The sequence below is a fragment of the Mesorhizobium sp. L103C119B0 genome, assembly GCF_000502235.1.
In the GTDB taxonomy this organism is placed as follows: Bacteria; Pseudomonadota; Alphaproteobacteria; order Rhizobiales; family Rhizobiaceae; genus Mesorhizobium.
In genome coordinates this window covers 1-54,064 of sequence record NZ_AYXE01000024.1, presented here as the reverse complement: position 1 = coordinate 54,064, position 54,064 = coordinate 1, and the positions used below count along the sequence as shown (strand labels likewise).

General features: G+C 63.8%; 60 protein-coding genes, 1 tRNA gene and 4 pseudogenes (1 of these 65 cut by a window edge). 28 read left to right on the top strand and 37 right to left on the bottom strand.

Annotation, left to right across the window (positions count from 1 at the left end; all coding sequences use genetic code 11):
- From X728_RS139015 to dnaQ, 4 genes and pseudogenes are all read left to right on the top strand, one after another.
- Positions 1-744 carry the 3' portion of a shikimate dehydrogenase gene (locus X728_RS139015; protein ID WP_023685038.1) on the top strand. 84 nt of this gene lie to the left of the window's left edge, so the window shows 744 of its 828 coding nt (coding positions 85-828); its start codon lies off the left edge, out of view; its stop codon occupies positions 742-744.
- Between the two features lie 27 nt (positions 745-771).
- Positions 772-1,079 (top strand): annotated as a pseudogene (locus X728_RS1000000170630) (dephospho-CoA kinase); the annotation flags it as partial.
- 2 nt (positions 1,080-1,081) lie between these two features.
- Positions 1,082-1,432, top strand: a pseudogene (locus X728_RS1000000170625) (dephospho-CoA kinase); the annotation flags it as partial.
- A 125-nt stretch (positions 1,433-1,557) separates the two neighbouring features.
- The gene (dnaQ, locus tag X728_RS139020) at positions 1,558-2,262 is read left to right on the top strand and encodes a DNA polymerase III subunit epsilon (protein ID WP_023672106.1); all 705 of its coding nucleotides are present in this window, start codon (positions 1,558-1,560) and stop codon (positions 2,260-2,262) included.
- Positions 2,263-2,504: 242 nt separating this feature from the next.
- On the opposite strand, the gene secB is transcribed toward dnaQ, so the two are convergent.
- Both secB and X728_RS139030 read right to left on the bottom strand, forming a co-directional pair.
- On the bottom strand, positions 2,505-3,005 hold the full coding sequence (gene secB / locus X728_RS139025) for a protein-export chaperone SecB (RefSeq protein WP_023672105.1): 501 nt from the start codon (positions 3,003-3,005) through the stop codon (positions 2,505-2,507).
- A gap of 139 nt (positions 3,006-3,144) precedes the next feature.
- The gene (locus X728_RS139030) at positions 3,145-3,645 is read right to left on the bottom strand and encodes an FxsA family protein (protein ID WP_023687591.1); all 501 of its coding nucleotides are present in this window, start codon (positions 3,643-3,645) and stop codon (positions 3,145-3,147) included.
- A gap of 196 nt (positions 3,646-3,841) precedes the next feature.
- On the opposite strand from X728_RS139030, the gene X728_RS139035 reads away from it, so the two are divergent.
- The 4 genes from X728_RS139035 (at position 3,842) to X728_RS139050 (ending at position 6,609) form a co-directional block, all read left to right on the top strand.
- Positions 3,842-4,546, top strand: coding sequence for a Tim44/TimA family putative adaptor protein (locus X728_RS139035; protein WP_023672103.1), 705 nt, complete (start codon positions 3,842-3,844; stop codon positions 4,544-4,546).
- A 79-nt stretch (positions 4,547-4,625) separates the two neighbouring features.
- Entirely contained in the window at positions 4,626-5,726 is a 1,101-nt protein-coding gene (locus X728_RS139040) for a murein transglycosylase A (RefSeq protein ID WP_023832972.1), read from the top strand.
- Positions 5,723-6,241, top strand: coding sequence for a Smr/MutS family protein (locus X728_RS139045; protein WP_023672101.1), 519 nt, complete (start codon positions 5,723-5,725; stop codon positions 6,239-6,241). The genes X728_RS139040 and X728_RS139045 overlap by 4 nt, the downstream gene beginning before the upstream one ends.
- Positions 6,241-6,609, top strand: a complete 369-nt coding sequence (locus X728_RS139050; protein ID WP_023687588.1) for a helix-turn-helix transcriptional regulator — start codon at positions 6,241-6,243, stop codon at positions 6,607-6,609. The genes X728_RS139045 and X728_RS139050 overlap by 1 nt, the downstream gene beginning before the upstream one ends.
- A 90-nt stretch (positions 6,610-6,699) precedes the next feature.
- Here the strand turns inward: X728_RS139050 and X728_RS139055 are convergent, their stop codons facing one another.
- The 4 genes from X728_RS139055 to X728_RS139070 form a co-directional block, all read right to left on the bottom strand.
- The gene (locus X728_RS139055; RefSeq protein WP_023710325.1) at positions 6,700-6,906 is read right to left on the bottom strand and encodes a hypothetical protein; all 207 of its coding nucleotides are present in this window, start codon (positions 6,904-6,906) and stop codon (positions 6,700-6,702) included.
- 343 nt (positions 6,907-7,249) lie between these two features.
- A complete protein-coding gene (locus tag X728_RS139060; RefSeq protein WP_023752821.1) occupies positions 7,250-7,867 on the bottom strand; it encodes a transglutaminase-like cysteine peptidase in 618 nt (205 codons plus the stop codon).
- Between the two features lie 193 nt (positions 7,868-8,060).
- Entirely contained in the window at positions 8,061-9,338 is a 1,278-nt protein-coding gene (locus tag X728_RS139065; protein WP_023832971.1) for a polyhydroxyalkanoate depolymerase, read from the bottom strand.
- A gap of 252 nt (positions 9,339-9,590) precedes the next feature.
- Entirely contained in the window at positions 9,591-9,950 is a 360-nt protein-coding gene (locus X728_RS139070; protein WP_023672096.1) for a septal ring lytic transglycosylase RlpA family protein, read from the bottom strand.
- Positions 9,951-10,260: 310 nt separating this feature from the next.
- Here X728_RS139070 and X728_RS1000000171150 point away from each other — a divergent pair, with 310 nt between their 5' ends.
- Entirely contained in the window at positions 10,261-10,446 is a 186-nt protein-coding gene (locus X728_RS1000000171150; RefSeq protein ID WP_023832970.1) for a hypothetical protein, read from the top strand.
- A 321-nt stretch (positions 10,447-10,767) separates the two neighbouring features.
- Here the strand turns inward: X728_RS1000000171150 and X728_RS139080 are convergent, their stop codons facing one another.
- The 4 genes from X728_RS139080 to X728_RS139095 form a co-directional block, all read right to left on the bottom strand.
- On the bottom strand, positions 10,768-11,571 hold the full coding sequence (locus X728_RS139080) for an ATP-binding cassette domain-containing protein (RefSeq protein WP_023672094.1): 804 nt from the start codon (positions 11,569-11,571) through the stop codon (positions 10,768-10,770).
- 7 nt (positions 11,572-11,578) lie between these two features.
- A complete protein-coding gene (locus X728_RS139085) occupies positions 11,579-12,355 on the bottom strand; it encodes an ABC transporter permease subunit (RefSeq protein ID WP_023672093.1) in 777 nt (258 codons plus the stop codon).
- Positions 12,352-13,521 carry an FMNH2-dependent alkanesulfonate monooxygenase gene (gene ssuD / locus X728_RS139090; protein WP_023672092.1) on the bottom strand — a complete coding sequence of 390 codons (1,170 nt, stop codon included), beginning with the start codon at positions 13,519-13,521 and terminating at the stop codon, positions 12,352-12,354. The genes X728_RS139085 and ssuD overlap by 4 nt, the downstream gene beginning before the upstream one ends.
- A gap of 69 nt (positions 13,522-13,590) precedes the next feature.
- Positions 13,591-14,544 carry a sulfonate ABC transporter substrate-binding protein gene (locus tag X728_RS139095; protein WP_023672091.1) on the bottom strand — a complete coding sequence of 318 codons (954 nt, stop codon included), beginning with the start codon at positions 14,542-14,544 and terminating at the stop codon, positions 13,591-13,593.
- 283 nt (positions 14,545-14,827) lie between these two features.
- Between X728_RS139095 and X728_RS139100 the strand changes: the two genes are divergently transcribed.
- Entirely contained in the window at positions 14,828-15,115 is a 288-nt protein-coding gene (locus X728_RS139100; protein ID WP_023832969.1) for a GIY-YIG nuclease family protein, read from the top strand.
- Positions 15,116-15,251: 136 nt separating this feature from the next.
- Here X728_RS139100 and X728_RS139105 read toward each other — a convergent pair whose 3' ends face one another.
- The 4 genes from X728_RS139105 to tauA all read right to left on the bottom strand — a co-directional run bounded on the left by X728_RS139105 (position 15,252) and on the right by tauA (position 18,338).
- Complete coding sequence (locus X728_RS139105) at positions 15,252-15,434, bottom strand: hypothetical protein (RefSeq protein ID WP_023672089.1); 183 nt, start codon at positions 15,432-15,434, stop codon at positions 15,252-15,254.
- 80 nt (positions 15,435-15,514) lie between these two features.
- Entirely contained in the window at positions 15,515-16,375 is an 861-nt protein-coding gene (locus X728_RS139110; protein ID WP_023832968.1) for an ABC transporter permease subunit, read from the bottom strand.
- Positions 16,372-17,163, bottom strand: coding sequence for a taurine ABC transporter ATP-binding protein (locus tag X728_RS139115; RefSeq protein WP_023832967.1), 792 nt, complete (start codon positions 17,161-17,163; stop codon positions 16,372-16,374). Before X728_RS139115 ends, X728_RS139110 begins: the two co-directional genes overlap by 4 nt.
- Positions 17,164-17,324: 161 nt before the next feature.
- Entirely contained in the window at positions 17,325-18,338 is a 1,014-nt protein-coding gene (tauA, locus tag X728_RS139120) for a taurine ABC transporter substrate-binding protein (RefSeq protein WP_023710332.1), read from the bottom strand.
- A gap of 231 nt (positions 18,339-18,569) precedes the next feature.
- Here tauA and X728_RS1000000170615 point away from each other — a divergent pair, with 231 nt between their 5' ends.
- The 6 genes from X728_RS1000000170615 (at position 18,570) to X728_RS1000000169620 (ending at position 24,170) form a co-directional block, all read left to right on the top strand.
- Positions 18,570-18,731 carry a hypothetical protein gene (locus X728_RS1000000170615; protein WP_023681206.1) on the top strand — a complete coding sequence of 54 codons (162 nt, stop codon included), beginning with the start codon at positions 18,570-18,572 and terminating at the stop codon, positions 18,729-18,731.
- A gap of 415 nt (positions 18,732-19,146) precedes the next feature.
- The gene (locus tag X728_RS139125) at positions 19,147-19,623 is read left to right on the top strand and encodes an Rrf2 family transcriptional regulator (protein WP_023687576.1); all 477 of its coding nucleotides are present in this window, start codon (positions 19,147-19,149) and stop codon (positions 19,621-19,623) included.
- Positions 19,624-19,639: 16 nt separating this feature from the next.
- Positions 19,640-21,007, top strand: a complete 1,368-nt coding sequence (locus X728_RS139130) for an FAD/NAD(P)-binding protein (RefSeq protein WP_023698086.1) — start codon at positions 19,640-19,642, stop codon at positions 21,005-21,007.
- Between the two features lie 227 nt (positions 21,008-21,234).
- Positions 21,235-22,668 carry a pyridoxal-phosphate dependent enzyme gene (locus tag X728_RS139135; protein ID WP_023832966.1) on the top strand — a complete coding sequence of 478 codons (1,434 nt, stop codon included), beginning with the start codon at positions 21,235-21,237 and terminating at the stop codon, positions 22,666-22,668.
- Complete coding sequence (locus X728_RS139140) at positions 22,665-23,846, top strand: PLP-dependent aspartate aminotransferase family protein (protein WP_023698084.1); 1,182 nt, start codon at positions 22,665-22,667, stop codon at positions 23,844-23,846. The genes X728_RS139135 and X728_RS139140 overlap by 4 nt, the downstream gene beginning before the upstream one ends.
- A gap of 132 nt (positions 23,847-23,978) precedes the next feature.
- Positions 23,979-24,170: a hypothetical protein gene (locus X728_RS1000000169620; protein WP_196813750.1), complete on the top strand. Its 192-nt coding sequence runs from the start codon at positions 23,979-23,981 to the stop codon at positions 24,168-24,170.
- A gap of 39 nt (positions 24,171-24,209) precedes the next feature.
- Here the strand turns inward: X728_RS1000000169620 and X728_RS139145 are convergent, their stop codons facing one another.
- From X728_RS139145 to X728_RS139170, 5 genes are all read right to left on the bottom strand, one after another.
- Positions 24,210-24,515: a UBP-type zinc finger domain-containing protein gene (locus tag X728_RS139145; RefSeq protein ID WP_023672079.1), complete on the bottom strand. Its 306-nt coding sequence runs from the start codon at positions 24,513-24,515 to the stop codon at positions 24,210-24,212.
- Positions 24,515-26,182 carry an FAD-dependent oxidoreductase gene (locus tag X728_RS139150; RefSeq protein ID WP_023681212.1) on the bottom strand — a complete coding sequence of 556 codons (1,668 nt, stop codon included), beginning with the start codon at positions 26,180-26,182 and terminating at the stop codon, positions 24,515-24,517. Before X728_RS139150 ends, X728_RS139145 begins: the two co-directional genes overlap by 1 nt.
- Before the next feature lie 235 nt (positions 26,183-26,417).
- Positions 26,418-29,609, bottom strand: a complete 3,192-nt coding sequence (locus X728_RS1000000171145; RefSeq protein WP_081732503.1) for an amino acid permease — start codon at positions 29,607-29,609, stop codon at positions 26,418-26,420.
- Between the two features lie 892 nt (positions 29,610-30,501).
- The gene (locus X728_RS139165; protein WP_023681214.1) at positions 30,502-30,708 is read right to left on the bottom strand and encodes a hypothetical protein; all 207 of its coding nucleotides are present in this window, start codon (positions 30,706-30,708) and stop codon (positions 30,502-30,504) included.
- 74 nt (positions 30,709-30,782) lie between these two features.
- Positions 30,783-31,082, bottom strand: a complete 300-nt coding sequence (locus X728_RS139170; protein ID WP_023672073.1) for a DUF1236 domain-containing protein — start codon at positions 31,080-31,082, stop codon at positions 30,783-30,785.
- 176 nt (positions 31,083-31,258) lie between these two features.
- Between X728_RS139170 and X728_RS1000000169610 the strand changes: the two genes are divergently transcribed.
- The 3 genes from X728_RS1000000169610 (at position 31,259) to X728_RS139180 (ending at position 32,418) form a co-directional block, all read left to right on the top strand.
- Positions 31,259-31,519, top strand: a complete 261-nt coding sequence (locus tag X728_RS1000000169610; RefSeq protein ID WP_245262541.1) for a hypothetical protein — start codon at positions 31,259-31,261, stop codon at positions 31,517-31,519.
- A 47-nt stretch (positions 31,520-31,566) separates the two neighbouring features.
- Positions 31,567-31,875, top strand: coding sequence for a DUF1236 domain-containing protein (locus X728_RS139175; RefSeq protein ID WP_023832964.1), 309 nt, complete (start codon positions 31,567-31,569; stop codon positions 31,873-31,875).
- A gap of 198 nt (positions 31,876-32,073) precedes the next feature.
- Positions 32,074-32,418 carry a low affinity iron permease family protein gene (locus tag X728_RS139180; RefSeq protein ID WP_023672069.1) on the top strand — a complete coding sequence of 115 codons (345 nt, stop codon included), beginning with the start codon at positions 32,074-32,076 and terminating at the stop codon, positions 32,416-32,418.
- A 101-nt stretch (positions 32,419-32,519) separates the two neighbouring features.
- On the opposite strand, the gene X728_RS139185 is transcribed toward X728_RS139180, so the two are convergent.
- The 9 genes from X728_RS139185 to X728_RS139225 form a co-directional block, all read right to left on the bottom strand.
- Positions 32,520-32,604, bottom strand: a tRNA-Leu gene (locus X728_RS139185).
- Positions 32,605-32,903: 299 nt separating this feature from the next.
- Entirely contained in the window at positions 32,904-33,524 is a 621-nt protein-coding gene (locus X728_RS139190; RefSeq protein ID WP_023672068.1) for a 2,3-bisphosphoglycerate-dependent phosphoglycerate mutase, read from the bottom strand.
- A gap of 27 nt (positions 33,525-33,551) precedes the next feature.
- The gene (gene dapB / locus X728_RS139195; protein ID WP_023726737.1) at positions 33,552-34,373 is read right to left on the bottom strand and encodes a 4-hydroxy-tetrahydrodipicolinate reductase; all 822 of its coding nucleotides are present in this window, start codon (positions 34,371-34,373) and stop codon (positions 33,552-33,554) included.
- On the bottom strand, positions 34,370-36,229 hold the full coding sequence (locus tag X728_RS139200; RefSeq protein ID WP_023681221.1) for an ABC transporter ATP-binding protein: 1,860 nt from the start codon (positions 36,227-36,229) through the stop codon (positions 34,370-34,372). The genes dapB and X728_RS139200 overlap by 4 nt, the downstream gene beginning before the upstream one ends.
- Before the next feature lie 278 nt (positions 36,230-36,507).
- The gene (locus X728_RS139205; RefSeq protein WP_023687565.1) at positions 36,508-37,527 is read right to left on the bottom strand and encodes a glucokinase; all 1,020 of its coding nucleotides are present in this window, start codon (positions 37,525-37,527) and stop codon (positions 36,508-36,510) included.
- A 152-nt stretch (positions 37,528-37,679) separates the two neighbouring features.
- Complete coding sequence (gene mepA, locus X728_RS139210) at positions 37,680-38,774, bottom strand: penicillin-insensitive murein endopeptidase (protein ID WP_023687564.1); 1,095 nt, start codon at positions 38,772-38,774, stop codon at positions 37,680-37,682.
- Between the two features lie 34 nt (positions 38,775-38,808).
- The gene (locus X728_RS139215) at positions 38,809-39,738 is read right to left on the bottom strand and encodes an SDR family oxidoreductase (RefSeq protein WP_023832963.1); all 930 of its coding nucleotides are present in this window, start codon (positions 39,736-39,738) and stop codon (positions 38,809-38,811) included.
- Complete coding sequence (queG, locus tag X728_RS139220) at positions 39,735-40,889, bottom strand: tRNA epoxyqueuosine(34) reductase QueG (protein WP_023728744.1); 1,155 nt, start codon at positions 40,887-40,889, stop codon at positions 39,735-39,737. The genes X728_RS139215 and queG overlap by 4 nt, the downstream gene beginning before the upstream one ends.
- Complete coding sequence (locus X728_RS139225; protein ID WP_023672063.1) at positions 40,870-41,562, bottom strand: glutathione S-transferase family protein; 693 nt, start codon at positions 41,560-41,562, stop codon at positions 40,870-40,872. Before X728_RS139225 ends, queG begins: the two co-directional genes overlap by 20 nt.
- Before the next feature lie 169 nt (positions 41,563-41,731).
- On the opposite strand from X728_RS139225, the gene X728_RS139230 reads away from it, so the two are divergent.
- A complete protein-coding gene (locus tag X728_RS139230) occupies positions 41,732-42,538 on the top strand; it encodes an undecaprenyl-diphosphate phosphatase (protein ID WP_023687560.1) in 807 nt (268 codons plus the stop codon).
- Positions 42,539-42,713: 175 nt separating this feature from the next.
- On the opposite strand, the gene X728_RS139235 is transcribed toward X728_RS139230, so the two are convergent.
- Positions 42,714-43,091, bottom strand: coding sequence for a YraN family protein (locus X728_RS139235; protein ID WP_023698068.1), 378 nt, complete (start codon positions 43,089-43,091; stop codon positions 42,714-42,716).
- A complete protein-coding gene (rsmI, locus tag X728_RS139240; protein WP_023752806.1) occupies positions 43,084-43,992 on the bottom strand; it encodes a 16S rRNA (cytidine(1402)-2'-O)-methyltransferase in 909 nt (302 codons plus the stop codon). Before rsmI ends, X728_RS139235 begins: the two co-directional genes overlap by 8 nt.
- Positions 43,993-44,086: 94 nt before the next feature.
- On the opposite strand from rsmI, the pseudogene X728_RS1000000169600 reads away from it, so the two are divergent.
- A pseudogene (locus tag X728_RS1000000169600) lies at positions 44,087-44,344 on the top strand (endonuclease domain-containing protein); the annotation flags it as partial.
- Between the two features lie 115 nt (positions 44,345-44,459).
- Here the strand turns inward: X728_RS1000000169600 and X728_RS139245 are convergent.
- Positions 44,460-44,780: a hypothetical protein gene (locus tag X728_RS139245; protein ID WP_023681249.1), complete on the bottom strand. Its 321-nt coding sequence runs from the start codon at positions 44,778-44,780 to the stop codon at positions 44,460-44,462.
- Between the two features lie 163 nt (positions 44,781-44,943).
- Here X728_RS139245 and mbfA point away from each other — a divergent pair, with 163 nt between their 5' ends.
- Positions 44,944-45,927, top strand: a complete 984-nt coding sequence (gene mbfA, locus X728_RS139250) for an iron exporter MbfA (protein WP_023832962.1) — start codon at positions 44,944-44,946, stop codon at positions 45,925-45,927.
- A 158-nt stretch (positions 45,928-46,085) separates the two neighbouring features.
- On the opposite strand, the gene X728_RS139255 is transcribed toward mbfA, so the two are convergent.
- The 3 genes from X728_RS139255 to X728_RS139265 all read right to left on the bottom strand — a co-directional run bounded on the left by X728_RS139255 (position 46,086) and on the right by X728_RS139265 (position 47,072).
- Positions 46,086-46,430: an antibiotic biosynthesis monooxygenase gene (locus X728_RS139255; protein ID WP_023701918.1), complete on the bottom strand. Its 345-nt coding sequence runs from the start codon at positions 46,428-46,430 to the stop codon at positions 46,086-46,088.
- On the bottom strand, positions 46,427-46,783 hold the full coding sequence (locus tag X728_RS139260) for an NIPSNAP family protein (RefSeq protein ID WP_023832961.1): 357 nt from the start codon (positions 46,781-46,783) through the stop codon (positions 46,427-46,429). The genes X728_RS139255 and X728_RS139260 overlap by 4 nt, the downstream gene beginning before the upstream one ends.
- Positions 46,784-46,868: 85 nt before the next feature.
- Positions 46,869-47,072, bottom strand: coding sequence for a DUF1127 domain-containing protein (locus tag X728_RS139265; protein ID WP_023687540.1), 204 nt, complete (start codon positions 47,070-47,072; stop codon positions 46,869-46,871).
- A 69-nt stretch (positions 47,073-47,141) separates the two neighbouring features.
- Here X728_RS139265 and X728_RS139270 point away from each other — a divergent pair, with 69 nt between their 5' ends.
- Entirely contained in the window at positions 47,142-47,861 is a 720-nt protein-coding gene (locus tag X728_RS139270) for a winged helix-turn-helix domain-containing protein (protein ID WP_023832960.1), read from the top strand.
- Between the two features lie 231 nt (positions 47,862-48,092).
- Here X728_RS139270 and ligD read toward each other — a convergent pair whose 3' ends face one another.
- On the bottom strand, positions 48,093-50,603 hold the full coding sequence (gene ligD, locus X728_RS139275) for a DNA ligase D (protein ID WP_023832959.1): 2,511 nt from the start codon (positions 50,601-50,603) through the stop codon (positions 48,093-48,095).
- A gap of 11 nt (positions 50,604-50,614) precedes the next feature.
- The gene (locus X728_RS139280) at positions 50,615-51,481 is read right to left on the bottom strand and encodes a Ku protein (RefSeq protein ID WP_023672038.1); all 867 of its coding nucleotides are present in this window, start codon (positions 51,479-51,481) and stop codon (positions 50,615-50,617) included.
- A gap of 345 nt (positions 51,482-51,826) precedes the next feature.
- Here X728_RS139280 and X728_RS1000000169595 point away from each other — a divergent pair, with 345 nt between their 5' ends.
- From X728_RS1000000169595 to X728_RS139295, 3 genes are all read left to right on the top strand, one after another.
- Entirely contained in the window at positions 51,827-51,976 is a 150-nt protein-coding gene (locus X728_RS1000000169595) for a hypothetical protein (RefSeq protein WP_196813601.1), read from the top strand.
- 179 nt (positions 51,977-52,155) lie between these two features.
- Positions 52,156-52,581 carry a DCC1-like thiol-disulfide oxidoreductase family protein gene (locus X728_RS139290; protein ID WP_031196021.1) on the top strand — a complete coding sequence of 142 codons (426 nt, stop codon included), beginning with the start codon at positions 52,156-52,158 and terminating at the stop codon, positions 52,579-52,581.
- Between the two features lie 61 nt (positions 52,582-52,642).
- Positions 52,643-52,897, top strand: a complete 255-nt coding sequence (locus X728_RS139295; RefSeq protein ID WP_155924038.1) for a hypothetical protein — start codon at positions 52,643-52,645, stop codon at positions 52,895-52,897.
- Here X728_RS139295 and X728_RS139300 read toward each other — a convergent pair.
- Positions 52,860-53,321, bottom strand: a complete 462-nt coding sequence (locus tag X728_RS139300; protein ID WP_023687546.1) for a RidA family protein — start codon at positions 53,319-53,321, stop codon at positions 52,860-52,862. The two genes, X728_RS139295 and X728_RS139300, sit on opposite strands and share 38 nt — an antisense overlap.
- 235 nt (positions 53,322-53,556) lie before the next feature.
- On the opposite strand from X728_RS139300, the gene X728_RS139305 reads away from it, so the two are divergent.
- Complete coding sequence (locus tag X728_RS139305; protein ID WP_023681239.1) at positions 53,557-53,925, top strand: YciI family protein; 369 nt, start codon at positions 53,557-53,559, stop codon at positions 53,923-53,925.
- A 7-nt stretch (positions 53,926-53,932) separates the two neighbouring features.
- Positions 53,933-54,064 (top strand): annotated as a pseudogene (locus tag X728_RS1000000171850) (RNA polymerase subunit sigma-70); the annotation flags it as partial.

Genomic DNA, 54,064 nt, shown 5'->3' with positions numbered 1-54,064 from the left:
TACGGCATCGACGGCAGCTATCATGCGATCGATGTCGCGCCGGCCGATTTTCCCGAGTTCCTCTCTTCCCTCCAGGCCAATGGCTATCAGGGCGGCAACGTCACCATTCCACACAAGGAAGTCGCCTTCGCCCGGGTCGAGCGCCGCGACGAGGCGGCGGAGATGATCGGCGCGGTCAACATGCTGTGGCTGGACGACGGCGTGCTGTGGGGCGGCAATTCGGACTGGATCGGCTTTGCCGGCAATCTCGACGAGCATGCCCGGGGCTGGGAGAGAAACGCTCCGGCCGTGGTGCTCGGCGCCGGTGGCGCGTCGCGCGCGGTCATCCACGCGCTTAAATCGCGCGGCATCAAAGATATCCGCATCGTCAACCGCACATTGGCGCGGGCGCAGGAACTCGCCGACCGCTTCGGGGCCGGCGTCTCGGCGCATGGCGCGGTCGGCGACTTGCTTGGCGATGCCGGCTTGCTGATCAACACGACGGCACTTGGCATGCATGGCGATGCGACGCTGGCCGCCGATCCGGCCGGCCTGCCAGCTCACGCCATTGTCGCAGACATCGTCTATGTGCCGCTGGAAACACCGCTGCTTGCCGCTGCCCGCGCGAGAAACTTGAAGACGGTCGACGGGCTCGGCATGCTGTTGCACCAGGCTGTGCCCGGTTTCGAACGCTGGTTCGGCAAGAAGCCGCAGGTCACGCCTGAGTTGCGACAGATGATCGTCGCCGACATCGTCGCCAAATGATGGGTCGCAAATGATGGGCGCAAAATGATGATCGTGCTTGGCCTCACCGGGTCGATCGGCATGGGCAAGTCGACGACGGCGAAAATGTTCGTCGACGCCGGCGTGCCGGTGCATGACTCCGACGAGACCGTGCATCGCCTCTATGCCGGCAAGGCAGCACCTCTCGTCGAGGCGGCCTTTCCCGGCACCGTGATTGCCGGTTCGGTCGACCGCACCGAGTTGGCGCGCCGCGTGCTCGGCAACGCTGCTGCGCTGAAGACATTGGAGGCGATCGTCCATCCGCTGGTGCGGGCCGATGCCGATGCCTTTCTGGCAAGGCACCGCGCCGCCGCCGCNATTGGAGGCGATCGTCCATCCGCTGGTGCGGGCCGATGCCGATGCCTTTCTGGCAAGGCACCGCGCCGCCGCCGCGCCGCTCGTCGTGCTCGACATTCCGCTGCTGTTCGAAACCGGCGGCCGCAACCGTGTCGACAAGGTCGTCGTCGTCACCGCGCCGGCCAATATCCAGCGCGCCCGCGTGCTGGCGCGTCCTGATATGAGCGAGGAAAAGCTGGCGGCCATCCTGGCCAAGCAGGTGCCCGATGCCGAAAAACGCCGGCAGGCCGATTTCGTCATCGACACCGGTGAAGGCATGGACGCCGCCCGCAGCGCGGTCGGCGCGATCATTGCCGAGCTCTCAGGGCGCTGAGCTCGCCTGCTAACTCCTGGGGGATAAGTCGCGCCCATAAGGCTCCTGACGGCAGGCTGTCGGCATTGCCCATTGCCATTTTGTTGCGCTCCATGATTCTACTCCTCCAGGAGTGAGTTGATTCTATGCGTGAGATCATTTTCGATACCGAAACCACCGGACTCGACATGCGCGACGACCGCATCATCGAGCTTGGCGGCGTCGAGCTGGTCAACCGCTTCCCGACCGGCCGCACCTTCCACAAATTCATCAATCCGCAGGGGCGCGCCGTCCATGTCGAGGCGCAAGCCGTGCACGGCATCAGCGCCGCCGACCTCGTCGGCAAGCCGACCTTTGCCGAAATCGCCGAGGAATGGCTCGCCTTCACCGACGGCGCCAAGCTCGTCGCCCACAACGCCAATTTCGACATCGGCTTCCTCAACACGGAATTCGGGCGGCTCGGCCAGCCGGCCATAGACACCGGGCGCGTCGTCGACACGCTGGCGCTGGCGCGGCGCAAGCATCCGATGGGCCCCAATTCGCTCGACGCGCTCTGCCGCCGCTACGGCATCGACAACGGCCACCGCACCAAGCACGGCGCGCTGCTCGATTCCGAGCTCCTGGCCGAGGTCTACATCGAACTCATCGGCGGCAAGCAGGCCGCACTTGTCCTCGACGCGGTCGTGGTGCAGCTCAACAGCAATGGCGACGTTGCCGACATCGACATCTCGATCGCCGCCAGGCCAATCGCCCTGCCGCCGCGCCTGACTGAGGGCGAGCGAGCGGCGCATGCGGGGCTGGTGGCGACGCTGGGTGAAAAGGCGCTGTGGCTGAAGGTGGCGGCGGGGTGAACGGATCGCGGAGGTAGCGTTCCGTCACACCCCTCTCTGGCCTGCCGGCCATCTCCCCCTCAAGGGGGGAGATCAGCAGCTTCGCCGCTCCAGCCCATTCCTGCAACGTCTAAAGTTGGCGAAGGTCGCGATGAGGGGGAGATGCCTGGCAAGGCAGAGGGGGTGCTGTCCCGCCAGCATCTCAGTATACAAAAAGCCCGGCACGAAGCCGGGCTTTCAACTCATGCGCGTGACGCTTGCCTTCAGCTCACCTTGACCTTCGATGCCGCCTGGTCCTCGGCCAGCTTCTGCTGGAACATCTGGGCAAAATCGATCGGGTCGAGCATCAACGGCGGGAAGCCGCCATTGCGGGTGGCTTCGGCGATGATCTGGCGGGCGAACGGGAACAAAAGCCGCGGGCATTCGATGAACAGGATCGGCAGCATGTGCTCCTGCGGGAAGCCGGCGATGGCGAAGACGCCGCCATAGACCAGTTCGACATTGAACAGCACTTCCTGGTCGAAGGACGCCTTGGCGTTCAAGGTCAGATTGACGTCGAACTGCTTGTCGGAGAGCGGGTTGGCATTGACATTGACGTTGATCGCAATGCCTGGGGCCTTGTCGCGGCCGCGCAGCGAGTTCGGCGCGCCGGGGCTTTCGAAGGACAGGTCCTTCACATACTGGGCAAGCACGTTGAGCGAGGGCTGCGCCGTTTCGCCGTTGCCGTTGGCGGCGCCGACCGGCGCGTCATCTTTGCTGGCCATGAGCCTTGTTCCTTTTGCCTGGACAGCAGCGCTGACCGAATTGAAATCGGGCGTTGGCTAGCATGGTCGGCAAGACAAGACAAGGTTTGCCGCCTTCAGGCCGAAAGGGGTCAATAGTCAGTCGTTGGCAAGGTGACGTTCAGTCGTCCTTCAGGCGGCGCCACGGCGAGTTATGGTCGGGACCGCGCTTGAAATCGTCCTCGCGCGAATAGTCGCGGTCGTCGAGGTCGATGACCTTGTCACGCGACCTGCCGCGAAAACCGCCGGCGGTGAAATCGGTCGCGACGACGATGCGGCCCTTGAGCCTGCGCCAGGCAAGGTCGCGCACCGGCGGCAGGAACAGCAGCAGGCCGACAATATCGGTGATGAAGCCGGGGATGATCAACAGGATCGCGGCGACCACGATCATGGCGCCATGCGCGAGCTGGCGGCTGGGGTCGCCGCCGCCGGCCATCTCGGCGCGGACCCGCGCCATGACGCCAAAACCCTGGTGCCGGAGCAGAAGCACGCCGGCAATGCTTGAAGCCAGCACCAGACCGACCGTCGCCAGCGCCCCGACCTCGCGGCCGACAATGACGAAACCGGCGATTTCCAGCAGCGGCAGCGCAAGCAGGAACAGAGGAAGGAAGGAAATGCGCAAGTCTTGACCGATCGTTTCCATGTTTGCCGGGCGGCGCATAATCGCCGCTGGCACTGAGGCCGTTAGATAGGTATGCCTGCCTTTGATTTGAATGATTGCGCCATGCGTTCTATATGCTTTGCATGTTTAACGCCATGCGACCGCCGCCCGATTGGCTGGCGGTCCCGGCCAGGTCAGGGATTGATTGGCGAAAGATATGGGATTCTTCGACTTCGGCACCATTTTCTTTCTGATTGCGGCGGTGGTGATCTTTTTCCAGCTGCGCAACGTGCTTGGCCGCCGCACGGGCAGCGAGCGCCCGCCCTTCGATCCGTACACGGCCAGCCGCACCGAGAAGGACGCGACCCAGAAGCCCGAAAATGTGGTTTCGCTGCCACGCAAGCGCATGCCGGGCGAGACGGCTGCCGAGACCTATGCGGCCATCGATGCCTTCGCCAAGCCCGACACCGACCTCAACAAGGGCCTGCGCGCGATCAAGGACAATGATCCCTCCTTCGACCCCAAAGTCTTCGTCGACGGCGCCAAGATGGCTTATGAGATGATCGTCATGGCCTATGCCGATGGCGACCGAAAAACGCTGAAGAACCTGTTGTCGCGCGAGGTTTTTGACGGCTTCGTTGCCGCGATTGGCGACCGCGAGGCGAAAGCCGAAAAGATCCAGTCCTCCTTCGTCGGCATCGACAAGGCCGACATCGTCTCGGCCGAGATGAAGGGCGGCGAGGCCCACATCACGCTGCGCATCGTGAGCGAACTGATTTCGGCGACCCGCGACAAGGCGGGTGCCGTCATCGACGGCGATCCCGAGACGGTGGCCGAGGTCAAGGATGTCTGGACCTTCGCCCGCGACACACGCTCGCGCGATCCGAACTGGAAGCTGGTCGCCACCGAGGAAGAAGACTGAGCCTATGCATGTCGCCCGGTGCGGGCAGCTTTTTTGGGATAGCGACATGCAGGCAAACATGGGCAGTGGCGAGGCTGAGGTGTCGCTCTCGCCGCTTTTCGTGGAAAAGTCCTTCGATGATCTTCCCGGTTGGAATTCCGATGACCATCTGCCCGCTTTCGAAGCCTTCCGCCGTTCGGCCTTTCATGTCCTGAACAAGCCCTACCGCACCGGTTCGTTGGGCGTACGGTTCGACGCGTTTGCCGGCGCTTATGACGAGGCGCGCACCGTTTCGCCGGCGAATCGGTCGGCGGCCAAGGCTTTTTTCGAGCGCCATTTCGCCCCAGTCCAGATTCGATCCGAAAACCCCGGCCTGGTCACCGGCTTCTACGAGCCGGAGGCCGAGGCCTCGCCGGTGCGCACGGATGAACTCACCGTGCCGCTTCTGGCGCGACCGGCCGACCTCGTCGACATCGATGACGCCAACCGCCCCAAGGGCATGGACGACTACCTGGCCTTCGCCCGCGACACGCCGCAGGGCCCGGTTGAATATTTCAACCGCGGTGAGATCGAGAGAGGCGCGCTGGCCGGCCAAGGCCTGGAAATCGCTTGGCTTGCCGACAAGGTCGACGTCTTCTTCATCCATGTGCAAGGTGCGGCCAGGCTGAAGATGACCGACGGCCGGCTTTGCCGCGTCACCTACGCCGCCAAATCCGGCCAACGTTTCAGCGGTCCGGGGAAGATTCTCGCCGAACTCGGCGAAATCCCACTGGAAAAAGTGACGATGCAGTCTATCCGCGCCTGGTTCAGGGCGCATCCGGATCGCGTCGACGAGATCTTCTGGCAGAACCGCTCCTACATCTTCTTTCGCGAAGCCGATGTCGACGATGCCGCACTCGGTCCTGTCGCCGCCGCCAAGGTGCCGTTGACGCCGGGCCGTTCGCTCGCGGTCGACCGGCTGCTGCACACATTCGGTACCCCCTTCTACATCGACGCTCCGTCGCTGACCGCCTTCGACGGAAAACCGTTCCGGCGGCTGATGATTGCGCAGGACACCGGCTCGGCCATCATCGGACCGGCGCGGGGCGATCTGTTCGCCGGCTCCGGCGATGCGGCCGGCGAGATCGCCGGCGTCGTTCGCAATGCGGCCGATTTCTATGCCTTGGTTCCAGGCGCTCTCGTTTCGGGGAGGAATCGATGAGCAAGCGCCCCGATAAACTCAACGAAGACGATCGGGTGCTGTGGAACCTGGTGGCGCGCACCGCCCGACCGCTGAAGGGCAGGACCGCGGTCGAGATTCCCGACATCGTCGTAGACCCTAAGCCGGCACAGACGCCGGTCGCTGTCGGTCCGGTCCTCGCCGCCAAGCCGAAGGCGCAGCATGTATCGCACGCGCTGGACGAGCCGACATTGGACAAGCTGAAGAAGGGCCGGCTGCCGATCGAAGGCCGCGTCGATCTGCATGGCATGACCCAGGACGAGGCCTATTCGCTGCTGTTTTCGTTCCTGCACCGGGCCCATGCCGGCGGCATCCGTTATGTCCTCGTCATTACGGGAAAAGGGTCGTCGTCGGGCGGCGACGGCGTCTTGCGGCGCGCCGTGCCTGCCTGGTTGTCGACGCCTGCCTTCCGGCCGCTGGTCTCCAGCCACGATCACGCCGCCCGCAACCACGGCGGTTCGGGCGCGCTCTACGTTCGACTCAGGCGAACCCGCTGATGACGCCGTTCGGCGAAAAACTGCGGGCGCTTCGAGCCGAGCGCGGCTTGCGCCAGAAGGACATGGCGCAGGCGATCGGAGTCAGCGCCGCCTATTTGTCGGCGCTGGAACATGGCCGCCGCGGCGCGCCGACCTGGACGCTGATCCAGAAGATCATCGGCTATTTCAACGTCATCTGGGACGATGCCGAAGAGCTGGCGCGTCTGGCCGAGGCCTCACATCCGCGGGTGAGACTCGATACGTCCGGCCTCAGTCCTGCCGCCACCGAGTTGGCCAATCTCCTGGCCGAAAACATCGAGAAGCTGGACGAAGCCGAGCTTGCCCGCATCACCGCGTCGATCCGGGCCGCACTGGAGCGGCGAGAGTAATCCGGTAAGCGATGCCAAGGCGCAAGGTTTGCTTGCGCTGTTCCTGAAAGCGATGCCCGCCGGCCGATAGCCAGCGGGCATATGGCACGATTACTTCGCGCCGGCCTGGCCGCCACGGCCGCCAGTGCTGTCATGATCGCCGCCGCGGCCACCGCCCAGGCAGTCCGAGTTGAGCTCGCAACAGCGATTGCCCCAGTTGTTGGTCTTGGCGCAACCGGTCTGATCGGCCATGGCGGATCCGGCCAAGGAAGACACCGCAACAACGGCGAGGAAGGCATTACGAAGGAAAGCAGTCATTTGAAGTCTCCATGTTTGGGTGGTTGGGTTCTGGTTACGGCTGTGTGTCGCCGCTGGAGACGGTTTGGTTCACGCAGGTAGCGAAATTTTTTGAGGAGGCGTTTCGAGAGATAAGATTTCGAGGGCAGCGCTGCCCTCATCCGCCTGCCGGCGACTATTTTGCAACGTTGACGATTGGCGAAATCACCGATGGCAGCATCTTTCTCCCCGTCACTATACGGGGAGAAATGCCCGGCAGGGCAATGAGGGGCAGCGCCGACTTGCGGTTATCTCGTGAAAGTTATTAGCCGCGGGCTTCCGACGAAGCTGTTCGCAGCGACGCTCTCACATGCATCGTCCTTATTTACTGAACCGCGCCGACCAGCACCTGCTGGCCGCCGCGGATCGAGACCCAGCGGCCGGTGTTGTCGATGGCCTGCCGCTTGAGGAAGCGATAGCCAGTGGCGTCCCAGATCTTCACCTTGTCGGTCAGATTGTCGAGGACGTAGTCGCCCTTGTCGGTGCGCACCGTCAGCACGGCATGGCCTTCGCCGTCCGGCTTGCGCACGACGGTGATCAAGAGATCGGCCAGCGACACGCCAGAGCGCGAGAGCTGGCGGCGCTTTTCCAGCACATAGTCTTCGCAATCGCCGACGCCCTTGTCGGGATAGGCCCAGACCTCGTCCTTGCCATAGATGTCGTAGTCGCTCATCGGCTTGACGGCGGCGTTGACCCTTGACGTCACGTTGATCAGCTTGCGCATGAAGGCGTCGGTCATCGCGGCGGGGTTGAGGTTGCTCGGCCGGATCGAGCATTCGCCGGGCTGGGTTTTACAGAAATCATAGTGGCCGATCGGCTGCGAGGTCATGCCGCCCGTCGCCATGGCGCCGCCTGCAAGTGCCGGCACTGCCCAGCACGCAGAGATCGCCAGCCCTGCTGCCGCCCACAAGCGCAGCGTCCGTGCTATCGGTGAGGAAGTCATTGTCCCCGTTCGCCCTTGTTCTTAACGAAAGGTTAAAGGGGATTTACACTCCGTGTCAATTATGGGGGGAGCCAGATTCTTCGGCATGGTTACCCGCGCCCGCCCAACAGCGTCTATTGTGCAACAGAACGCCTGTGGCGCGCAAAAATCGCCCCGCTTTTGCGGGCAATGCACGCTGCAGCCGGATCGAGCCTCAGCCTTTGGCGGAGCGGACCAGCTTGGGTTTCACCGCTACGCGTGTTTGGCGGCCGTAGCTGGTGATGAAATCGACGATGCGCGGCACGATTTCAGAGCGGAATCGCGAACCATTGAAGACGCCGTAATGGCCGACGGCCGGCTGCATGTAATGCGCGTGCCGGTCAGCCGGGATGTTGGGGCAGAGATTATGCGCGGCCTGGGTCTGGCCGAGGCCGGAAATGTCGTCGTTCTCGCCTTCGACCGTGAACAGCGCGACATTGCGGATCGCCTTGGTGTCGACCACCTCGCCGCGATGCGTCATCTCGCCCTTGGGCAGCGCATGGCGCACGAACACCGTGTCGACGGTCTGCAGATAGAATTCCGCCGTCAGGTCCATCACCGCCAGATATTCGTCGTAGAAATCGCGGTGCTTCTCGGCACTGTCGCCGTCATGCTTGACCAGGTGCATGAAGAAGTCCTTGTGGGCGGTGATGTGCCGGTCGAGGTTCATGCTCATGAAGCCCGACAGCTGCAGGAAGCCCGGATAGACTTCGCGGCCGAAGCCCGGCACCGGCCAGGGCGCGTGCATGATGACGTTGTCGCGGAACCAGTCGATGCCCTTTTCCTTGGCCAGAAGATTGACCGCGGTCGGATTGCGGCGGGTGTCGATCGGCCCGCCCATCAAGGTCATGGTCGAGGGCACGAAGGGATCGCCGCGCTTTTCCATCAGCGCCACCGCTGCCAGCACCGGCACCGAAGGCTGGCACACCGCCATCACATGGGTGTCCGGCCCCAGCGCATGCAGCATGTCGATGATGTAGTCGATATAATCGTCGAGGTCGAAATGGCCGTCAATCACCGGTACCATGCGGGCATCGACCCAGTCGGTGATGTGCACGTCGGCATAGGGCAGCATCGCCTCGACCGTGCCGCGCAGCAGCGTCGCATAATGGCCCGACATCGGCGCCACAATGAGAAGCTTGGGGTCGGCCTTTCGCCCGGCGGGCACCGACCGCTCGAAGCGGGTAAGATTGCAGAACGGCTTCGACCACACCGTCTTTTCGCTGACCTCGACGCTCTTCCAGTCGACCACGGTCTTGCTCAGGCCGAAATGCGGCTTGCTGTAGCGGCGCGTCGTGCGCTCGAACAGTTCGGCGGTGGCGGCGACCGAGCGGCCCCACGGCGTATGCGAAAACGGATTGAGCGGGTTGGTGTAGAACAGCCGCACTGCATCGGCATAAAGCCGCGCGGGCTGCAGGGCGGCATGGTTCATTTCATAGAGCTGGTAGAACATCAGGTACTCCGCAGCTGCCGTGACCGAAGGGACGACGGACAGCGCCGAGCCTTGAATGTCTCGCGCGGAGGTTAACAAGATATTGCTGCGATGCAATACGTCACGTGGCGTGACATATGCCAATCTTTCGTCCAAGGCCTTGAGAAACCGCGTTGGGCGGGTGCAGCCGGCTCAATGTGCACTGCAAAATGCAAGGCTGTTGGACGACGGGGCAGGATGTGTCCGGCCCGATCGGGCCGGACTTGGACAGATCTAGACGCGCGCCATGCACACCGAGGTATGGCCGGAGCCGATGAAGCCGAGTTGGCCGGCGGCGCCCTTGGACAGATCGAGCACGCGCCCTTTGATGAACGGGCCGCGGTCGTTGATGCGCACGATGACGCTGCGGCCATTATTCTGGTTGGTCACTTTCAACTTGGTGCCGAAAGGCAGGCTGCGGTGCGCGGCGGTCAGCGCCGACGGGTTCATGCGTTCGCCATTGGCGGTCCTGGAATGCAGTGCGTACCAGGAGGCGCGGCCGCACTGGCCAGCGGCGGAGGAGGCGGATGCACCGACCATCAGGCCAGCCGCGATCGTTACCGCGACAAGCGCGGTCTGGTTTGTTTTCTTCATGTTGGGGGGATTGGCTCCGTTTTCGACAGACCCCAGCCGTTAAGTGTCGAATAAGGCAGGAAATGCGGCAAGCATCGGGCAGTTCCGTGGCACCGGCACACGTTTGGAGTCGCTGGGAAACAGTTTGTCAGGCATCTTTCGTGTGGCGCGGCCGTATCGCCGGCGATATTGCGAGCTGTTTCACAGATTCCGTGAGCAAGGCAGGACGTTATATTACAAGTAGAAGAGAGCGCGATTGGGCGCCGTCCTTTCGCTCTGTCATCACGGTCATGGCGCAGTTGACCATCGACTTTGAAAAGGGATTCCAACGATGAGACTGCTCAAACATCTGCTGGCTCTGATCGTACTGGCCATCGGCGCGCTGTGGTCGCTGCAAGGCATTGGCGTGGTCGGCGGCAGCTTCATGACCGGCCAGTCGCAATGGCTCTATATCGGCATCGTGACCATGCTGGTCGGTTTCGCCGGGCTGGTATGGGCGAGCCGTTCGCCGGGGTGAGTTGCGACGAAAGTCGACCGCCACAGATCGACCCCCACTCCGTCGAGCTTCGCTCGACACCTCTCCCCCGATCGACGGGGGAGAGGAAAGGCGCGAGCCTTGCAGGGGCGCGAACTTATGCGGCCTGGCTCCCTTCCCCTCCCTCCGGAGGGGGGAGAGGTGGCGCCGCGAAGCGGTGACGGAGTGGGGGAAGGCGCTGGTCAAACCCGCAGTCGCAAACAGGGCCAACCCGGCGAGCAAGAAAACAGCCACCCCATATTGCCGGTCCATTCTGTTACCTATCTATCCGGTTCGGATAGAATGCCCTGCCCGCGATAGGCTCTACCCGAACAGCTGATCCAGAATCCTGCCCTCCAGCCTGGCAAGCTCGACCGAACCACGCCGGCGCGGCCGCGCCACCGACACGTCGAGATCGAGCGCGATGCGGCCCTCGTCGATCACCACCACCCGGTCGGCGAGCGCAACCGCCTCGGCGACGTCATGCGTCACCAGCACGGCGGTGAATTTTTGCTCCAGCCAGATACGTTCCAGAAGCTGCTGCATTTCGATGCGGGTCAGCGCATCGAGCGCGCCGAGCGGCTCGTCGAGCGCCAGGATCCGAGGCTGTCCGATCAGTGCACGCGCCAGCGCCACGCGCTGCTTCTGGCCGCCCGACAGCACCGAGGGCCATTCGTCGGCGCGGTCGGCGAGGCCGACTTCACCCAGGATGGCGAGCGCGCGCCGCCTGGCTTCCGCACCGGTGGCAAGCCCGGTCAGCCCGACCTCGACGTTTTTCACCACGCTGGCCCAGGGCAACAGCCGCGGCTCCTGGAACATGAAGCGGCTCTCTTCGCCAGCGCCGGCCTTGGCTTCCGGCCCGAATGTCAGCGATCCTGCCGTCGGCCGGTCGAGCCCGGCCAGCAGCCGCAAAAGCGTGCTCTTGCCGCAGCCGCTCTTGCCGATGACGGCAACGAACTGCCCGACCGGCACGTCGAGATCGATGCAGTCGAGCACGACCTTGTCGCCAAAGCGCTTTTCCATGCCCTTGAAGGCAAAGGCGCGCTGCCTTTCGACGGCCTCCTCCGGCCGTGACGGTTCCGGCGCGGCGACGAAGGAACGGATGGCGGTCAGGCTGGCGGTTGGCATCGAACCCTCAGGCGTTCTGGAAGGCGGGATGCCAGCCGAGCGACAGCCGCTCGAGCAGGCGGGCGAAGCTGTCGGCAAGCTTGCCGAGCAGCGCATAGATCAGGATCGACAGCACGACCACATCGATCAGCAGGAATTCGCGTGCCTGCATGGCCATGTAGCCGAGGCCGGAACTGGCCGAGATGGTTTCGGCAACGATCAGCGTCAGCCACATGATGCCCAGCGCATAGCGCAGGCCGACGAAGATCGCCGGCAGCGCGCCGGGCAGGATCACCTGAAAAAACAACGCGCGGCGGTCCATGCCGTAGACCCGGCCCATCTCGACCAGCTGCGGGTCGACGCTCTGGATGCCGAGCAGCGTGTTGACGTAGATCGGGAAGAACACGCCGAGCGCCACCAGGAACAGTTTTGCTTCCTCGTCGATGCCGAACCACAGGATGACCAGCGGGATCAGCGCCAGATGCGGGATGTTGCGGATCATCTGCAGCGTCGTGTCGGTCAGGCCGCGGCTGAGCGCCGACAGCCCGTTGGCAAGGCCGAGTGCAAAGCCGATCGAGCCGCCGATGGCAAAGCCGGCCAGCGCACGCAGCGTGCTGACGCCGATGTTTTCGATCAGCTCGCCCGACAGCGTCAGCCGCCAGAAGGCCTCGGCCACCGCGCTCGGCGCCGGCAGCACATTGGCCGGCATCACGCCGGCGCGGCTGGCGGCTTCCCAGCCAATTATGACCAGCGCCGGCAGCAGCCAGCCGATGCCGTTCTGTTTGACGCGCCGGGCAAAACTCACGACGAGGCCTGCAGGCGGTTGGCGCCGTGGAAGCCGACGGCGAATTCATTGGCGATGTTCTCATGCGCCCGTGCCCGCCTGGTGCCCAGGCCGAGACGCGGGAACAGAAGCTCGGCGACACGGTAGGCTTCCTCGAGATGCGGGTACCCAGAGCCGATGATGGTGTCGATGCCGATCGCCTGATACTCGCGGATGCGCTCGACGATCTGCTCCGGCGAGCCGACCAGCGCGGTGCCGGCGCCGCCGCGCACCAGGCCGACGCCGGCCCACAGATTGGGTGACACCACCAGCCGGTCGCGGCGGCCGCCATGCAGTTCGGCCATGCGCCGCTGTCCCACAGAGTCCATCTCCTTGGTGAAGCGGGCCTGGGCATTTTCGATCTGGGCATCGGTGACGTGGCTGATCAGCCGGTCGGCGGCGCGCCAGGCCTCTTCCTCGGTCTCGCGCACGATGAAATGCAGCCTGATGCCGAAACGCAGTTTGCGGCCGCGCCGTTCAGCCTTGTTGCGCGCCGCGCTGAGTTTTTCCGCCACCTGCGCCGGCGGCTCGCCCCAGGTCAGGTACATGTCGACGAGATCGGCGGCGAGCTCCTGGCCGGCATCGGACGAGCCGCCGAAATAGAGCGGCGGCCGCTCCTGTTGCGGCAGAAGATCAAGACGGCCATTGTCGACGCGGTAATATTTGCCGTTGAAGTTGACGCTCTCGCCCGACACCAGCGCGCGCCAGATGGTCAGAAACTCTTGCGCCTGCGCATAGCGCTCGTCATGCGGCAGGAACACGCCATCGCCGGCAAGCTCGGTCGGGTTGCCGCCGACCACGACATTGAGCAGCAGGCGGCCATTGCTCAGCCGGTCGAGCGCCGCCGTCTGGCGCGCCGCGAAGGTGGGCAACGTCACGCCGGGCCGTAGCGCCACCAGGAATTTGAGCTTTTCCGTCAGCGCTGCAAGGCCGGAGGCGGTGATCCACGAATCCTCGCAATTCTGCCCGGTCGGCAAAAGCACGCCGGGAAAGCCGAGCCGGTCGACGGCCTGTGCGATCTCCTTGAAGTAAGCGAACTCCGGCGGCCGCTGCTGCTGTTCGGAGCCGAGATAGGAGCCGTCGCCATGCGTCGGGATGAACCAGAAGAAATCGAGCGGGCCGGCTTGCGGGCTTGATGAAGCGGTCATGGCGAAATCCCTGAGGCTTGAAACGGCAAAGGCGCCGGGCGTTTTCCGCCCGGCGCCACACAAGAAAGTTCAATTGCCCGGTGCGGTCCACACGGCGTCGGAGATGCGCACCGCGTTCGGGATCAGCTTGAGCTTGTAGAAGCGATCGGCTGTCGCCTGCTGGCCGGCGATGATCTCGTCGGTGATCGGGAAGATGCCGAATTTGGTGCGGTTGGCCGCGATCGTCTGTGCATCGAGCGGCACGCCGGTCACCTCATGCAGCGCCGCGGCAACCTTGTCGCGGTTCGCGTCCGCCCATTTCGCCGCCACGCCGAGCGCCGCTATCGTCGTGGTGATCGTCTCCGGATGCGCCTTGGCGAAATCCTTGTTGGCGAGGAAATAGGTGTTCACCTTGAGCACCTCGCTGGAGCGCGCCAGCACGCGCGGCTGGTAGCGTGTCTCGGCGATGGCGTAGAACGGATCCCAGACCGCCCAGGCATCGATCTGGTCGCTGGCGAAAGCCGCCGCGGCATCGGCCGGGCTGAGATAGACCGGGGTGATCTGGTCGAAGGGGATGTTTGCTTTTTCGAGTGCCGCGACCAGCAGATTGTGCGCGCTGGTGCCTTTGCCGACGCCGATGCGCTTTCCCTTGAGGCCGGCGAGCGACTGGATCGGCGATGCCGGCTTGACGAAGATCGCTTCGCCGTCGCCATTGGCCGGCAGTGCCGCCGCATAGACGATGTTGGCGCCGGCCGACTGGCCGAAGATTGGCGGTGCGTCGCCGGTCCAGCCGACATCGATGGCGCCGACATTGAGCGCCTCGACCAACGGCGGGCCGGCGGTGAATTCGACCCATTTCACCGCGACACCCTTGTCGCTCAGCGCCTTCTCGATCACCTGCTGCTGCCGGGCGATGACCGGCAGGCCGGTCTTCTGATAGCCGATGTTGAGCTGCTTCAACTCTTGCGCCGAGGCACTGAGCGAGGCAGCAATGCCCGCCGCCAAAAGGCCAAGGCCGAAAACGCGTCTGGTCAGGCTGAACATGATCCCTCTTCCTTCGCTGCGAACCGGCGCCGGGAAGGGCTCCCTGCCGTGGATGAGAGACAAGGCTAGGTAGGTCTATAAATTTAGTAGAGAAACGATTTTGCGAGTTGGCTGCTTGACGTGGAAATATTTTCTTCAGAACCCAGCACTCGTCATCCTAGGGCGAAGCAAGGAGCGAAGCGACGCGGCGCAGACCCTAGGATCCATGCCGTGACGTTTGCCGTAGAGTGGAACGGATCAGAATGTCGCTTGTGCGCGAACCGAGGCTCGATACCCTGAAACCATGACCGGCGACGTCTACATGACTGCAAGCCAAAAACGCGGCACGATCTACATCGGCGTCACCAACGATCTCGCCCGCCGCATGCCTGAACACAAATCCGGCCAGGGCGCAGGCTTCACCAGCCGCTACGGTGTTCAACGGCTGGTCTGGTATGAGGAATTCTTCGACATCACCGATGCCATTCAACGCGAGAAGTCGCTGAAGCGATGGCCGAGACAGTGGAAGATCGAACTGATAGAGAAGGCCAATCCGGAGTGGTTTGAGCTGTTTCGCGGAACCGGGTGGTAGGCGCCCGGTTTGTTGCTCCCCTGGAGCGTAGCATCAGCGTCTCGGCATGGATCCTAGGGTCTGCGCCGCGTCGCTTCGCTCCTTGCTTCGCCCTAGGATGACGAAATCGCGAAGGCTGGCGCTAATCACCATCACCTCACTGCGACCAATACTGCCAGGCCCAGTAAAATCCCTCGTCGCGTGGCGGCAGGCGGTCGCGTTCGGCGTCGAGTTGCACGGGGGCCGGCGATTTCGGTTGCGGCTGTGACGACGAGTTCTCCCGCCAGGCGAGCAGCCAGTTGCCGAGGTGGGCGAACAGCACCGCGGTGGACTGGGTCATGACATCACTCCTTCTGTTCCGGATCGGCGGTCGCCGTGCTGCGAAGGGAAGCAGCCGGTCAAACCGGCAGAAACTTGTTGTCATTCCTTTCCCGCCCACGGAACCAGCTGACGCTCGATCCGGCGGATGATGAATTCCAGCACGAAGGCTATTGTCGCGATCACCACTATTCCCATCACCACGACATCGGTGACCAGGAACTGGGCGGCCGACTGGATCATGAAGCCGAGGCCGCGCGTTGCCGCCACCAGCTCGGCTGCAACCAGCGTCGACCAGCCGGCGCCGAGCGCGATGCGCAGGCCGGTGAGGATCGACGGCAGCGCGCTGGGCAGGATGACATGGCGCACCACTTGGCGCTGCGTCGCACCAAGCGAACGGGCCGCATCGATGCGCTCCTTTGAGACACCGCGCACGCCCGAGGCCGTCGACAGCGCCACGGGCGCAAGCATGGCAATGGCGATCACCAGGATCTTTGACGGCTCGCCGATGCCGAACCAGATGATGACCAGCGGCAGATAGGCGAGCGGCGGGATCGGCCGCAAAAATTCGAGCAAGGGATCGAAGATGCCGCGCCCGACCGTCCAAATGCCGATAGCCAGCCCAACCGGAACGCCGATGACGATGGCCGCGAGCAGCGCCGCGAACACGCGGCCGAGGCTGGCGACGATGTGCTGGAGCAAAGTCGCGTCGACGAAGCCGTCCTTGATCACCACGATGAACTTGGTCCACACGGCGGCGGGCGACGGCAGGAACACCGGCGACACCAGTTGCAGGCGCGCAGACAGCGCCCATGCCGCCAGCGCGGCCAGGATGGTGACGGCGCTGATCGCCCGCGAGGAAACCCCGCGCCGCTTCCGCACCGGCCGCGACCACGGCACCGAAATGGCATCGGCCTCGCCGGTCCCGGCGGCCGGCCGCTCGCTGTAGGAGGTGACGCTCATGCCGCCTCTCCTTCGAAGATCGCATCGGTCAGCTCGCCGCGCGCCGCGGCAAAGGCCGGATCGGCCTTGATGGCGCGGATCGGCTCGCCTGCGGCATAGCGCCGGCTGAAACCGGTCTGGAATGTCCGCACCACGCGGCCCGGTCCGGGCGCCAGCACGACGATGCTTGTGGCCAGCACCAGCGCCTCCTCGATGCCATGCGTGACCATCAGCACGCCAACCCGGCTTGCGGTCCACAGGTCGAGCAGCGTCGTCTGCATGCGCTCGCGCGTCAGCGCATCGAGTGCGCCGAGCGGTTCGTCGAGCAGCAGGAATTCCGGTTCGGCGGCGAGTGCACGGGCGAGTCCGACGCGCTGGCGCATGCCGCCGGACAATTCCCAGATGCGTTTGTCGCCGACGCCGTCAAGCTTGACCAGCGCCAGCAACTGGTCGGCGCGGCGCGCCCGCTCGGCTTGCGGCACGCCGCGCAGCCTGAGCGCAAAGGCGACGTTTTCACGGGCCGTCAGCCAGGGAAACAGCGCATCGTTCTGGAACACGACCGCCCGGTCGGAGCCTGGGCCGGTGATCGGCCGGCCGCCGATCGTGGCGACCCCGCGCGCAGGCTCGACCAGGCCGGCGGCGACATTGAGCAGCGAGGTCTTGCCGCAGCCGGAGCGGCCGACCAGCACGACGAAATCGCCCTTGGCGACATCGATGGAAACTCGGTCGACCGCCGGCGCTGCCTGGCCGTCATAGTGAACCGAGACCTTGTCGAGTACGAGATGCGGGTGGAGTACGAGATGCGGCATGAAAAGGGGCTCCGGAAAAAAATCAGCCTGCCCCGGCCCTCGTTGAGCGGATCCGGGACAGGCAGCACGCGGCGTCAGGGAAGAGGAAACCGCGCGTGTTCAGAGCAATTCCAGGAAAAGTGTGAAGCGGTTTTCCGTCCGGAATTGCGTAAAACTGAAGATCAGTTCGAGGCCAGAGCCTCGGTCACGTATTTCGACGACACGTATTTCGAATAGTCGGGCAGCACGGCGTCGATCTTGCCCTGCTCCTTGAGGAAGGCCGAAGCTGCCTCGATCGCCTTGACCGTGCCGCCGCCGAGGAATTTGTCGGAAGCCTGCTCTTCCAATGTCGGGAAGACGTAACCCTTGAGGAGCTGCGGCACCTCTTCCAGTTTGGCGCCGGTGATCTTGGCGATCTTGGCCGCTTCCGGCGACGAAACCGACCATGCCTCGGGCTTGGCCAGGAACTGGGCATAGGATTCGCCGGTCACCTTGACGAAATCGCGCACGGCGTCCGGGTTCTTTTCGGCGAAGTCGGTGCGCACGATCCAGGCGTCGAAGGTCGGCGCGCCCCAGGCGGCAACCTGCGAGGAATCCAGCACCACCTTGCCTGTCGTCTTGATCTGGCCGAGCGCCGGATCCCAGACATAGGCCGCGTCTATGTCGCCGCGAGCGAACGCGGCGGCTATTTCCGGTGGCCTGAGATTAAGGATTTCGACCGACTTCGGGTCGACGTTTTCGTGCTTCAGCGCGGCAAGCAGGCTGTAATGCGTGGTCGACACGAACGGCACCGCCACCTTCTTGCCGGCGAGGTCGGCGATCTTCTCGATGCCGGATCCATTGCGGGCGACCAGCGCCTCGGACTGGCCGATCAGGCCGACGACAAAGATGGTCTGGATCGGCAGTTCGCGGCTGGCGGCCGCGGCCAGCGGACTCGAGCCGACATAGCCGATATCGACCGAACCGGATGCGACGGCGGCGATGACATCGGCGCCGGAATCGAATTTGCGCCAGTCGATCGTGGCCTTGGTCGCCTTTTCATAGGCGCCGTCGGCCTGCGCTACTTTGGAAGGTTCGACCACCGTCTGGTAGCCGATGGTGATGTTGAGGTCCTGCGCCTGGGCCGGGCCGAGGAAGGCCGCACCCGCCAAAGCTGCCGACGACAGGAGGACAATGCGTCGCGAAATGCTGGACATGAAAGGCTCCATGAAAAATGAGAAAAACCGGATGCCTGTTCATAGTCAGCTAATTCTATCATTCTTGTAGAGTTAAATCCTTCCAAGCAAGAAGCACTTGTTAGAAAAAAAGCACCGGCTGATGCGGGCGCGGTGACCGGCCCGTGCCGAACCGTGCGCAAACGCAAACGGCGCCCCCAACGTGCTGAAGAGTTGGTGGTCCTGCCAACCCTCCTACGGAAGAGGCCTGATTTGGTGCTCGGCGCGCCGCTTGCGGCCTGCCGCAGGATCGATGTCGAGCCGTTGAGCCTCACCGACTTCCGCAGCGACGGCCACCGCTGGATGCTGCGGTCAAGCGGCGTGCCAGTGGCCGCCAAGGCCGCCCGGCCTCAGAGCGGCAAGGCGGCGTCCTGATATCGGGCGCAGGGCGGCGCCCGAGTTGTCGGGAGTCATGTTTCGCCGATCCGCGGGCTGCGACCCAAAATTCGCGGCAAAGCCCCAAATGGGCAAATCCATGCTGTAAAAGACGGTTGATTTGAAAACACGTTCCGCGTGTTCGAGGGTAAGTATAGTAATCTTATCGACATTGGGAGCAGGAGCCGCCGCTCATCGCCGCAATCGCTCGCGGCTGGCTGTGACCTTAACGGCACAAAGCCTTGCTAAAGTGGCCCCTGCGGCGTGAAAACGAAGCAAAATCAAGGTTTCTCGGCTTGTATATCATGTCAGTAGATTTTATGTGTCGAAGCAGCTTGCACGCGGCGGGGAGGCACGTCAGGCGTTTCGAAACCGATGGTTTTGGGCCATCGCCTGACAGAGAAACATTCGGTCTATGCTCACCAAAAAAGGCAAGTACGGCCTCAAGGCGCTGGTCCATCTGGCGCAACTGCCGGTGGGACAGCTCGCCTTTGTCGGCGACATCGCCAGCGGCAACAACATTCCGAAGAAATTCCTCGACGCCATTCTGGGCGAATTGCGCAATGCCGGTTTCGTCCAGAGCCGCAAGGGCAAGGATGGCGGCTATCGCTTGGCGCGCCCGGCCGACGAGATCAAGGTCGGCCATGTCGTGCGCGTGCTCGACGGACCGCTGGCGCCCATCCCCTGCGCCAGCCGCACCCAGTATCAGCGCTGTGAAGACTGCAATGAGGCGACATGCCAAGTCCGACATCTGATGCTCGAGGTCCGGCAGGCGATCGCCGAGGTGCTCGACCAGCGCACGCTGGCCGAGATGCGCGACATCGTCCTCGACGACCTTCCGGTCGCGAGGGACATCGACGAGCTTGCGCCGGCGCAAAAGGTCCCCGCCTGATCCTGAGCGTGCTCGCATGAGCGTCGCGCGCGCCAATTCGATCATCCCCAGCTCGATCATCATCGTCGGCGGCGGTGCCAGCGGCGTCGTGCTGGCCGCGCATCTGCTCAAATCGGCCAATCCGGACCTGCGCGTTACGCTGATCGAAAAGCGTCCGCATTTCGGTCAGGGCATCGCCTATTCGACGCTTTTGTCGGCGCACGTGCTGAACGTCAGTGCTGCCGGCATGAGCGCCTATGCCGACGATCCCCTGAATTTCTGGCGCTGGTTGCAGGGGCGCGGCCTGATAAGCCAGGAACAGACGCCGCAGACACCCTTCTATGCGCCGCGCAGCGTCTATGCCCGCTACCTCAAGGAAGTGCTCGACGAGCTCGAAGCGCGCGAAAAGGAAACCGGCCGTCTCAGGCTGATTCGCGAGGAAAGCCTGTCGATCTCGCCGACATCGTCCGGCGTCGAAGTTGTGCTGGCCAACGGCACCAGCGTCGTCGCGCATCTGGCGGTGCTTGCCACCGGCCATGACGAGCAGCCCGGCGCCGGCCAGGGCCACGCCATCCGCATGGGCACCGAGGCCGACACCGCGCTCGATCCTGAAGCCCGCGTGCTGGTGCTGGGCACCGGGCTCAGCATGGTCGATGCCTTCCTGTCGCTCGAGCAGCGCGGCCATCGCGGCGAGATCGTCGCCGTATCGCGGCGCGGGCTGCTGCCGTCGCCGCACCGCAAGGGCAACCCGATCAAGCTCGACGTCGCCGACATTCCGCTCGGCACGCAGCTCTCCTATTTCGTCGGCTGGTTCCGCGATCTGATCCGCGAAAACCAGAAGGCCGGCATCGACTGGCGCGACGTCGTCGATGGGCTGCGACCCTTCAATCAGAAAATCTGGCAGAACTGGCCGTCCTCGGCCAAGCGCCGCTTCGTTGAGCACACCAAGGCCTGGTGGGACATCCATCGCCATCGGCTGGCGCCCGAGGTGCATGCCCGCGTCACCGAAGCGGTGCGCACCGGCCGCATCCGCCCGGTCGCCGGCCGTGTCGTCGGCATCGAGGCTGGCGATGGATTCACCGTCGGCATCCAGTCTCGCCACACAAAGGCGCTGGAAACGCTGCAGGTCGCCCGCATCTATGATTGCACCGGCATCGCCCGCGACATCTCGACGACGTCGAACAGCGTCGTGCGCTCGCTGGTCGACCGCGGCCTGGCGCGGCCCGACCCGCTGCGGCTTGGCCTCGATGTAACGGCCAAGTGCGAAATCATCGCCGGCGACGGCACCGCATCGGCCAAGATCCTCGCCGTCGGGCCGCTGACCCGCGGCACCTTCTTCGAGATCGACGCCATCCCCGACATCCGCGTGCAATGCGCTAGGCTGAGCAAGCAGCTGCTAGGGTAAAGCTGTTGACGTCGGCGGGATAGCACGCCCCTCAGAGGGGGGTGGGAAGGATCGCTACGGAGGGTGTTGGGCTTGAGTCCAAAGCCGGCCTAAAACTGGAATTCCATTCCCCCTCTCGCCGGTTGATTGGCACGATCTACCTTCTTTCCGACTGCAAACGGCCGGAAAAGAAGCTACGCTGCCGCTCTGCCCCCGAGGCGGTCGCTTGTTCAAGGGAGCACATCGATATGAGCGAGCACGGAAAAGCTGCGCCAGGCAGTTCGGACGGCGCGTTATCCCGCCTGCGTCCGCCCTACGCCTCGGTGCTCGACCTCATCGGCCAGACGCCGGTGGTCGAACTGACCAAATTCGACACCGGCAAGTGCCGGCTGTTCATCAAGCTGGAAAGCCAGAATCCAGGCGGCTCGATCAAGGACCGCATTGCGCTGTCAATGATTGCCGCGGCCGAGAAGGAAGGCAAGCTCAAGCGCGGCGGCACCATCGTCGAGGCGACCGCCGGGAATACCGGCCTCGGCCTCGCCCAGGTCGGCATCCCCAAGGGCTACCGCATCATCCTCGTCGTGCCCGACAAGATGTCGCGCGAAAAGATTCAGCATCTGCGCGCGCTCGGCGCCGAAGTGCGCATGACGCGCTCCGATGTCGGCAAGGGCCATGCCGAATATTACCAGGACATGGCCGAGAAGATCGCATCGGAAACGCCCGGCGCCTTCTACGCCAACCAGTTCGCCAACCCGGCCAACCCCGAGGCGCATGAGACCACCACCGGACCGGAAATCCTTGCCCAGCTCGACGGCGACCTCGACGCCGTGGTCGTCGGCGTCGGCTCCGGCGGCACGCTGACCGGGCTTGGCCGCTACTTCGCCAGAACATCGCCGAAGACCGAAATGGTGCTGGCCGATCCCGTCGGATCGGTGCTGGCGCCGCTGATCAAGACCGGCAAGATGGAAGAGGCCGGCAGTTGGACCGTCGAAGGCATCGGCGAGGATTTTGTGCCGCCCAATGCCGATCTGTCGCTGGTCAGGAAAGCCTATTCCATCCCAGACAAGCAGAGCATGCTGGCCGTGCGGGACCTGCTTTCGAAGGAAGGCATTCTCGCCGGCTCGTCTTCCGGCACGCTGCTGTCGGCCGCGCTTCGCTATTGCCGCGAGCAGACGACAGCAAAACGCGTCGTCACCTTCGTCTGCGACAGCGGCAACAAATATCTGTCCAAGGTGTTCGACGATTTCTGGCTGGCCGAGCAGGGGCTGGCCGAACAGGAACAGCATGGCGATCTGCGCGACCTCGTCATGCGCTCGCACCGCACCGGCGACACCGTTTATGTCGGCCCCGACGAAAGCCTGCTCAACGCCTATGGCCGCATGCGCCGCTCCGATGTCTCGCAGCTGCCGGTGCTGGACAATGGCAAGCTGGTCGGCATTATCGATGAGGGCGACATCTTGGCCAAGGTCGACGGCCCCTATGACGGCCGCTGGGACCGCTTCAACGCCCCGGTGCGCACCGCCATGACCTACAATCTGCACACGCTGCAGGCCAGCCAGACGCTGGATGCGCTGCTGCCGGTGTTCGACCGCAACGAGGTCGCCATCATCTTCGATGGCGACGAGTTCGTCGGCCTGATAACCCGTATCGACCTGATCAACCATTTGAGGCGCGCACGATGACTGCTGAAACACCCCCATCGGGCAAGAACCGCCTGGCTTTTTCCACGCGCACCATCCATGGCGGCCAGAGCCATGACCCGCTGACCGGCGCGGTGATGGTGCCGATCTACGCGACCTCGACCTATGGCCAGCAGTCGCCCGGCGTGCACAAGGGGTTTGAGTACGCCCGCAGCCAGAACCCGACCCGCTTTGCCTTCGAGCGCGCGGTGGCCGATCTCGAAAGCGGCTCGGCCGCCTTTGCATTCGCGTCCGGCCTGGCGGCGATCTCGACCGTGCTCGAGCTGCTCGACAGCGGCGCCCATATCGTTGCAACCGACGACATCTATGGCGGCTCGTTCCGGCTGATGGAGCGGGTGCGCAAGCGCTCGGCCAATCTGCAGGTGAGTTTTGTGGACTTCACCGATCTGGCGGCGGTGGAAGCAGCGATTCGCCCGGAGACAAAACTGCTCTGGGTCGAAACTCCGACCAATCCGCTGCTGCGTATCGTCGACCTCGAAGGCGTTGCGGCACTCGCCAGGCGCAAGGGCGTATTGACGGTCGCCGACAACACGTTCTGCAGCCCCTACATCCAGCGGCCGCTTGAACTCGGCATCGACATCGTCGTCCACTCGACGACGAAATATCTCAACGGCCATTCCGACATGGTCGGCGGCGTCGCCATCGTCGGCGACAACAAGGATCTAGCCGCCCAGCTGAAATTCCTGCAGAACGCCATCGGCGCCATCTCCGGTCCCTTCGACAGTTTTCTCGCGCTGCGCGGCATCAAGACACTGGCGCTCAGGATGGAACGGCATTCCACGAACGGCCTGAAGATTGCGCAGTGGCTGGAGGCGCGAAAAGATGTGCGCCGCGTCGTCTATCCCGGCCTGGCCAGCCATCCGCAGCACGCCATCGCCGTCCAGCAGATGCATGCCTTCGGCGGCATGATCTCGGTCGACCTCGACCGCGACCTCGCCGGCACCAAACGCTTCCTCGAACGGACGCAACTGTTCACGCTGGCTGAAAGCCTCGGCGGCGTCGAAAGCCTGATCGAACACCCGGCGCTGATGACGCACGGCTCGATCCCGGCGGAAAAGCGCGCCGAAATCGGCATTTCGGATTCGCTGGTGCGGTTGTCGGCGGGGATAGAGGACGGCGATGATCTGATCGCCGACCTGGACCAGGCGCTGCGGGGGTAGGCGTACCGGATGCGTACCGATGACAATGAGGGGCGGCGCTGACCGTCGAGATTAAATCCCAATCCGCCGCGCGTTAACACATTCAGCAGCCTTTGCTTAACTCTTCGCCGCTATGTCCCGCCCCGGGGAGGCATGGCGAGAGTGAGTGTGATGGACAACAGCCCGGAAAAGCGCAGCGAATGGCGAGCCATCTTTTATGTGCAGGCCCGCGTGGCCATCCTGTTCGTCCCGGTCGTCGCCAGTCTTCTGATCATTGCCGCACTTGCCGGCAACGACCACAGTCCCGACGCCCTCGACCGCACGGTTACTGGCTCGGTGAAATAGCGGCACGGCCGTCGGCTTGCCTGCCCGGGAACGGCCGCCTCAGAAAAACTTCGGGATCGGGCCGTTCTGCGGCGTCACGTCGCCTTCCAGGTCGATGAACGCCTCGTCGACAAAGCACCAGGCCCAGCCTTCCGGCGGGTCGTAGCCTTCGATGATAGGGTGCTTGGTGGCGTGGAAATGCTTGGTGGCGTGGCGGTTGGGCGAGTCGTCGCAGCAGCCGACATGGCCGCAGGTACGGCACAGCCTGAGATGCACCCACATGGAGCCGCTCTTCAGGCACTCCTCGCAACCGAGCGCGCTCGGCGTCACCGTCTTGATGTCGCGCGTGTGTTTGCATTCATCCATTATGCTCTCCTGGCCAGTTCGGGCGCTGCTGCGTCGGGTCGCGCGAGATAGGCGTGCAAGGCAGCCACCACCTGGGCGCCTTCGCCGACGGCGGCGGCGACCCGCTTGACCGAGCCTGCGCGCACGTCGCCGATGGCGAACACGCCGCTGCGGCTGGTCTCCATCTGGCCCGCCCCTATGTCGGCGCCGGTGCGCACGAAGCCCCTGGCGTCGAGCGCGATATCGCACCCAGCCAGCCAATCGGTGTTGGGGTCGGCGCCGATGAACAGGAAGAGATGCTGGATCGGCCGCGTCTCGACGCCGCCGGGGTTGCGCCAACGCAACTGGGTGAGATTGCCGCCTTCGCCTTCCAGCGCCTCGATCTCGGTCTCGCCAAGCACCTCGATGTTGGGTTGCGCCTCGATACGCTCGACCAGATAGCGCGACATGGTTTCCCTGAGGCCGCCGCGGCGCGCCAGCATAGTCACCTTGCGCACCTGGCTGGCGAGATAGACGGCCGCCTGCCCCGCCGAATTGCCGGCGCCGACCAGCGCCACTTCTTGCCCCACGCATAGCCGCGCTTCGATCGGCGAGGCCCAGTAATGCACCGACGTGCCCTCGAACTCGGCCAGCTTGGCGATGTCGAGGCGGCGGTAGCGGGCGCCGCTGGCGATCACCACCGTGCGTGCGCGCAGGCTTTCACCGTCGCCGACGGTAAGCGTGTAGCCCTCGCCTGCTGCACCGAGCAGCTTGGCCTCGTCGGGGATGACTATTTCGACGCCGAATTTCTGCGCCTGGTTGTAGGCGCGCGCCATCAGCGCCATGCCGGAAATGCCGGTGGGGAAACCCAGATAGTTCTCGATGCGCGCGGAGGCGCCGGCCTGGCCGCCGAAGGCGCGGCAATCGAGCACGATGGTCGACAGCCCTTCGGATGCCGCATAGACCGCGGCCGCCAGCCCCGCCGGCCCGGCGCCGACAATGGCGACGTCATAGACCATGTCGGGATCGATCGGCCGCAGCAGGCCGATGCAGCGGGCAAGTTCGGTTTCGCCGGGATTGTGCATCAGCTTGCCGTTGGGGCAGAGCACGATCGGCAGATGGTGCGGGTCAACATGAAAATGCTCAATCAGCGTCTTGGCGCACGGGTCGCTGTCGGAATCGAGCGCGCGGTGCGGCTGGCCGCTGCGGCGCAGAAATCCCTGCAGCCGCAGCGTGTCGCCATTGCCGGCCGGGCCGATGACGACCGGCCCGCTCGAGCCGCTTTCCAGAAGCCCGACGCGGCGCAGGATCAGCGCCCGCATGATCCGCTCGCCAAGGCTTGCCTCCTGCACCATCAGGTCGCGCAGCCGCTGCGAGGGGATGACGAAGGCCTCGACCGGCTCGGCCGCCTCCGCATTGACCAGCGACGGCCGGCTGGAAAGCTGCGCCAGCTCGCCGATGAAATTGCCGGGACCATGAGTGACGATGGTCTCGCGCCGGCCAGGCCTGACATCCTGGGTGATATCGACCGTGCCCGACAGGATGACGATCAGCCCCGGCGCTACGGTGCCGGCGGTGACGATATGCTCGCCGGCGGCATAGGAACTCGCCTCGCCGAACCGGCGCATGCGCTCGATATCGGCGTCGCCCAGGATGGGAAACATCTGGTCGCGGCGGGTGACGGTGATCGGCTGGGTGGGTGGGGCCATAGGTGCGAGCGTAGCGCCGAGACGGCCGGGTTTGAAGTGGTTTGTTAAGCGCCTGGCCGGGAGGGCAGGTTGGTTCCCGCACCAACTCGTGCGGATGCCTCACATGGCCCCGCGCTGCAAGGCAAACAGTGCGCCGACAAGTGCGACCTTTATAAGGGCGAGCCCGAGCAGTACCGCCAGCAGTCCTCGCTCACCAGTATGCTGCAAGAGCAGCGCGCCGACGGTCGGCGCCGGGCTATCGCGTTACGCCAAGCGCCTGAGGTGCGGTAGTATCCTTGGGCTCCCCGAAGGCAGATCCTGGCGAAATCCCATTCGTCACATCTTTGTAGAGCGCTATCGGATGCGGGCGCCCCACCAGATATCCTTGGATTTCGGGACATCCTTCCTTCATCAGGAAGGCACGCTCGTCCTCTGTTTCGACACCCTCCGCGATGACAGGTAAGGCCAGCGCATTCCCCAAGCTGAGTATCGTGCGCACGATGGCCGCCGATTGGACATTCGAACCGACACCCGAAACAAAACTGCGATCTATCTTGATCTTGTCGAATGGAAACGCCTGCAACGAGGACAGCGAGGCATATCCCGTGCCAAAATCATCCATCGAGACCCTGACGCCCAACGCCTTCAACCTCCGCAAAACCGACAAGGCAGTTGCCCGGTCGCGGATGAGAACCCCTTCCGTGATTTCCAGTTCCAGCCGCCCCGGAGCAAGGCCGGTCTCGTAGAGGATAGAGTGAACGAGGCCTACCAGGTCCCCGAAACGGAATTGCACGGGAGAGAGGTTCACGGCGATCTGCAGCGGTGAGGGCCAGGAGGCCGCGTCTCTGCACGCCTGCCTGAGCGTCCATTCACCTATCTCAACGATCGTGCCATCCTGTTCGGCAAGCGAGACAAACGCGTTTGGGGAGATGAGCCCATGCTTTGGATGGTGCCATCGGGCGAGTGCCTCGAAGCCGAAGATTTCGCCGTCCATCCTGGCTTGCGGCTGATAATGAAGCACAAGTTCGCCATGGGCGACCGCAGAGCGCAAATCTCGCTGCAAGGCGTAGCGCTCTCTTAGCCGCTTATCCATCTCAGGATCGAAGAATTGCACCATTCGACGACCGTCCGCCTTGGCCCGGTAGAGCGCTGCGTCGGCATTTGCCATCAGCGCCGCTGCATTCTCTCCGTCTTTCGGATAGATCGCCGCCCCGATGCTCACCCCGATCGAAATGTGCTGGCCCCGGATTTCGAATTTGCCTGCCGCCGATTCGAACAGACGGTCCGCAACGTCCTTGGCACTCGCGGACCGGTCATCCATGGCCAGGACAACCGTGAATTCGTCGCCACCCATGCGCGCGATAAAGGCCTCAGGCGCCGCGGTTTGGAGACGCCGGGAAATGGTGCAAAGCAGATCGTCGCCGGCGGCGTGCCCGAAAACGTCGTTCGCCTCTTTAAAATGGTCAAGGTCGATGCTGAAGACGGCAAAGCTGGCGTGCGTTGCTTTTGTGCGCTCGAGCGTCGTGGCCAGGTGTGCTGCAAGCGCGGCTCGGTTCGCCAGGCCGGTAAGCGGATCGTGGTGCGCGAGATGCGCGATTTCCTCGTGCCGTGCCATCAGTTCGGTGCGCGCTACGTTCATGTTCTCGCGCGCGTCGTCCAGGCCGTGGGCGGCTTCCCTCACCTTGTCCTGGAGCAGGTTGAAGCTTTCGGCCATCTCTCCAAGTTCGTCACGAGAGTTTACCGTAACCGGCATGATATTCACGGAGGCATGCGCCGCAGCGAGGTCTCCCCGCCCCAGGGCGACCATGGCGAGAGAGAAATCCTTCAGCGTTCCGGATGTCAGACGCTTTGCCGCGTTGCTCACCTCGGTCGCCGAATGGGTGATCATTCCCGGCAAGATCAGGCCAACGCTGATGGTCAGCAGCGCGACAACGACAAAAATGTCCTCCAGCGCGGCTACCAATGAAGTGTCGCCTTGGGGAACGCTGCCGATCGCCAGGAAATAGCCGGCACCGTCAAGCACGAGCACAAAAAGCATGGCTCCGGTAAGCTTCAGGTGAAGCGTATGTGGCAGCAAGGGTAGACCGAGTGCGTATCGATCCTCCATCGTGCGCCAGGCGTAGAGCGCAGCACCCGAATATGCCAAAGCCAGACCGAACAGGACGGTAGGAAGGCCAAATTGCTGAAATCCCAGTATGGCGGTCAACAGCCATATTGCAGCCGCGCCTACGCCAAGGATGATCGTTCCCCTGGGAGCCCGGAAGGGTCGCTCGGCTTCGGGACTATCACGGCGCAAGAGCCAGACTGCGATGTTTGGCATGCAGATGCTGATCAGGTACGTAAAATTGGCCGCGGCGATCATCCAGAGCGGATACCCGCACAGCATGAAGCCGATTGCCGCGGCAGCTGTGAGCAGCGTTGCCGCCCAGGGACAATCTGTTGAGGTGCGCCTGGCCAGGAAGCTCGGCAGCAGGCCGTCTTCGCTCAGCTGCGCAAGGGTCCGCGCGGCGCCTGCCAATGGCTGCAACGTTCCATGGAACATGTTCAGCATGATGAGCCAGATGGCGGCCGCCTTGCCGAAACTCCCCAACAAGGGCGCAAAGGTGGGCCCGAGAGCTATGGCGAGGTCGGTGCCGAGCGGCTCCGGCCCGAGCACACCCAGCCAGACAACCGGCAGGACCAGGAAATAGACGCCGGCCATTGCGGCGCTGGCCCACATCGCCAGAGGAATGTTGCGGTTGGGATCGATGGTTTCGCCAACATGGCAGGCTGCAGCCTCAAATGCCGGTGCGGCAAACCCGATCAGGTACAGTCCCGCCATCACCGACGTGATATCGCCGAACAGGCCGGTAAACGGGCTGGTCAGGGCAAAATCCGTCGCCTGCCGCCAGTCGACCGAGCCACTGATGACCGGGACGAGGGATGAGAGAAACGCAAGCGTCGCGGAGGCAGTGGCGATCGGGATCGCCAGTTGGACCACCCACTTGATTCCACACAGGTTGACCGCCGTAAAGAATGCGATGAGCCCGCAGGCGACCGCCTCCACGGGGAGGCCCGGCAGGTACCATTGCTGGATTGCAGACGCTGAAAGAACCGCTGTCAGTCCGCAGGTCGGCACCCAACCCCACCAATAGCAGGTGCCCGTCAGAGCCGAGAGAACGGGACTGTAAGGTCGGAAGGCTTCGGCGCACGCTGCAGAGATACCGCCGACGCGGTTTGGCCACATGAGAACCAATTCGGTCCACGCAGGCGCGGCGGCCCAGCCTAGAAGCAGACCAACAACGAGCAAAGGAACCGCAGCGCTTCCTTGACCGGGAATATTCCCCTGACCGACAAAAAGGGCGGCAATCAGAAACAGGCTTTGATTGCTGCCACCCATGGCGAGCGCTGTCGTGCCCATCCATCCCAAGGTTCTCGGGTGCGGTCGTGAAGGCGTGAGGCCCGGCATTCAGAGACATCCATTCGAGTGCGGAGCGCTGTCTGACTGGCGAATGTAACCTGCGGAGATATGTCTGTCGAACGTCGCGCTCCCGAAGTCAAAGTTGGACCTTAGGTGAGACGTATTAAGACTTCGTACCAAACCAGATCCGCCCGATGATCGCTGTCAACTTGCGGTAGCTGCGGTTCAATCATGCTGATGCCGGCCCGAATGGATCGATCTCCTCCGATCCGGGATATCATTTCCAATTTTATCTAATCGCCCACTATGGAAGAGCGATCGAATAGTCGCGAATACAGCCTAATATCGCTTATCATCGACAAATCTGGTTGCGGGGCGCCATCATTCGAAACGGCGGCTGAAGTCGACTGTAGATCGCTAAGCACATTGACCGCTTTTGACTTCGTACCTCGCCATCGTGGGGGCAAGCACCGAGACTTCACGCCGTGCCTCAAGTTGGAGCTAACTTGTGCGAACATGCAGCATAGCCCCGCGTTGCAGGGCAAACAGCGCGCCGACCACGCTGGGCGCGGCGGTCGGCCTTGGCGCGCTGGTGGGTCCTTCCCAGGCCGGCGCCCGTACGGTCGAGATGGCGATCGCCCGCTACCATCATCCGATCTGCACCAAACTGGCCTCGGTGACATTTCTGACCATAGGCGTGGCGATGCTCTGGACCGGCCTGCCCGGTTCTGCCGGCCGCGGTGATTTTCTATGGCGCCCGCATCGGCTAGCATGGCCGAGTATCGTCACATGCGGCGACATGGTGTTCTGGACGATGCTTGAGCGCGACGCGACCTCGCCAGCGGGCACGCCTTCGACGCCGGCCCGTAGCAGGAATGTGTTCAGCACCAGAACACTTGGGATCAGCGTTGCGGGAGCCTGCACACGTGAGTACTCCGCCTCACAAGCCTTCCGGCTGGTCCTCGAGGACGAACGACGCTGCAATCAGGTCATCGCCGCTGATGCGGCCACTGCCGCCAACCATGATGGATGCGACTTTCTGAAAGGTCTTCATGTCGGCCTCTGTTATGCGCGCATCGCGCATTCTGGCCCTGAGAGAACCCAAGCGGGTATCAAGGGCTGGCGATGTCTCGACGTCATCGATCATCTTCGATCATCCTGGAGCGCAACGTGAAATCCGCTGCCCGCCGCCATGGCCGGCGGCGGGCGGCAGCTATTCGATCAGTCGTAGACCTTCACAATTTTCCGGGTGCCGGGGTCGACCAGGACGGTGCGGTTGTCGACCACGACGTAGCGGTATTTGACGTTGGGAACTTCGTGCAGCTCGACCGTATCAGGCAAGGCACTGCCGACGTTCAGCTCCACGCCCGGGATCTTCACCGAAGCCAGCGGCTGCTTTTTTACGTATTCGCGGACGACCGTATCCTGCTCCGGTGTGATGACGACATCCTGAGCTGCGGCGGCGCCGACCCCAGCCAAAAGCAACAAGCCTGCAGCGGCACTTGCAAAGTGGATTTTCATGGTTTTCTCCTCGCGTAATCCGGCGACGGCACCACGCCTGTTCGCCGAGGGACCGAACTTGAGATCAGCCAGATTGTTCCTGTGACTTCAGTCCGCGGCGAACCAGACCAAAGTCGGATATCAGCTAAGACCCAAGTCCCGAGGCGGAACGTTCAAGCGGGGCAGGCGTTTCCCAAATGCAACTAAATAAAACAGGAGAGGAACACATGGCCGACGGCCCAACTGTTGTTAATTCTGGTGGTGGGGGCGGCACTGCAATTGCTGTTGTTCTTGCACTTATTGCAGTCGTAGTATTGCTTATTTTTACCGGCGTCATCAATATCCGCGGCGACGGCGGCAAGGATATCAACGTCAAGGTTGAAGCGCCAAAGGTGGAAGCTCCGGCTGCACCCGCAAAGCCTGCGGCACCTGCCCCAGCCCCTGCGAGTGGCGGCTGATCTGGTCGTATCCACGCCTTCAAACTGACCTATGAAAGGAAATTCCCATGACCAGATATTTCGTCAGCGCCGCCGGCGCCCTCGTCCTTATGGCGGGCATCGGCACCTCGTTTGCCGGGGATGTTATTGTTCTCAAGCCCGAACAACAGACGGTCATTCGCGAATATATCCATAAGCAGAAGCTGGCCTCAGTCAGTTTGCTCGGCGTCGAACTCAATGTCGGCACGGCACTTCCAGACACTGTCGAGCTCCACGCAATCGACGTTCCGGATGTCCGCTACAAGTATACGGTTGTCGGAGATCATGCGGTTCTCGTCGATCCCGACACGCGCAAGGTCGTGCAGATCATCGAATAACGCGCGAGCCCGCCGCTCCGGTCTGGAGCGGCGGGCTGTGGCTGCCCTGTGAAAGTCTACGGGCAGCCTTTTCTCAACGGGAGGATGTCTGATGTTTAGCGACAAGGAAACTTGGGTCCTGGAAGCTGCCTTACTCGCGGCAATTCCAATTTGCGTAGCCGTCACCGCACTCGTGGCATTTTTGACCGCGGCCTGGATATGAACCGCTTCCTGTTTGTGATGGGCGACTTTCTATCCCGGCCACCGGGCTTCTATGTCCTTCTTGTAGCCATGCTGCTCTGTACTGCGTTGGTGCCATTCGGCCTGACCAATGTGGTCACCTACGCATTGTCGGTAGCGGCCATCGTGATCACCGGCGTTGTGCTGATCCAGGGTTACCGTGACACGGCCGCCATTCACGCCAAGCTTGATGAGATTATCGTTTCGCTGAATGAGACCAGAAACGATGTCGTCGGCTTGGAGCATGCCGAGCCGGAGGAGATTCGGGAGAAGCTCCAGACACTCGAAGAAGAAGCAATGAAAGCGGTTCGCCCGCCGCATTGACCCTCCGCTGGACTATCTGTCATCCATCAGCAAAAAAGCCCGGGAACCGGGCTTTTTTGCTTCGCGTCTAAATCATTTCGGACTTATCCGAAACGGGAATTTGGTGCCCAGAAGAGGACTCGAACCTCCACTCCTTGCGGAACACGGACCTGAACCGTGCGCGTCTACCAATTCCGCCATCTGGGCTGGTGCGGGCTCATGTAAGCGGGCAAACGATATGTGTCAACGCGCTTTTTCGAGGGCCGCAGCCTGCCGGCTTAGTTTCCCGGGGGTCAACGCCGCCCCTCACCTGCCTGCCGGCATCCTCTCCCCGCACAGTGACGGGGAGAGGGGCGCTCTCATCGATGATTTTCGCCGGTCACCTGCGTCACAAGAAGAGCGCCGAGGCTGCGGCCAGCCCTTTCTCCCCGTCACTATACGGGGAGAAATGCCCGGCAGGGCAATGAGGGGCAGCGCCGACTTGGCGAATGCGTTGGCCGAAAACCTCACCCCTCCAGCACGTCCTTCGACGCCACGGTGGAATCGGCGTTGAGCTTGTAGATCACCGGCACGCCGGTGCCGAGCTCGAGCTTGACGATCTCCTCGCCGCTCTTGCCGTCCAGCGCCATGATCAGTGCGCGCAGCGAATTGCCATGCGCGGCGACCAGCACGGTGCCGCCTTTCAGAACATGCGACTGCATGTCGTGCAGGTAATAGGGCCAGACGCGGGCGCCGGTGTCCTTCAGGCTTTCGCCGCCGGGCGGCGGCACGTCGTAGGAGCGGCGCCAGATGTGCACCTGCTCCTCGCCCCACTTCTGGCGCGCGTCGTCCTTGTTGAGGCCGGAGAGATCGCCATAGTCGCGCTCGTTCAGCGCCTGGTCGCGGATCGTCTTCAAATCGCTCTGGCCGACCGCGTCGAGAATGTGCTGGCAGGTCTTCTGCGCCCGGATCAGCGCCGAGGTGAAGGCGATGTCGAACTTCAAGCCGCGCGCCTTGAGCTTCTGGCCGGCTTCCTTGGCTTCCTTGTGGCCCTGCTCAGTCAGGTCGACATCGCGCCAGCCGGTGAACAGGTTCTTCAGGTTCCATTCGCTCTGGCCGTGGCGCACGAGCACGAGAGTTCCCGACATGTTTGCTCCTTCAAAATTATGGATGGTTTAGCTCAAGCCGAGCACGTCCCGCATGGAATAAAGTCCGGGCTTCTTGCCGCGCGCCCAGAGCGCGGCCTTGACCGCGCCGCGGGCAAAGATGGCGCGGTCCTCGGCATGGTGCGACAGCGTGATGCGCTCGCCGGTTCCGGCCAGGATGACGCTGTGGTCGCCGACCACCGAGCCGCCGCGCAAGCTGGCAAAGCCGATCGTTCCTGGCTTGCGCACGCCGGTATGGCCGTCGCGTGACCGCACATCGTTGCCGGCAAGGGAAATGCCGCGTCCCGCCGCCGCCGCTTCGCCGAGCAGCAAGGCGGTGCCCGACGGCGCGTCGACCTTGTGCTTGTGATGCATTTCGAGGATCTCGATGTCGAAATCCTCTGGACCGAGCGCGCGCGCGGCCTGCTCGACCAGCACCGCCAGAAGATTGACGCCGAGGCTCATATTGCCGGATTTGACGATCGTCGCGTGGCGCGCCGCGGCCTCGATCCTGGCGTCGTCTTCCGCCGAGCAGCCGGTGGTGCCGATGACATGGGCAATGCGTGCCTGCGCGGCATAGCCTGCGAATTCGACGGTGGCTGCCGGCATGGTGAAATCGAGCACGCCGTCGGCCTTGGCGAACACCGGCAGCGGATCGTCGCCGATCGTCACATTGATGATGCCGATGCCGGCAAGCTCGCCCGCATCCCTGCCGAGATAGGGCGATCCGGTTCGTTCGACCGCGCCGACGACGCGGGCGCCGGGGATCGAATGGATGGCGCGGATCAGCGTCTGGCCCATGCGGCCGGCCGCCCCCACCACCACTAGGCCCATTTCGCTGGATTCGCTCATGCTGTTCTCCCCACCGCCTTCTTGGCGCGGCTGCGCCGGACCGGAGTTTGGACGGGCTTCGAGTCGTCGACAAGCCCCAGTCCGTTCTTGCCTTGAATGCGGTGGAAGCGGGCGTAGACACTGTTTGGATCGGCCATCAGTGCGGCATGGGTGCCTTCCTCGACCAGGCGCCCCTCTTCAAGCACGATAATGTGGTCGGCGTTGACGACCGTCGACAGGCGATGCGCTATCACGATGGTGGTGCGCCCTTCCATCACATGGGTCAGCGCCTCCTGGACGCGCGCCTCGGCCTCGTTGTCGAGCGCCGAGGTCGCTTCGTCGAGCAAAAGGATCGGCGCGTTGCGCACGATCGCCCGCGCAATCGAGACGCGCTGGCGCTGGCCGCCGGAAAGGGTCGAGCCGCCCTCGCCGACGGGCGTGTCGTAGCCCTGCGGCTGCTGACGGATGAACTCGTCGGCCGCCGCCAGCACCGCCGCCCGCTCGATCTCGGCGTCGGTCGCCGAAAGTCGGCCAAAACGGATGTTGTCGCGTATGCTGCCTTCGAACAGATAGGGCGCCTGCGAGACATAGGCGATCGAGCCGCGCAGCGAGTGCTTGGTGACTTTGGAAATGTCCTGGCCATCGATCTCGATCGAACCCTTGTCGACATCGTAGAAGCGCTGCAGCAGCGCAACGAGCGTCGTCTTGCCGGCACCCGAGGCCCCGACCACCGCCGTAACCTTGCCGGCCGCGGCGGTGAAACTCAGGTTCCTGATCACCGGCATGTCGGCGCTGTAGCCGAACGTCACATTGTCGAAGCGAACCTCGCCGGTGGTGATCCTGGCTTCGACCGCGTCGGGCGCATCGCCCTGTTTAGGCTCCAGGTCGAGCAGCTCGTAAATCATCCGGGCGTTGACCAGGGCACGTTCCATACCGACCTGCGTACGAGCCAGGCGCCGTGCCGGATCGTAGGCCATGATCAGCGCGGTGATGAAGGAAAACACAGCGCCTGGTGGTTGTCCGAGCACCAGCGCCCGGTAGCCGGAATAGGCAAGGACGGAGGTAATGGCGAGACCGCCCAAAATCTCGGAAATCGGCGACAGCCGCTCCGCGACCCGGGCGATCTTGTTGTTACGCTGCTCGGCCGTATCGGCCATGATGCCGATCCGGCGCGCCAGCTCGGCTTCCAGGGTGAAGGCCTTGACGATGGCGATGCCTTGCGTGGCCTCCTGTACCGACCCGTTCAGCCGCGAGTTGATCAGCACCGATTCCCGGTTGATGCGCCGCAATCGGCGGGTGATGTAGACGACGGCCCAGATCAGCGGCGGCCCGATCAGCAGCGAGCTGAGCGACAACACCGGATCCTGGTAGATCATGACGCCAACGAGGGCGATCAGCGAGACCGCGTCGCGGCTGATGGAGGTCAGCGTCAGCGACAGCAGATCGCGAACGCCGCCGACATTCTCGTTGACCTGTGCCGCCAGCCGACCGGAACGCGTATCGTTGAAGAAGTCGACGCCGAGCTTCATCAGATGGTCGAAGCTGCGCTTCTGGTAGCGGGCGACCAGATTGTTGCCGATCTTGGCCAACGCGACCGCCTGGCCGTAACCGGCGAAGCCGCGCAGCACGGAGGCGGCCATGAACCCGGCGCAGATCCAGACGATCATGTCGCCGCGTCGTTCGTAGAAGATCTCGTTGATCATCGGGGCCATGATCCACGCCGTGAAGGCGGTGGTGGCGGAAACAATCAGCAGGCAGCCGACGGCAACGACATAGGTCCAGCGATATTCACTACCGTTTTCGGCCAGGATGCGGCGCAGCACCGCAGTGACCTCAGCTGGCTGGACTTTCAGTTTGAGTGGACTTTGAGCGGTCAAATCGCGGGCGCTTCGTGGTTTGCTAGAGCATGATGCCGAAAAGTGTGAAGCGGTTTTCGGACGACATCATGCTCTATCTCTTTGATTTAGAGCCGGATGATTTCAGGTCGATTCGATCTGAAATCAACCGGCATCTAGGGATGCCAAGCTGGAATTCGGCCCCCTCTTAGCGCCCCGGCTACGGCTTGCCTATGGCGAAACTTCGTCGCGGCTCGAGGTCAGGGTCACGAAAGCGGCAGCCATTTCCAGGAACAGACCCATGTTCGGGACGAAATGGATTACGTGCGCCAGCGCCGCCCCGCGGTCTGGACGCCGAACAGCGACGGGTTGCGGGCATAGGCGGCAAGGCCCAGAAGCGCTGCCAGCGGGTGGATGATGACATAGACCGGCATCGAGGCCATCAGCGCGCTGTGCGGCGCTTTGTCCTCGAAGGCGGCACGGAAACTGCCTTCCTTCAGTGCCGGAACGATCTTTTGCGCGATGCCGCCGGTCAAAAACACGCCGCCGCGGCTCATGAACACCAGCGCGAGGTCGCCGGCGGTGCGGCCGAGGCAGGTGACGAACAGCGCCAGAGCTTCCTCGGCAACCGGGTCGGTCTTGGCCAGCGCCGCCCCGGTGATTTCGGCCGGCGTGGTGAACGGCGCCGGCTTGCCGTCGGCCTTGGCGACCGCCCGGTAGACATTGACCAGACCGCGCCCGCACAGGATCTGCTCGCCCGAAATGCGGCCGTCCAGCTTTTCGATATGCGGGAACACCTCGAAATCGCGCGGCGTCCGCGGACCGATATCCATATGGCCGCCTTCGCCAGGCACCGGGATCCAGTGGTGGAGGGCATGAACCAACCCGGCGACGCCGAGGCCGGTGCCGGGGCCGAGCACGACGCGTCCGGCATTCTCCTCCGGCGTGCCGCCGCCGATCTTTTCCATATGCTCTTCGCCGAGCGCCACGACGGCCAGCGCCTGCGCCTCGAAATCGTTGAGCACGACGATGTCGCCCAGGCCCAGATTGGCAAACATCTGCTTCGGCTTCACCACCCAGGGACAGTTGGTAAGCGGGATCTCGTCGCCATCGACTGGTCCGGCGATCGCCAGCACTGCCGAATTCGGCCGGATGGACGATCGGTCGAGCACCGCCGCCTGGATCGCCTCGTCTATGGTGGCGAAATTGGCGGTTTGCACGATATGCGGCTCACCGGCTTCCGAATTTGCGTCGAGCACGATCGAAAAGCGCGCATTGGTGCCGCCGATGTCGCCGATCAGCACTGGAAACCGCAACGCGGTGTCGTCGTCGCCTGACATGCTCTTGCTCGTCCCCTTTGCGGCGCCGTTGCGACCGTTTCAATCGCCCGGTTTTTCAATCGCCCGGTGTTCAATCGCCCGGTGTTCAATCGCCCGGTGTTCAATCGATTGACTAGCGCATGGCCCCGGAAAGGGAAAGCGTCAGTTCGCCATCACTGTCCGACGTTTGCCGGCGGCCGTCGCCTTGGCAGGGGAATGCCGATCTCCGGCGTGGCGGTGAAGGCGTTGGCTGCGTTTGGCAAGCCGCCCGCATTGCCCGCAATAGGCGGAGGCGCGTCGGGTTCCGGCGCCCTGGCGGCGATCGGCACGCCGCCGCCGCGATAGGTGACGGCTTCGGCCGAGTCCGCGTCGGGCTGGTCAAGCACGAACTGGCATTGTTTCGGCAGGTTCGCCATCGTCATCAGGTCGCGCGCCTTGGGCGCATCCGGGTTCTTGTTGGGGCGCCACGGCTCCTCGGTAAACCACCAGGCCAGCGGCTTGCCGCAGCCGTCATCGTCGGGCGTCGCTTCCTGTCCCTTGCAGTTGGGCGAACCCGGCTGGCAGCCGATGCGGATGTGGAAATGATAGTCATGGCCCCAGAACGGCCGGATTTTTCTCAGCCAGGTACGGTCGCCGGTGACGGTGTCGCACAGCTTCTTCTTGATGCCTGGATTGACCAGGATGCGCTCGACTTCCGGATAGCTCGCGGCGCGCTTCAACAGCTTGGTATGTATCGGCTTCCACAGCCTGTCCTTCACCAGATGCGTCTTGTCGTCGACCATCAGCGTGGCGCTGATGTTTTCGCGCTCCTGGGTCGTAAGCTTGCGGTCGGGCATCGGCGTCAGCCAGATGTCGGCGTCGAGGCCGATCTGGTGCGAGGCGTGCCCGGTCAGCATCGGGCCGCCGCGCGGCTGCGAAATGTCGCCGATCAGAAGCCCCGGCCAGCCGTCGGCGGCGGCATCGCGCGACAGCTTCTCGATCAGCGCAATCATCGTTGGATGACCCCAGCGCCGGTTGCGCGAGGGACGCATCACCTCCCAGTTCTGGCCGTCCATCGGAATGGCGACGCCGCCGGTGAAGCAGCCCTTTGAATAGAAGCCGAAGGATTGCGCCGCAGCCACCGCCGGCAGCTTCTTGGCGCCGAACAGGTCTTTTGCCCGTGGCTCGGCCGTGATTGCGCCCGCCACCAGCCCGGCCAGCGCCACGATCGCCAGCGCCGCCGTCAGGAACGGCCGTCTGCCGGTCAAGGATCGCATCGAAATCGTCATGAACCCCACTGCAAAAGTCCGCAACACAATCGAATCATATCACCCTCGGGCTCGCGTTTCGATTATCTACCTTCATCGGGCTGCGCGGCTCGCCGTCGCGCCAGCTGCCGTCGGCCCACATCCGATCGAACGCCTGGCGGTAGTCCGGATAGCGGAACCGGTAGCCCGCTGCCTTGATCGCGGCGTTGGCGACGCGCTTGTTCTCGCCATAGAAGGACCGCGCCATGGGCGAAAGTTGGGCGGTCTCGAAAGGAATCTCCGGCGGCGGCTCGACGCCCATCAGCGAAGCGGCATAGGTGACGACATCCTGCGGCGGCGCCGGCTCGTCATCGGTGACGTTGAAAATGCCGCCTCTATTGCCACCGATGAGGTGCCAGAGCGCACCGGCGATGTCGTCGCAATGGATGCGGTTGAACACCTGGTCGGGCTTGACCAGCCGCCTGGCCGTGCCGTTTTCCAGATTGACCAGCGCGTTGCGTCCGGGCCCATAAATGCCGGAAAGCCGCAGGATCGCCACCGGCTTGCCGGTCTCGAGGCCAAGCTGCAGCCAGTCCCGCTCGGCCGCCACTCGCATCGACGAGCGTTTCGACACCGGCCGGCACTCGGCCGTTTCATCGACCCAGGCGCCGTCATAATTGCCATAGACGCCGACGGTCGAGAGATAGCCGATCCAGCGAAGCGCCGGCATCGCCTCGATCGCCTTGCGCGCGGCGAGAAGCACAGGGTCGCCGGCCTCCTCCGGTGCCACCGAGACGACGAGATGGGTGGTCTTTTCCAGCGCATCGCCGATTTCAGGTGTCAGGGCGCCGTGAAACAGCAGCGGCGCGATGCCGGCCTGACGCAATGCCTCGAATTTCTCGGCCGAGCGCGTGGTGCCGAAGATCGTAATCGCCTCCGCATTGGCCCGTGCAAAGGCTTTGCCCGAATAGCCGGCGCCGAAGATAAAAACCTGTTTTTCGCTCATGCATGCGCCTCGATTGGCAATGCGGACAGCCATTCGTCCTGCACTGTAGTGTCGGTTTCGGTTTTCAAGTAGATCGCCGCCTGCCCGTTGAATTCGGCGGCCGTCACCAGCCGCGCCAGCGCCCAGATCGCCGCGCCGCGCACCAGCGGCGAGGCATCGCCAAGCAGATCGCGCACCGGGCCGGCCAGCGAAACATCGCCGGAATTGCCGGCGGCGGTCAGCACATTGCGGACAAAGCGGTCGCGGCCGATGCGCTTGATCGGCGAGCCGGAGAAAAAGGTCCGGAACGCCGTGTCGTCCAGCTGCAACAGTTCCGCCAGCGGCGGTTCGCGCAGTTCATCGCGCGCGGCGAGCTTGGCCTCCGAGGCGGCGCGGGCGAACTTGTTCCACGGGCAGGCGGCGAGACAATCGTCGCAGCCATAGATGCGGTTGCCGATCTTTTCGCGGAATTCTTGCGGGATCGGCCCCTTGTTCTCGATGGTCAGGTAGGAGATGCAGCGCCTGGCATCGAGCCGATAGGGCGCCGGAAAGGCATCGGTCGGGCAGGCGTCGAGACAGGCGCGGCAGGAACCGCAATGGTCTACCTCGGTCGAATCTGGCGTGAGCTCCGCCGTGGTGAAGATGGTGCCGAGAAACAGCCAGGAGCCGTGCTCGCGGCTGACCAGATTGGTGTGCTTGCCTTGCCAGCCGAGCCCGGCGGCCTCAGCCAGCGGCTTTTCCATCACGGGCGCCGTATCGACGAAAACCTTCACGTCGCCGCCGGCCCGCGCGACGATCTTGCCGGCGATCTCCTTCAGCCGGCCCTTCATCACCTCGTGATAGTCGCGGTTTTGCGCATAGACCGAGATCGCGCCGAGATCGCGCCTTGCCTGCAGCGCACGCGGATCGTGGTCGGGGCCGTAATTCATTGCCAGCACGATGATCGAGCGCACCTCGGGCCACAGCGTCGAAGGCTCGCTGCGGCGTTGAAGCGTCTCCGCAATCCACGCCATCGAACCGTGAAAACCATCGGCGACGAATTCTGCCAATCTGGCAGGCGCCAGCGGGATCGCGTCAGGCGTGGTGACGGCAACCGCATCGAAGCCGGCGCGCCGCGCCTCGGCGTCGATCAGTGCGCGCAGGGTTTGGCTTCTAGAAGTCGAGGTCCGCATAATGCGAAACCGGCGACAGGCCGCGAACCCGGTCGGAGAGCAGCGGCCGGAACGACGGCCGCGATTTCACCCGCGTGTACCATTCGCGCGCCGCGGCATGCTCGCGCCAATCGATCTCGCCGAGATAATCCAGCACCGACAGCGTCGCCGCTGCCGCCAGGTCGGCATAGGTGACCTTGCTGCCGGCCAGCCAATGACGGGTGCCGGCCAGCCAGTTGGTGTACTTCATGTGCTGGCGAATGTTGGCGCGCGCCGCGCGGATCGCCGCCGAATCGGGGGAACCGCCGCCCGCCGTTTCCGGCATCACCGGCTTCAGCACGCGCTCGCGCACCAGATGCCGGGTCACTTCGCTCTCGGCCTTGTTGAGATACCAGTCGGTCAGGCGGCGGATTTCGGCGCGCTGCATCGGGTCTTCCGCAAACAGGCGCTTGTCGCGCTTCAGGACACCACGTGTTTCGTCGAGATATTCAGCGATCACCATGGCGCCGACGATCGGCACGTCGCCTTCGGCCAGCAGGATAGGCAAGGTGCCGGCGGGGTTCAGCGCCAAAAACTCCTTGCGCCGCGTCCACGGTTTTTCCTCGATCAGCGCCAGCTCCTCGCCATATTCGCCGAAGGCGAGGCGCACGAAGCGGCAGGTGGCGAACATCGGGTGATGGAAAAGCGTCAGCATGATTCCGCGATATTAAGGCGCACTGGCGAATCGCCGTCCGCACCGGTAAGTCTTGGCGGCCCGTCATGCGGCCGTCACGGTGCTGCGACCTATAGGGGGACTTCCGCGCCGTGACAAGCAAGCCCTTTTGCCAGCCGTTTCCTTCCGTCCCTTGAATGCCGAGGTTGCCATGGATAGCCACACCATCGTCGAAGCCCTGCTGCTCGGCCTGCTGGAGGGGCTGACCGAGTTCATCCCGGTCTCCTCGACCGGCCATATCCTGCTCGCCGGCCATTTCCTCGGCTTCCATTCCACCGGCAAGGCGTTCGAGATCCTGATCCAGCTCGGCGCCATCCTGGCGATCCTCAGCGTCTATTTCCGCCGTCTGTGGCAGATGCTGCTCGACCTGCCGCATGATCGGCTGACGCGGCATTTCGTCATCGGCATCCTGATTGCCTTCCTGCCGGCCGCCATCATCGGCGCGCTGGCGCATGATTTCATCAAGACGGTGCTGTTCGAATCGCCAAGGCTGATCTGCATCATGCTGATCATCGGCGGCGTCGTGCTCTTGGTCGTCGACCGCATGAAGCTGCAGCCGGTCTACCGTGACGTCGAGCGCTTCCCGACAAGGCTTTACCTGCAGATCGGCCTGTTCCAGTGCCTGTCGCTGATCCCCGGCACGTCGCGCTCCGGCTCGACCATCGTCGGCGCGCTGCTGCTGGGCGTCGACAAGCGCGCGGCGGCGGAATTCTCCTTCTTCCTCGCCATCCCGACCATGGTCGGCGCCTTCGCCTTCGATCTGTTCAAGAACCGCAACGTGCTGAGCAGCGCCGACCTGCCGATCATCGCTATCGGCTTCATCGCCGCCTTCCTTACCGCGCTGATCGTCGTCCGCTTCCTGCTCGATTACGTCTCGCGCAACGGCTATTCGCTGTTCGGCTGGTGGCGCCTGGTGGTGGGAGCGGTTGGGTTGGTGGCGCTTTTCATTTGGGGGTGAGCTTTACCCTCCCCCTTGTGGGGGTCCGAAGGACGGGCGAGACAGGCGGCTCGCCCCGGTCAGTCGATCCGCAAAGCGGATCGGGGTGGGGGCGCCACGCCCCCGCCCCGTTTCGCCAACGACGCTTCGGTCGCTTGCTCACCGACCCTCCCCACAAGGGGGAGGGTAAAGGCCGCTAACTCCTCCCAAAAAACGCGTTCTCGACATGCACCGGCCAGCGCCAGGGCAGCACCGCGATCATGTCGAAGCGCATCGACAATCTGCCGTAGTCCGGCTGCCGCGACAGCCAGATGTCGGCGGCGCCCTCGATGCGGCGCTCCGATTCGTGGCCGATCGCCTCCATCGCTTCCATCAGCGTGCGCCGCGCCTTGACCTCGACGAACAGCACCAGGTCGCCGCGCCTGGCGATCAGGTCGATCTCGCCGAAGCGGGTGCGATGCCGGCGGGCGAGGATGCGATAACCTTTCAGCATCAGCGCCGCTGCCGCCAGCCACTCGCCGCGATGGCCGCGCCGATAGGCTTTTTGGCGGCTGGCGGCCGGGCGCTCAGCCACCTTCGCCTTCTCCAACCGCATCCCTGAGTTCCAGCAGCCGCCGGTAAAGCGCCTGCTTCTGCCCGCCGGTCATCTTCGCCGCCTCCGCCGCCGCCTTGGACGCCGGCATTTCGGCGGCCAGCGACAGCAGCAGCCTGTCGATGTCGGCGGGTTGGTCGGCCTTGATCTCGGCGGGCCCGACGCAGATGACGATTTCGCCCTTCGGCGTATCGGCCGCCGCATAATGATCGGCCAGCGCCTGCAGCGTTCCCGTCCGCATCTCTTCGAAAGTCTTGGTCAGCTCGCGGCCGATGGCGGCCTTGCGCGCGCCGCCCAACGCCTCGACCATGGCGACCAGCGTTTCGGCCAGCCGGCGTGGCGACTCGAAGAAGATCAGCGTTGCCGGCACCGCCCTGAACGTTTCCAGCTTTGTCATCCGCTGCCCTGATTTCACCGGCAGAAACCCGGCAAACAGGAAGGCGTCGGACGGCAGGCCCGACGCCGTCAGCGCCGCCAGCGGCGCCGATGGGCCGGGGATCGGCACCACGCGCAGGCCGCGCTCCAGCGCTTCGCCGACCAGCCGGTAGCCTGGGTCGGAGATCAGCGGCGTGCCGGCATCCGAAATCAGCGCCACGCTCTGCCCGGCCTCGAGTGCCGCGATCAGCTTCGGCCCGGCCTCGCCGGCGTTGTGCTCGTGATAAGCGGTGGTGCGCCGCCGGATGCCGTAGCGATCGAGCAACACGCGCGAGACGCGAGTGTCCTCGCAGGCGACGATGTCGGCGGCGGCGAGCGTCTCCAGCGCGCGCAGCGTGATGTCGGAGAGGTTGCCGATCGGCGTCGCCACCAGATACAGCGCCGGCGCCAGCGACCGGACCGCGATCTCGGTCTGCCCGATCACATAGCTGCGCTTCTCGCCGGTCACCGGGGTCTCTCCATTTCGCCCTGTTTGGCACGGCGCGCGCCGGGTTGCAAAACTCCCGAACGTCGGGCCAAACCTGACGCCGATGTAACCCGGCGGGCTTGGCTTCCGGCGACAATTTCCGATTGCCGCCTACATCGTCGATTTCGCTTGCCCGGAGAAGAAGCTGGTCATCGAAGTCGATGGCTCCCAGCATGCGGACGCCGGCGCGGCTGCCGGTGATGAAACGCGGACATCGCACCTCGAACAAGATGGCTGGACCGTCCTGCGGTTCTGGAATGACGACGTCATCCGCGACGTCGACAATGTCTGCCAGCATATTGTGATTGCGGCTGGGCTTGGAGGCGCATCCTGAACGGTGCCGGCGCTGGGCTTTAGGAGGGAAAGGTCGGCGGGACAGCGCCCCCTCTGGCCTGCCGGCCATCTCCCCCACGAGGGGGGAGATCGGGTTTCCCCGCGGCTTTCGCCAATTATCCAAGCAACGCCCTCTGACGCTTCGGCCCGCCCGCCTTGCGCCAGGAATTAAACCGGTGCGTCGCGGCGGCAAACGAGATCTTCATCTGCTGGGCGACCGAATAGCGCGACTTGCCTTCGTCGAACAGGCGGTAGCAGCATTCGACGCCCTCCTCGGTCAGCTTGCCGTCGGGCGCCTTGTTGTGCGGATTGGCGGGGTCGAATTTTTCGACCTGCTGTTCGACCAGGCCTTTCAGCCGCTGCAAATCGGCCTCGATGCTGGCGATAAGATCGAGGACGGGTTTCGGATCGAAGTGGTCGTGCGGCTTTGCCGTCATCTTGCTCATGCCTTTCGCTTGCGTGTCGCGACAATATAGGTGAACATTTGCCGATAATGAAGGGCGCGTTGCAATCCGGCGCTTCAACATTTCTTGACCGGTGATTGACCGCGGAGATTGGAGCGCCTAGTTTAGAATTGTTCTAAACTGGGGTGAATTTCTCATGCTTTCCCGTGTCTTCGGTTTCGGCCGCCGTCCTTTCGAAACGCTGTCGGAACAGGAGATCCTGGCCCTGGCAATTTCATCCGAAGAGGATGACGGGCGCATCTACCGCGCCTATGCCGACGGGCTGGCTGACAGTTTTCCGCAGTCGGCGAAAGTGTTCGAGGCGATGGCGGCGGAGGAAGACGGCCATCGCGATTCCCTGATCGAGCTTTACCGCAAACGTTTCGGCGAGCGCATTCCGCTGCTGCGCCGCGAGCACGTGAAAGGCTATTACGAGCGCAAGCCCGACTGGCTGGTGCGGCCGCTCGGCATCGAGCATGTCCGGCGCCAAGCCGAAGCGATGGAGCAGCAGGCCTATCGCTTCTATGTCGAGGCGGCCAAGCGCACCGGCGATGCCTCGACCCGGAAACTGCTCGGCGACCTGGCCGCGGCCGAGCAAAGCCATGAGAATTCGGCGCATCGGCTGGAGCAGAAACTCGTGCCGGGCGAGGTGAAGGACGAGGAAGCCAGCGCCGAGCAGCGCCAGTTCATCCTGACCTATGTCCAGCCGGGACTGGCCGGGCTGATGGACGGCTCGGTGTCGACACTGGCGCCGATCTTTGCCGCGGCGTTTGCCACGCACGACACCTGGCAGACGCTGCTGGTCGGCCTCGCCGCCTCGATCGGCGCCGGCATCTCGATGGGCTTTACGGAGGTCGCTTCGGACGACGGCAAGCTGTCGGGGCGTGGCTCGCCGATCAAGCGCGGCCTCACCGTCGGCATCATGACGACGCTGGGAGGCCTCGGCCACGCGCTGCCTTACATCATCCCGCATTTCTGGACGGCGACGGCGGTGGCGGCCGTCGTGGTGTTCTTCGAATTGTGGGCGATCGCCTTCGTGCAGAACCGCTACATGCAGACGCCCTTCCTGCGCGCAGCGTTTCAGGTGGTGCTGGGCGGGGCGCTGGTGTTTGCGGCCGGGGTGCTGATCGGGAATGCGTGAGCGCCAAGCGCCCCCTCACCCAGCCTCCGCTTCTCGGCTGACCTCTCCCCGAGGGGAGAGGAGATTTTCGAAGCCTGCGCCAGTCTCTTCTCCCCAGCGGGGAGAAGGTGGCCGCGAAGCGGCCGGATGAGGGGGCCTGGCGCGACGCCGATACCTAGTCACCCATTCACCGCCCTGCTATCCTCTGGCGCCTCGTCCCTCTCCGTCAGCCCGTAATCCCGCACCACATGCGCAATGCGCAGCCGGTAGCCGGCAAATATTCCGCCGCGGCCCGCATGCTGCGCCTGCCGATGCTCTTCCGTATTGCGCCAGGCTTTCACCGCTTCCTCGTCGCGCCAGAAGGACAGTGACAGGACCCGGTTGGGATCGCCCAGGCTCTGAAAGCGCTCGATCGAGATGAAGCCATCGATGCCGCTGAGCAGCGGCCGCAGTTCCGCGGCGATGCCGAGATAGGCATCGCGCTTTCCCTCAGCCGGTTGCACCTCGAAGATGACAGCGATCATGCTTTCTCCTTGACCGCGGTCTGGAACAGCTGCCGCGGTCCATGCGGCCCCGACACCAGCTTCAGGAAGATGCGGTCTTCTTTCAAGATGAACTTTTCGCGGCGGGCGAATTCGTAATTGGCCTTGCCCGCCGGATCTGCGGCGAGACGGGCGCGATAGGCTTCGTAGGCGGCGAGGCTGTCGATGTTGTAGGCGGCGTAGGCGGTGGTGGCCGAGCCCTCATGCGGGGCGTAGTAGCCGACCAGATCGGCGCCGCAGCGCGGGATCGCCTGGCCCCAGGCCTTGGCATATTGCTCGAAGGCCGGCTTGCCGAACGGGTCGATCTCATAGCGGATGAAGCAAGTGATGGTCATCGTGATCTCCTTGGGTTTCGCGTGGATAGTTCGAGCGGCGTCGAAACGTTGTGCCGCAGGGTCTGCTAAGCAAAAGCGCTGGCGGTCAGGCCTGCCAGAAGGATTTTGCGCATTCGCGGCGCACATCCTCACGGGTCAGGCCGAGATCGCGCAGCAGATGGTCGTCGATCTCCGCGAGGCCGAGCCGCTGCAGGTGGCGGTCGTACCAGCGAGCGAGCAGCCGCCGTTGCAGCCAGGTGACGAATGGAAAAGGCCGGCGGCTGGCGAGTGGGGCGGAAGCGGTTGGCATCGGCGTTCTCCTTGATCCCGCCCGACAATAATGCTTATCTGACGAGAATGCTTCGATGGAGACCTAACTATGCGTGAAGGACCCGACATTGCCCGCATCGCCAGCCTGGTCGGCGATCCGGCGCGGGCAAACATGCTGAATGCGCTGATGGGCGGCACGGCTTTGACGGCCAGCGAACTGGCGCTGGAGGCCGGCGTCTCGCTGCCGACGGCGTCCTCGCATCTGTCGAAACTGATGGAGGGCGGGCTTTTAACTTTGGCCAGCCAGGGACGGCATCGCTATTACGGCCTCGCTGGGCCGCAGGTTGCCGGCATGATCGAGGCGATCACCGGGGTGGCCGAAGCGGTCGGCCCCAAGCGGGTGCGGCCCGGCCCGCGCGACGGCGCCATGCGCGTGGCCCGCGTCTGCTACGACCACCTCGCCGGCGAGCAGGCGGTGGCGATGCTGGACCGGTTCGTCGCGCGCGGCATCCTGTTGCGCGACGACAATGAGATCAGGCTCGGGGAGATCCGGCCGGGGCAGATCCGGCCGGGGGAGATCCGGCTGGGGCCGTCGGCCGCATCGCATTTTTCCGCCATCGGCGTCGATGTCGGCGCCAAGGCGCGCCGGCCGGTCTGCCGCGCCTGCCTCGACTGGAGCGTGCGCCGCTCGCATCTTGCGGGAACGCTGGGCGCGGCTATTCTGGACAAGATCCTGGCGGAGAAATGGGCAAGGCGGGAGAAGGACAGCCGCGCGGTGGTGTTTTCACCGCCGGGGAAGCAGGCGTTCGAGCGGGTGTTTTTAGCGTAGAGGTTCGGCAGCGCTAATTGGGCGACGCTGGCGGGACAGCACCCCCCTCTGGCCTGCCGGCCATCTCCCCCTCAAGGGGGAGATTAGGCGCTCAACAGCTTTCGCCAATCTCCAACGTTGCAACAATGAACGAAACCTCGAAGCTGCCCAATCTCCCCCCTTGCGGGGGAGATGTCCGGCAGGACTGAGGGGGGTGGGAAGGATCGCTACGTTTGCGAATGTGCCGATGGCTCACCCCCGCTTCAACACCTTCCCCTGCTTGAAGAAATCCGCCCACGGATCGGCCTGCGCTAGTTCCTTCAGCGTCGTCTTGCCCCCGATCGGGAAGGAATTCGGCGCCAACCCTTTTTCAACCTCCGCCCACGTCACCGGGATCGACACCGTCGCGCCCTTCTTGGCGCGGGAAGAGTAAGGCGCGACGGTGGTCGAGCCCCTGCCGTTGCGCAGATAGTCGACGAAGATTTTTCCCGTGCGCGCCTTTTTCGACAGCGTCGCGGTGTAGCGGTCGGGCGCGGCCTGCTCCAGCGCCTTGGCGAAATCATGCGAGAAGGTTTTGACCGCCTCCCAGTCCGCAGACGGCTTCAGCGGCACCAGCACGTGATAGCCCTTGCCGCCTGACGGCTTGACGAAATTCGGCAGCGACAGATCGTCGAGCTTGCCTCTGATGTCGAGCGCGGCCTCGCGCACCGCCTTGACGTCGACGCCTTCATCGGGATCGAGATCGAAGATGATCTGATCCGGCTTTTCCAGCGCGTCGATCTTGCAGCCCCAGATGTGGACCTCGACCACGCCATACTGGACCAGAGCGGCAAGGCCGTCGAAATCGCGGATGAACAGGATTTCCTCGCCATCGGTCGGGTCCTTCATCCGGGCAATCTTGTCGCTCATGCCGGTCGAAGCATGTTTCTGGAAGAAGCGCGGGCCGCCGATGCCATCCGGCGCCCTGACCAGGCTGAGCGGCCGGTTGACGACGAACTGCTCCATGCGCGGCCAGACCAGCGCGTAGTGTTCGAGCAAAGCCTGTTTGGATATTTTTTCCTCGGGCCACAGCAGCTTGTCGGGATGGGATAGTTTTACCCTGGTCGTGATCGTCGCGGGCGCCTTAGCCCCGGCGGCCTTGCCGGCGCCGCTTGCCGCGGGCCTTGCCTTGTTCGCCGCCTTCGATGGCTTTTCCTGCACGACTTCCTCCGCCGGCTTGTCCTCGCGCAGTCCCTGGAACGACGCGTGGCGTATTATACGGTCCGACGTCCAGCTGCGGAACTCCACTTCGCCGACAAGTTCGGGCCTGACCCAGACCAGGCCCTTCCCCTTCGGAACCGCGGCGGCAAAGGGCGAGGCGTCTGCCTTCAGAGCATCGAGTTTTTTCTTCAAATCGGTGGCGCTCCTGGCTGTGAAGCCCGTGCCGACGCGGCCGGCGTAGTGGAGCTTGCCGCCCTCGTGGTAGCCGACCAGCAGCGAACGCAGGCCGCGGCCGGTCTTGTCCGAGGGCAGATACCCGCCGATGACGAATTCCTGGCGGGCCGTGCATTTCGATTTCACCCAGCCTGGGCCACGGCCGCTGCGGTAGGGCGCATCGGCGCGCTTGGAGACGATGCCTTCGAGGCCCATGCGGCAGGCGTGCTGCAGCATGATCTTGCCGGGCTCGGCGAAATGGTCGCTGAAGCGGACGGCGGCATTTTCGGCCGTCTCGCCGAGCAGCTCCTGCAGCGCCTGCTTGCGCTCGACCAGCGGCTCGCGGCGCAAATCATTGCCGTCAAGCCGCATCAGGTCGAACACATAGTAGGTGAAGCGGTCGGTTCGATTGGCGGAGAGATCCTGCTGCAGCAGCGAGAAAGACGAAACGCCGCTGTCGGCGAGCACGACGATCTCGCCGTCGATGATGGCGTCGCTGCATTTCAGCTGGGCGAGTTCCGCGACGATCTCGGGGCCGAATTTCTCCGTCCAGTCGAGGCCGGTGCGGGTCAGCAGCCGCACCTCTGTGCCGGCGATCTGCGCCTGCATGCGGTACCCGTCGAACTTCACCTCATGCAGCCAGTCCTCGCCGGGCGGCGCCTCGCGCTCCAGCGTCGCCAGCTGCGGCTCGACGAAGTCGAGGCGCTTGCCGGCTTTCGCCTTGCTGGATGCCGCAGGCTTGTTGGAGTGCCAGACCTTCGGCTTCTTGCCGTCGGCGGTCTTGCCTTCCGCGACCTCTTCGATGGTCAGGCCGGACTTCACCGATTTCGGTGCGTCCTTCAGGATATCCTCGCCGGGGCGGGCGGCGGCATCGTCGGATTTGATCAGCAGCCAGTTGTCGCGCTTTTCGCCCGGGCGGGGTCTTAACCTGACCAGATGCCACCGCCCATTCAGCTTCTGGCCGTTGAGTTCGAAGTCGATATGGCCCTTCTTCATCGCCTTGGCCGGGTCGATCTCCGGCGTCCATGTGCCTTCGTCCCAGACGATGACGGTGCCGCCGCCATACTCGCCCTTGGGAATGGTGCCCTCGAAGCCGGCATAGTCGATCGGGTGGTCCTCGACATGCACGGCCAGCCGCTTCTCGTGCGGGTCGAGGCTCGGGCCCCGCGTCACCGCCCAGCTCCACAACACGCCCTCATGCTCGAGGCGGAAATCATAGTGCAGCCTGGTCGCGTCGTGCTTCTGGACGACGAAGATGCCGCCGGGCTGCTTGCCGCGCGCGACCTTGCCCGCCGGCTCGGCCGTCTTCTTGAAATCGCGTTTGGACTGATATTGTTCGAGGCTGGCCACGGCGCCGACCCTCAAGCCGACTTGCGCTTGGGCGCAGAAGCTTTCGCCTTGCCGCTTTTTGCCGCCGGCTTGGCCTTCTTCGCCGGGCCTTCCGCCTGGCCGCCATCGGACAGGCTCTTCTTCAGCGCGTCGAACAGATTGACGACATTGGACGGCTTGGGCGCGGCCTGCGCTTTCGGAGCCTTCTTTCCGGCCTTCTTGGCGCGGATCAGTTCGAGCAGCGCGTCCTCATACTTGTCCTCGAATGTCGACGGATCGAACTTCCCCTTCTTCTTGTCGATGATGCGTTCGGCCATATCGGTCATCTCCTGGTCGGTCTTCACCGCCTTGATGTCGCCGAAGATGCTCTCCGGCTCCCGCACCGTGTTGCCGTAGCGCAAGGTGGTCAGCACCATGCCTTTGCCGCGCGGCTCGATCACCACGGGCCGCTCGCGGCTATAGAGCACGACGCGCGCCAGCCCGGCCATCTTCTTGTCCGCCATGGCATCGCGAATGACGGCAAAGGCCTCCTCCGACACCTTGTCGGCGGGCGTGACATAATAGGGCGTGTCGAGATAGATCTGCTCTATCGAGGCTTTGTCGACGAAGCCGTCCAGCGCCATCGTGTGCGAGGACTCGATCTGCACCGCTTCGATCTCTTCGTCCTCGACATAGACGAACTCACCGGGGCTCACCTCATAGCCCCTGATCTCGTCGCCATCGCCCAGCGGCTTGCCGGTTTCAGAATCGACATAGATGCGCTTGACCGTGTTGCCGGTCTTGCGGTTGAGCACCCGGAACGAAACTTTTTCGGCGTGGGTGACGACGTTGGTCAGTTCGACAGCGCAGGTGACCAGCGACAGTTTCAGATAGCCCTTCCAGGCGGGGCGAGGTGCCATGGCGAACTCCTGCGCGATGCGGTTCAAGCGAGAACGGGCAAGGCCCGTTCCGGTTCCGGGCGCGCAACCAGGGGCATTTCGGCAGCGAGCATGGAAATTTCGAGAGGCTCGCCAAATCTGAAACAGAACCGCGCCCAAGCGACATCCAGACGAAACATATGTGATGCAAAAGTCACAATGCCGGAAATGGCGACGAACCACACCGAAAGACCCCCAAACAGCCGCATTCCGGCCACGAAGCATGGGGTTTTCGACCAAAGATTAACATCGTGTTCACCGGCTATTCACGCCTCGACACTATGATCCCCGCAATCGGACGGGACATCCGAAAATCGGGACAGGGACTTGAGTAAAATGAAATTCTGGGGCCACATCGCCGGCTATGCCGCCGCCATCCGCGAGTTCATCGCGCCGACCTATCGGCCGGAGCGCTACTACATGCGCGGCCCGGGTCCGGCCTGCGCCCGTCGCGGCAGCTCGCTCGGCGCGCATTGATCATGACATTCGAAACGCGTCACGACAGCCGGATCTGCAGACCGGAGGCCGATCCCCGCGCAACCACCTATCGCGCCGAGCGCCCCGCGCTGGCCGCGAGAAGCCGTGCGACAACGCCGCGACTTTGATCCCGCTGCCGGCGGGCTTAGTGTCTGAAGACACAAGCTGCCGGACGTCCCGTGACTTTTTCTCCTGAACCCTTCGATGCCAGCCAGCCATTGATCGTTTTCGACGGCGTCTGCGTGCTGTGCTCGGGCTTCGTACGCACGGTGGTCGGGCTCGACCGCAAAAACCGCTTCCGCTTCGCCACGGCGCAGTCGCCCTTCGGCGAGGCGCTGTTCCAGAGATACGGGCTGCGCACCGACAGCTACGAGACCAATCTGGTCCTTGTCGGCGGCGCTCCCTTCATCCGGCTGGACAGTTTCATCGCGGTGATGGCCGAACTCGGCTGGCCGTGGCGGGCGGCGAAGGCCCTGCTGCTCATCCCGCACCCCTTGCGTGACTGGCTCTACGAACGCATCGCCAAAAACCGCTACGCCATGTTCGGCCGCAAGGACAGTTGCGAGATCCTGTCCGCCGCGATACGTGCGCGCGTGATCGGCTAATCGCATGTCACCCAAAAGTGACCTCGGTTCCGGGAACGACATACGCAAAAAGAGCGGCGCGATGAGGCTTCTGGTCGTTGGCGGCTATGGCATTTTCGGCGGCCGCATCGTGCAATTGCTGGAGAGCGAGCCACGCCTGATCCTGCTCGTCGCCGGGCGCTCACTGGCCAGAGCCGAGGCCTTGTGCAACGCCCGCACCGGCGCGGCGGCGCAGCTCGTGCCGGCGCGCTTCAATCGCAACGGCGACCTCGCGCAAGGCCGGCCTGTTCGTTCGCGCCTCAGTCCGGCAGCGCCGCGACGGCGACGATCTCGATGACGATGTCTGCCTGGGCAAGCGCTGCGACGCCGATTACCTCCGAAGGCGGCGGATTGTTGTCGCTACAATGCTTCGGACAATGCTCGGCGAAAAACGCGTCCAGCACGTCGAGACGAAAATTAGGCGAGCTGAGGACGCCGCCGTCGGGAAATGGCCCTTTGACGAAAAAGGTCAGCCTGATGAGATGGTCGAGCCCGCTGCCAAGTTCTTCCAGATCCGATTTGATGTTGCCGAGAACTTCCCGCCACTGCGCCGCGGCATCGCCGGCGAAGCCGCCACCCTTCTTGCCGGCCGGATCGTAGTCAGCCGATGTCGCGGTGTTGCCGCAGAGATAGACGGTGCCTTTCGCACCGCTGACGACCGTGCCTTTGCCCCATGGCATCAACCGGCCGTTCTTGAATTTCTTGTGGGTCACGAGTTCCATTCTCTTCTCCCATGCCTCGTGTGACGTGCCCGCCAACGACAGAGGATAGTGCTGTGCGAAGCCACGGCCAGTCCGCTGCCGGTCATCCGCCAGCAGACGGAGGAACATCTGGTCCTTGCGAAATCTCCTGGCGGAGGCGAAAGTTTTTTCTGAAGCCCGTCGAAATCGGCCGCCGCCGCGCGACATACGTCTGGCCCCGCTAGGACGCGGCCTTCGAAACCACGGGAGAAGACCCATGCGATACATGCTTTTGATCAACAGCGACGAAGCCGCGCAGGCGAACACGCCAATCGAGAAGGCTCAGCAGATGAGCGCAGCATATGCCGCCTATACCGAAGCGTTGAAGAAATCCGGCGCATGGCTCGCCGGCGAACGGTTGCGCCCGACCCAGGCGACCACCTCGGTGCGGATCACAGACGGCAAGACCAACGTGATCGACGGCCCCTATGCCGACACCAAGGAGCAGCTTGCCGGCTTCTACATGATCGAGGCGGCCGATATCGATACCGCCATCGACTGGGCGGCGCGCTGTCCGGCGGCGAGCGCCGGCACGGTCGAGTTGCGGCCGATCTGGGAAATGGCCGACTACATGCCCAAGAAATGACACCGTGATGGACAATCGCCCGGAGATCGCGCGGGCGGCGGCCGAAGCGGCCGCCCGGCAGAGTTACGGCAAGCTGGTCGCCTGGCTAGCGGCGCGCACCCGCGACGTGGCCGGCGCCGAGGACGCGCTGGCCGAGGCC

Excerpts from the sequence above, each read along its gene's own strand:
- dnaQ (WP_023672106.1), top strand. The coding sequence starts at position 1,558 with ATGCGTGAGATCATTTTCGATACCGAAACCACCGGACTCGACATGCGC.
- secB (WP_023672105.1), bottom strand. The coding sequence starts at position 3,005 with ATGGCCAGCAAAGATGACGCGCCGGTCGGCGCCGCCAACGGCAACGGC.
- X728_RS139035 (WP_023672103.1), top strand. The coding sequence starts at position 3,842 with ATGGGATTCTTCGACTTCGGCACCATTTTCTTTCTGATTGCGGCGGTG.
- X728_RS139045 (WP_023672101.1), top strand. The coding sequence starts at position 5,723 with ATGAGCAAGCGCCCCGATAAACTCAACGAAGACGATCGGGTGCTGTGG.
- X728_RS139050 (WP_023687588.1), top strand. The coding sequence starts at position 6,241 with ATGACGCCGTTCGGCGAAAAACTGCGGGCGCTTCGAGCCGAGCGCGGC.
- X728_RS139055 (WP_023710325.1), bottom strand. The coding sequence starts at position 6,906 with ATGACTGCTTTCCTTCGTAATGCCTTCCTCGCCGTTGTTGCGGTGTCT.
- X728_RS139060 (WP_023752821.1), bottom strand. The coding sequence starts at position 7,867 with ATGACTTCCTCACCGATAGCACGGACGCTGCGCTTGTGGGCGGCAGCA.
- X728_RS139065 (WP_023832971.1), bottom strand. The coding sequence starts at position 9,338 with ATGTTCTACCAGCTCTATGAAATGAACCATGCCGCCCTGCAGCCCGCG.
- X728_RS139070 (WP_023672096.1), bottom strand. The coding sequence starts at position 9,950 with ATGAAGAAAACAAACCAGACCGCGCTTGTCGCGGTAACGATCGCGGCT.
- X728_RS1000000171150 (WP_023832970.1), top strand. The coding sequence starts at position 10,261 with ATGAGACTGCTCAAACATCTGCTGGCTCTGATCGTACTGGCCATCGGC.
- X728_RS139080 (WP_023672094.1), bottom strand. The coding sequence starts at position 11,571 with ATGCCAACCGCCAGCCTGACCGCCATCCGTTCCTTCGTCGCCGCGCCG.
- ssuD (WP_023672092.1), bottom strand. The coding sequence starts at position 13,521 with ATGACCGCTTCATCAAGCCCGCAAGCCGGCCCGCTCGATTTCTTCTGG.
- X728_RS139095 (WP_023672091.1), bottom strand. The coding sequence starts at position 14,544 with ATGTTCAGCCTGACCAGACGCGTTTTCGGCCTTGGCCTTTTGGCGGCG.
- X728_RS139100 (WP_023832969.1), top strand. The coding sequence starts at position 14,828 with ATGACCGGCGACGTCTACATGACTGCAAGCCAAAAACGCGGCACGATC.
- X728_RS139105 (WP_023672089.1), bottom strand. The coding sequence starts at position 15,434 with ATGACCCAGTCCACCGCGGTGCTGTTCGCCCACCTCGGCAACTGGCTG.
- X728_RS139110 (WP_023832968.1), bottom strand. The coding sequence starts at position 16,375 with ATGAGCGTCACCTCCTACAGCGAGCGGCCGGCCGCCGGGACCGGCGAG.
- X728_RS139115 (WP_023832967.1), bottom strand. The coding sequence starts at position 17,163 with ATGCCGCATCTCGTACTCCACCCGCATCTCGTACTCGACAAGGTCTCG.
- tauA (WP_023710332.1), bottom strand. The coding sequence starts at position 18,338 with ATGTCCAGCATTTCGCGACGCATTGTCCTCCTGTCGTCGGCAGCTTTG.
- X728_RS139125 (WP_023687576.1), top strand. The coding sequence starts at position 19,147 with ATGCTCACCAAAAAAGGCAAGTACGGCCTCAAGGCGCTGGTCCATCTG.
- X728_RS139130 (WP_023698086.1), top strand. The coding sequence starts at position 19,640 with ATGAGCGTCGCGCGCGCCAATTCGATCATCCCCAGCTCGATCATCATC.
- X728_RS139135 (WP_023832966.1), top strand. The coding sequence starts at position 21,235 with ATGAGCGAGCACGGAAAAGCTGCGCCAGGCAGTTCGGACGGCGCGTTA.
- X728_RS139140 (WP_023698084.1), top strand. The coding sequence starts at position 22,665 with ATGACTGCTGAAACACCCCCATCGGGCAAGAACCGCCTGGCTTTTTCC.
- X728_RS1000000169620 (WP_196813750.1), top strand. The coding sequence starts at position 23,979 with ATGGCGAGAGTGAGTGTGATGGACAACAGCCCGGAAAAGCGCAGCGAA.
- X728_RS139145 (WP_023672079.1), bottom strand. The coding sequence starts at position 24,515 with ATGGATGAATGCAAACACACGCGCGACATCAAGACGGTGACGCCGAGC.
- X728_RS139150 (WP_023681212.1), bottom strand. The coding sequence starts at position 26,182 with ATGGCCCCACCCACCCAGCCGATCACCGTCACCCGCCGCGACCAGATG.
- X728_RS1000000171145 (WP_081732503.1), bottom strand. The coding sequence starts at position 29,609 with ATGCCGGGCCTCACGCCTTCACGACCGCACCCGAGAACCTTGGGATGG.
- X728_RS139165 (WP_023681214.1), bottom strand. The coding sequence starts at position 30,708 with ATGATCGATGACGTCGAGACATCGCCAGCCCTTGATACCCGCTTGGGT.
- X728_RS139170 (WP_023672073.1), bottom strand. The coding sequence starts at position 31,082 with ATGAAAATCCACTTTGCAAGTGCCGCTGCAGGCTTGTTGCTTTTGGCT.
- X728_RS1000000169610 (WP_245262541.1), top strand. The coding sequence starts at position 31,259 with ATGCAACTAAATAAAACAGGAGAGGAACACATGGCCGACGGCCCAACT.
- X728_RS139175 (WP_023832964.1), top strand. The coding sequence starts at position 31,567 with ATGACCAGATATTTCGTCAGCGCCGCCGGCGCCCTCGTCCTTATGGCG.
- X728_RS139180 (WP_023672069.1), top strand. The coding sequence starts at position 32,074 with ATGAACCGCTTCCTGTTTGTGATGGGCGACTTTCTATCCCGGCCACCG.
- X728_RS139190 (WP_023672068.1), bottom strand. The coding sequence starts at position 33,524 with ATGTCGGGAACTCTCGTGCTCGTGCGCCACGGCCAGAGCGAATGGAAC.
- dapB (WP_023726737.1), bottom strand. The coding sequence starts at position 34,373 with ATGAGCGAATCCAGCGAAATGGGCCTAGTGGTGGTGGGGGCGGCCGGC.
- X728_RS139205 (WP_023687565.1), bottom strand. The coding sequence starts at position 37,527 with ATGTCAGGCGACGACGACACCGCGTTGCGGTTTCCAGTGCTGATCGGC.
- mepA (WP_023687564.1), bottom strand. The coding sequence starts at position 38,774 with ATGACGATTTCGATGCGATCCTTGACCGGCAGACGGCCGTTCCTGACG.
- X728_RS139215 (WP_023832963.1), bottom strand. The coding sequence starts at position 39,738 with ATGAGCGAAAAACAGGTTTTTATCTTCGGCGCCGGCTATTCGGGCAAA.
- queG (WP_023728744.1), bottom strand. The coding sequence starts at position 40,889 with ATGCGGACCTCGACTTCTAGAAGCCAAACCCTGCGCGCACTGATCGAC.
- X728_RS139225 (WP_023672063.1), bottom strand. The coding sequence starts at position 41,562 with ATGCTGACGCTTTTCCATCACCCGATGTTCGCCACCTGCCGCTTCGTG.
- X728_RS139230 (WP_023687560.1), top strand. The coding sequence starts at position 41,732 with ATGGATAGCCACACCATCGTCGAAGCCCTGCTGCTCGGCCTGCTGGAG.
- X728_RS139245 (WP_023681249.1), bottom strand. The coding sequence starts at position 44,780 with ATGACGGCAAAGCCGCACGACCACTTCGATCCGAAACCCGTCCTCGAT.
- mbfA (WP_023832962.1), top strand. The coding sequence starts at position 44,944 with ATGCTTTCCCGTGTCTTCGGTTTCGGCCGCCGTCCTTTCGAAACGCTG.
- X728_RS139255 (WP_023701918.1), bottom strand. The coding sequence starts at position 46,430 with ATGATCGCTGTCATCTTCGAGGTGCAACCGGCTGAGGGAAAGCGCGAT.
- X728_RS139260 (WP_023832961.1), bottom strand. The coding sequence starts at position 46,783 with ATGACCATCACTTGCTTCATCCGCTATGAGATCGACCCGTTCGGCAAG.
- X728_RS139265 (WP_023687540.1), bottom strand. The coding sequence starts at position 47,072 with ATGCCAACCGCTTCCGCCCCACTCGCCAGCCGCCGGCCTTTTCCATTC.
- X728_RS139270 (WP_023832960.1), top strand. The coding sequence starts at position 47,142 with ATGCGTGAAGGACCCGACATTGCCCGCATCGCCAGCCTGGTCGGCGAT.
- X728_RS139280 (WP_023672038.1), bottom strand. The coding sequence starts at position 51,481 with ATGGCACCTCGCCCCGCCTGGAAGGGCTATCTGAAACTGTCGCTGGTC.
- X728_RS139295 (WP_155924038.1), top strand. The coding sequence starts at position 52,643 with ATGAGGCTTCTGGTCGTTGGCGGCTATGGCATTTTCGGCGGCCGCATC.
- X728_RS139300 (WP_023687546.1), bottom strand. The coding sequence starts at position 53,321 with ATGGAACTCGTGACCCACAAGAAATTCAAGAACGGCCGGTTGATGCCA.
- X728_RS139305 (WP_023681239.1), top strand. The coding sequence starts at position 53,557 with ATGCGATACATGCTTTTGATCAACAGCGACGAAGCCGCGCAGGCGAAC.